Raw genomic sequence first — 55,070 nt, 5'->3', positions numbered from 1 at the left:
GCACCCCGCGATTCCAAAAAAAACATCGCAGCCCAAATGGATAGAGCGGCCGACCCGATGCTATCGGATCGGCCGCTCTAATCTTGCGAAGCGCGGGAAGGTGGGGCTTCCCGGCCCCGGTCAGGCGGCGGCCGGCACCCGGCTGAGCGCGCAGCGCGACCAGCATTCGCTCAGTGCCTCGACCAGCCGGTCGATGTCGCCGTCGCTATGGACCGGCGACGGCGTGATGCGCAGCCGCTCTGTGCCGCGCGGCACGGTCGGGTAGTTGATCGGCTGGACATAGATGGCGTGGTGTTCGAGCAGCCAGTCGCTGATCTGTTTGCAGTGGCGCGGATCGCCGACCATCACCGGGATGATATGGCTCGGATTGTCGAGCATCGGGATGCCCGCCGCCTTCAGCCGCGCGCGGACGGTTGCCACCCGGTCGCGGTGCGCCTCGCGCTCGGCATTGCTGTCCTTCAGATGGCGGATGCTGGCGGTCGCGCCCGCCGCCAGCGCGGGAGGCAGGGCGGTGGTGAAGATGAAGCCCGAGGCAAAGCTGCGGACGAAATCGCACACCGCGTTCGACCCGGCGATATAACCGCCCATGACGCCATAGGCCTTGCCCAGCGTCCCTTCGATCACCGTGATCCGGTCCATCAGCCCTTCGCGCTCGGCAACGCCGCCGCCGCGCGGGCCATAGAGCCCGACCGCATGGACTTCGTCGATATACGACATCGCGCCATGCGCCTCGCACACGTCGAGGATCTCGGCGATGGGCGCGATGTCGCCGTCCATCGAATAGACGCTTTCGAACGCGACCAGCTTGGCCCGGTCCGGGCCGATCGCCGTCAGTCGCCGGTCGAGATCGCGCCAGTCATTGTGCGCGAACACCTGGCATTCGGCGCGGCTGTGGCGGATCCCTTCGATCATCGAGGCGTGATTGCCGGCATCCGACAGCACGACACAGTCGGGCAGCCGCGCCGCCAGCGTGCTGAGCGCCGCCCAGTTGGACACATAGCCGGAGGTGAACAGCAGTGCCGCTTCCTTGCCGTGCAGATCGGCGAGTTCGGCTTCCAGCTGCGCATGCTGGTGGGTGGTGCCGGAGATGTTGCGCGTGCCGCCCGCGCCCGCGCCGCAGCGGTCGAGCGTTTCATGCATCGCCCCCAGCACCTTGGGATGCTGGCCCATGCCCAGATAGTCATTGGAGCACCAGACGGTCACATCGCGCAGGTCGCCTTCGATATGGTGCGTCGCGCGCGGAAAGGCCCCGCGCCGCCGCTCCAGCTCGGCGAAGATGCGGTAGCGCCCTTCCTGCCGAAGCGAGTCGAGTTCGCCAGTGAAGAACGCTTCATAATCCATAACCGCCTCCCCTTATCCGATCAGGCGACTGGGCAGGTATCGCCCAGCGCCACAGGGCGCCGTCGCGAAGCGGCAGGCCCAGAAACATGTGTTCAAGCGCACCCAGCGCCGCCAGCGCGAACACCAGGCTTGCGCCCGTCGCCGCGCCGCTGCCGGGTTCAAGCCCGGCCGCGCGCCAACCCAGCCATCCGGCCAGTGCCACCGTGCCCAGGATCGAGACGGCCAGCACCGCGCCAAAGGGGCGACGGCGGAAATAGGTCTTCAGATACGCCATTTGCGGCGGCAGCAGATCGTCGGAGAAGTTCGGTACCCCGACATGCAGATTGATCTTGGTGCTCAGCCGCAGAAGAAACAGCAGCGCAAAGGCTTCGGCCCCGGTGCGGTTGGGCTGCTGCCAGCAGATGCCGACCAGCAGCAGCGCCGTCAGCGCCAGCGCGATTTCATGGTGCAGGATCGCCGCCGATCCCTCGGCAAAGCGTGCCCAGCGCCCGTCCGCTCCCGATGCCGGCCCTCGGCGCGGGCCGGCACAGGCACCCGTCAGGAAGGCAAGTTCGTGCCAGCCCCATATGGCGAGGGCCCCCGCAAAGGACAGATAGGCGGCCGCCGGGCTGCTGCCCGCGCCCGCATAGATGACTGCGCCAAGGCCGATCAGCCCGGCCAGTCCGCCGACAATCAGGCTGGTCCCGAAGGTGCGCGGCGCCCGGTTCGCGGCCCAGGCGATCAGCCCGGTGCTCAGGAACCAGGCGACGATCATGCCCAGGGCCGGCCCGATATGGTCGGCGAAGGTTACCATGCCGGGGCCATGCGGACGGTGGCCGGCAGTTCGTTCTTTTCCGGCCGCATCAGATACATGCCGATCAGGGCCCGCGCCGCCCGCGCCATGCCCGCCACGCGCCCGATGGCACCGGAGACCCCGCCGCGCGCCCGGGCCGCCTCGATCGCATTGGCGGCACGGCGCAGATCCTCCATCCGCGCCCGGAACCGCGGATCGTCGACCGGCAGCGTGACCGGAAACACCTGGCGGCTGATCGCCGTGGTGATGCCGAACACCTCGAAATCATAATCGCTCGGATCGACGCCCAGCGCCTTGTGGAAGGCCGGCCTGTTATGGTCGCGCACATACATGGTCGCGAACACCGACAGGGTGAAGAAGCGGATCCACAGCCGGTTCAATCCGGTCAGCAGTTTCGGATCGGCGCGCATCAGCAGGGCAAAGGCCTCGCCATGGCGGAACTCGTCATTGCACCATTGCTCGAACCAGTTGAAAATCGGGTGGAACCGGTTTTCCGGCTTGCGCGCCAGCTGGCGAAAAATGGTGATGTAGCGCGCATATCCGATCTTTTCCGAAAGATAGACGGCGTAGAAAATGAACTTCGGCCGGAAATAGGTGTATTTCTTGGTCTTGGTCAGAAAGCTCAGATCCACGCCCAGCCCGGCATCCTTCAGCGTATCGTTGATGAAACCGGCATGGCGGCTTTCGTCGCGCGACAGCATTTTGAACAGCTTCTTCACATCAGGGTTCTGCACCCTTTTGGCGATTTCCGCGTAAAGGATGCATCCGGAAAACTCCGAGGTCAGCGAGCTGACCAGGAAGTCGATGAACTCCTTGCGCAGCTCTGGTTCGAGCGTGTCGAGAATGCCGTCAAACTCCTCGGCACGGCGGAAATGATAGCGGTTGGGATCCGACTCCATCTCCGCCATCAGCGCGTCCCACTCGCCGCGCACCCGCGACACGTCGATGCGGTCGAGTGCGGCATAATCGGTGGTGTAGAAGCGCGGCGACAGCATCGTGTCGGTGCGGGCGAGCTCGAGGCTTTCCTGGCTGGTGCCGAGACGGGCAGGCGCGTTCATCGCATTCTCCCTGGAGTGAAGCTGACCTCGTAAAGCTCGGTCAGCTCGAAATTGGCCCTGATCTTGGTCCAGGCCCGGCGCAGCGGGCCGGCGATTTCAACGGTCGCCATCCGGCGGATCTCGATCCGCGCGCCGAACGGCACCCGGATCGGTGCGCCATGCACCCGAACCCTGTCCCCCGGGCCGATCGGCACATCGCCGTCCAGCTCGACATGGGCGTGGAAATGCTCCTCGCTCTGCTCGATCGCGATCGTGCAGGGTGTATCGAACCGGTTGCGCCGCCACAGCATCAGCGGGGCCCTCCGGGGACGGCCTGGGTCTCCGGCACGATCAGCCGCAGAAAGGCCGCACGGTTGGTGTGGCCAAAGCCGTTGAGTTCGATCGTCCGGCCGGTCGCCAGATCGACCAAAGTCAGCTGGGTGTCGTCCCACAGCGACAGGCGGAACGGGCGGCTGGCATCCAGGCCGTGCATGCGCCGCTCGCGCGCCAGACCGCGCATCACGCCGCGGATGAAGCCGCTGCCTTCCTGGCCGATGCGCGCGACCTCGCGACCATTGCCGGCATCGGTGACCAGCACCTCGCCGGCGGCGGTATCCGAAAAGCGCAGCAGCCGTTCGCGCACCAGCCCGACATGCTTGGCGGCCCGCAGATCAGCCGCCGTCGGGGCGGCCGGCAGCAGGTTCGACCTGACCGACACGACGAGCGCGAAGGACGCGGCGATCAGCGCCCCGGCAAGCGCGATCGCCGCGGGCGGCACCATGTTTTCGTGATGGTGATGGTGGCCCCGGCCATTCCGGTCGTTCCCGCTCATGCGACCGCTCCCATTGCCGGGGTGCCGGGCCGGCGCTGATCCTGGCTGCCCTCGCCGATCGCTTCGCCGCGCGCGATCGGGCCGATCGCCGCCCGCGCCCTGACCAGCCGTTCGGCCACGGTCTTGCCATCGGCAATCGCGCGCAGCATCGGCTGGGGCTGGCGCAGCCGCCACGGCCTGGCATGGGGCCAGAGCAGCAGATAGCCGATCCGCCCATCCTCGATATTGAGCGCAAGGTCCCCATGATCGGGGCCGAGCGGACGATATTCGGCCCCGCTGATCAGCTTCAGCGGCAGGTTGAAACAGGCGTTGAGCGCCACGCCGATGCGCAGCACGATCCGCCGGTTGGTGAGCGTGTAGACGGTGGTCGCCGCAATCGCCCAGGCGAGCAGATAGAGCAGCCCGAGACAGCCGGCCCCCGCCGCCACGGTCAGCGCCGCGCCGATCAGGCTGCCGCTCGCCAGGCCATAGGCGGTGAGCGCCACGAAATAGGCGGCTATCCAGCGTGTGTGGAAGGCGTGGCGGGCAAAGACCCGCCAGTCCGGCCCGCCCTGCCACAGGATTTCCTCGCCGGCGGGCAGATGGCCGGGCAGCCCGCGGATCGGTTCGTCATCATACTCGGTCACAGGAACGGCTCCGTGCGTCCGGGCAGGCCATAGAGATAGCCGCCGCCGAAATAGCCCATGATCTTGTCTTCCTCGAGCCGGGTCACCTGACCCGGCGTCTCGACGACGGGCACCTGCTCGAACTGCGCGGCCGAGATCGATTCCACCTCGATCACCCGCTTGCTGCGATGGATGTTAGCAAAGCCGATCGGGGCCAGGATCTCGCGCCCGCCGGTGGTGCGGACCGCATAATAGCGCACGACATGTTCGGCGCGGTCGACCCACAGATCGGTGACCGTGCCCGCCGGCTTGCCATCCGCGCCGACCACGGTCCAGCCGCGCGGATCGGGATCACCGCTCGCGATGCTGACATGATCGTCGCTTGCCATCGGCACGATGCGCGGATTGCCATGGCGGTCCTGATCGGGCCATGCCGCGCGCTGCGCATAGGCGGCCGGGCCGATGCCGTCGACCAGCGGGTTGCCGGTCGGCTCATAGGGCGCGCCGGGGAAGCGGTCGATGCGCCGGGCGGCGATGTCGACCGGCTCGCGGCCCTTGGTCGGCATGGTCGCGACGCCGCGGCCGAAGGGGAGCTTGAACTCCTTGTACATGGAGGCGCTGAGCGGCCCCCATGAGCTGTCGACGCGGCCGGTGACCGTGTCTTCAAGCGGATAGCCTTCGCGCCGGTCTTCGCGGCGCAGGTAGAACACGAGGCCAATGAAAAACAGGACGAAAGCGTAGAAGCAAAGCTCCGCCACGTCCAACTGGCCGGCCAGGATCACGCGTGACATCCCATTCTCCTTTCAAGAAAACTCAGGTCGGGAATTGCTGCAGGCCGAAACTGCCCTTGGCCGGTTCGGCGCGACCATTCCGGCCCACAAGCGGGCCGAGAATGGCAAGGGTCAGCATCAGCAACAGGATTTCGATCAGATAGACGGCACCATAGCCGGTCGCCCGGTCGGCCAGTGCCGCCCCGAACCAGCCCTTGAGCGCGAGCGCCGACAGCCCGTCACGGGCCACGCCCGATGCTGCAATCGCAAGGCCTGCGGCACTGGCCTGCACCGCGCCCCAGGCACCCAGCGCGATGCCCGAGCGGCCGTTGCGCGACAGGGCCATCGCCGCCGTCAGCGTGCCGACAAGGAACAGCCCGGCCCCCAGGCCGATCGCACAGGCACCGATGAAAAGCAGACCGGGCGCATGGGCGGGGGCCGCAAACATCACCAGCGCAAAGGCGAACATGCCCGCCACGCCGCCAAGCCCCGCCACCCGGTGCGGATCGCCGCCATCGTCGAGCACGCGGGCGGCATAGGTGAAGCCGATCAGATTGCCGAGCGCCCACAGGCCGGTCAGCTCGGTCGTGCCGCCGACGGTCATGCCCAGGATCTCGCCGCCATAGGGCTCAAGCAGAATGTCCTGCATCGCAAAGCCCGCCGCACCCAGCCCGACCGCGACCAGCAGCCGCATCACGCCAGGCTCCTCGGCAAAGGCGCGCCAGACCTCGGCAAAGGGCGGGCGCGGGGCCTCCGCCTCGGACGGGGCCGGGCGGCGGCGCGGTTCCTGCTTCCACAGGGCGATGATGTTGAAGATCGCAGTCAGCAGGCCGACCCCCTGAATGACCTGGATCATCCGCGTCGGGGTGAAGCTGCGCAGCAGATCGCCGATCACGAATGCCGACACGACCATGCCCGCAAGCAGCATGACATAGAGCAGGGCGACCGCACGGGGCCGGTCCCGTTCGGGGGCAAGGTCGGTCGCGAGCGCTAGGCCCGCCGTCTGGGCGGTGTGCAGCCCGGCACCGGTCATCAGAAAGGCGACCATCGCTGCAACCGTGCCGATCCCCGCGACATCGGCGCGCGACATCAGCAGCAGGGCAAAGGGCATCAGCGCGAGCCCGCCAAACTGCATGAGCGTGCCGAACCAGATATAGGGCACGCGCCGCCAGCCGAGCACCGACCGGTGATGGTCCGACCGGTGGCCGATCAGCGCGCGAAGCGGCGCGAAAAGCAGCGGCAGGGCGATCATCAGCGAGATCAGCCAGGCCGGCACGCCCAGTTCGACGATGATGACACGGTTGAGCGTGCCGTTCAGCAGCACCGTCGTCATCCCCATGCTGACCTGGAACAGCGACAGGCGCAGCAGCCGCGACAGGGGCAGATCGTCGCTGGCGGCATCGGCAAAGGGCAGCCAGGCGGTCGCCACTTTCTGCCAGCGTGAGGCGAGGGGAGCGCGCGTTGCCATCAGATCCGCACCAGCTCCATGGCCTGCGACGTGTAGAAGCCGCTCGCGATCCGTGTCGTGCGGCCGACCCGCCAGCCGGGAATGTTGGCCAGCCGTGCGCGCAGCCGGCGCTCGGCTACCGGCTGGATGAACGGCGCCCGGTCGCCGCGCGGGAAGATGCGGCCGACGGCGTGCATCGTCGCGAGCAGCGGCGTGCGCGGCGCGAAGGTGAAGACGATCGACCCCGAGGTGCGCGCGGCCAGCGATTCAAGCACCGCCGCCATGTCCTCCATGTCGTAATGGATCAGCGAATCCATCGCGACGACATGGTCGAACCGGCCCAGATCCGGGCTGGTCATGTCGCCGACATGCCAGTCGACCGCGCCATGGCCGAGAAAGGCCGGTGCCCGGTCGCGCGCGACATCGACCAGACCGCCCGCGACATCGATCGCGCACACCTGCGCGCCGCGCCAGGCGGCGGCGACGGCCAGCGCGCCGGTGCCGCAGCCGGCATCGAGCAGCCGCAGCCGGCGCAGATCGGCCGGCAGCCAGTCGAGCAAGGTTTCGCGCATCCGGTCGCGCCCGGCGCGGACGGTGGCGCGGATGCCCGACACGCGCGCATCCGAGGTCAGCTGTTCCCAGGCCTGGCGCGCGGTGCGGTCGAAATAGGTCTCCAGCCGCCGGCGCTGCGCTTCATAGCGCGGATTGGCGGGCGGGGCGGGAAGCGTGGCCATCATTCAAACCCCAGAAAGTCGAAAATGTCGCGGTCTTTCATCGGCCGGGCAGCGAGTGGTTCGACCCCGCGCCACAGCATGTCGGCCAGGCGCAGATATTCCTCGCGCGCGGCGATCACGTCGGGCGCGTCGTTCATCTCGAACAGCGTGCATTTTTTCAGGCGCGACCGCCTGATCGCGTCGACGTCGCGGAAATGGGCGAGGCGCTTCATGCCCGTCGCGTCGCAGAACCGGTCGATCTCGTCGGTGCCGGCCGAGCGGTTGGCGACGACGCCGGCGACGCGGACGTCGTAGTTCTTGGCCTTGGCGTTGATGGCCGCGATGATGCGGTTCATCGCGAAGATCGAGTCAAAGTCGTTGGCGGTGACGACGAGCGCGCGTTCGGCATGCTGGAGCGGTGCGGCAAAACCGCCGCACACGACGTCGCCGAGCACGTCGAAAATCACGACGTCGGTCTCATCGAGCAGATGATGCTGCTTGAGGAGCTTGACCGTCTGCCCGACGACATAGCCGCCACAGCCGGTGCCGGCCGGCGGCCCGCCCGCCTCGACGCACATGACGCCGTTATACCCCTCGAACATATAGTCTTCGGGGCGAAGTTCCTCGGCGTGGAACTCGACGCTTTCGAGCACGTCGATCACCGTCGGCATCAGCTTTTTGGTCAGCGTGAAGGTGCTGTCGTGCTTGGGATCGCAGCCGATCTGGAGCACGCGGTGGCCGAGCTTTGAAAAGGCGGCCGACAGGTTGGACGAGGTCGTGGATTTGCCGATCCCGCCCTTGCCATAGACGGCGAACACCTTGGCCTTGCCGATCCGGTCCTGCGGATCAAGGTGAACCTGGACGCTGCCGTCCCCGTCGGGTGCGGATCCCGGATGCTGTCGGTCGAGAAGCATGTCCACTCTACTCCGCTGCGATCAGGCCTTCGAGCCTGTCTTCAATGTCGTCGCTTGCTGCCCGCAGGGCGGCGAGCGTTTCCGCGTCCGGCGTCCAATATTGGCGGTCGGATGCCTCGAGCAGCCGTTCGGCGACACGGGCCGAGGCTTTGGGGTTGAGCGCCACCAGCCGGGCGCGCATTTCGGGATCGAGCATGAAGGTCTCGCTGATCCGCTGGTAGATCCAGGGCGCGACCTTGCCGGTGGTCGCCGACCAGCCGAGCGTCGTCGTCACATGCGCCTCGATATTCTTCACGCCTTCAAAGCCGTGGCGCAGCTGGCCTTCGTACCAGCGCGGGTTGAGCGTGCGGGTGCGCGTCTCCAGCTCGACCTGCTCGTCGAGCGTGCGGACCTTGGCCGAGCCGGTGGTCGCATCGACGATATAGACCGGGGCCGCCTCGCCGCCGCGTGCGCGGCTGACCGAACGGGCCATGCCGCCCAGCATGTCGACATATTGGTCGAGATCGGTGACCCCCAGTTCGACCGAGTCGAGATTCTGGTAGGTCAGGTCGACCCGCGACAGCGCGGACTTGAACAGTGCCGCCTTGCGCACCGGCGCGCCGCTGCGGCCATAGGCAAAGCCCTTGCGCTTCTCGAACGTGTCGGCCAGCTCGTCCGGGTCGCTCCACACGCCGCCATCGATCAGCTGGTTGACGTTCGCGCCATAAGCCCCTTCCTGGTTGGAAAAGACGCGCAGCGCCGCTTCGTCGATGTCGATGCCGAGTTCGGCGGCCTGGGCCAGGCTGTGCTTGCGCACGAAGTTCAGATGGTCCGGCTCGTCCGCCGTTGCCGCCAGCCATGCCGCCTCGGCCAGCATCCGGGTCTGGAGCGGCAACAGGTCGCGGAAGATGCCCGACAGGGTAATGACGACATCGATCCGCGGCCGGCCAAGCTCGTCGAGCGGGATCAGCTCCGCGCCCACCAGCCGGCCATAGCCGTCGAAGCGCGGGCGGGCACCGTAGAGCGCGAGCGCCTGGGCGATCTGCGCGCCCTCGCTCTTCATATTGTCGCTGCCCCACAGCACCATCGCGATGCTTTCGGGATAGGCACCGCCCCGATCGACATGGCCCTCGATCAGCCGGTCGACGGCCTTGCGCCCCTGTTCGACGGCAAAGCCATTGGGGATACGGAACGGATCAAAGCCGTGCAGGTTGCGCCCGGTCGGCAGCACGTCGGGATTGCGGATCAGGTCGCCGCCCGGTGCCGGCGGCATGAACCGCGCATCGAGCGCGCGGATCAGGCCGCCCATCTCGTCATTGCCGGCCAGCAGCTGGTCGACCCGGTCGCGGTCCTCGGCCGGGAAGGCGTCGAGGAATCGCGCCCGCGCCTCGCCCGCAGCCGTGGTGCCGAGCACGTGCAGCCCCTCGGGGATCAGCGACTCCTCGATTTCGTAGAGCTTGGCCGACAGCCGGTCGATATCGGTCGCGTCCAGGTCCATGGTTTCGGCCTGATCGCGGATCATCTGCGCCAGATCGGCCTGTTCCTCGGCTCCCAGCTCGCCTGCGCGCCAGCGATCGACCAGCGACCGCAGCTCGCTCAGCCCCTTGTACAGCCCGGCCTGGCTGAGCGGCGGCGTCAGATAGGAAATCAGCGTCGCGCCCGAGCGGCGCTTGGCGATCAGCCCTTCCGACGGGTTGTTCGCCGCATAGAGGTAGAAGTTGGGCAGGCTGCCGATCAGCCGTTCCGGCCAGCATTCCGGGCCCATGCCGCTTTGCTTGCCGGGCATGAACTCAAGCGCGCCATGCGTGCCGAAATGCAGCACCGCATGCGCGCCAAAGCCGGTGCGCAGCCAGCGGTAAAAGGCCGAAAATGCGTGGGTCGGGGCAAGGCCGCCCTCGAACATCAGGCGCATCGGATCGCCTTCCCAGCCCATCGCCGGCTGCAGCCCGACAAACACCTTGCCGAAGCGTTCGCCCATGATGTGGATGCCGCCGGGATCGGCCTGGATGCGGCCGGGGGCCGGGCCCCATTGCGCCTCGATCTGCGCCAGATGCGGTTCGGCGCGCACATGATCGTCCGGGGTGATGCGGGCATGGATGTTCGCATCCGCGCCGAACATCGCGGCATTGCCTTCCATGACCGCCGCGCGCAGCGCCGCGACATTTTCGGGCGGGGTGACGTCATACCCCTCGTCGCGCAGCCGCTCGAGCGTGCGCTGCACCGATTCCCAGACCGCCAGATAGGCGGCGGTGCCGGCCGCGCCGGCATTGGGCGGGAAGTTGAACAGCACGATCGCGATCCGCCGCTCGGCACGTGCCGCACGGCGCAGCGCGACCAGCCGCGCGACCTTGTCGGCAAGCGCTGCGGCGCGTTCGGGATCGCTGTGCATCGTGCGCCCGCCGCCTTCGCCACCGCTTGCGCGGCCGCCAAAGGTCGAGGGCAGGATGCCGCCATCAAGCTCGGGGATCGCGACCATCAGCGTCGCTTCGAGCGGCAGCAGACCCATGGGGTTCGCCTTCCACTGCTCGAGCGTCTGGAACTCGGCCGGATGGGCGCTGACATAGGGCACGTCGAGCCGGGCAAGGGCCGCCGCCGCCGCCCCGGCATCGTTATAGGCCGGCCCGCCGACGAGCGAAAAACCGGTCAGGTTGATCACCGCATCGACCCGCGCCGCATCGCCGTCCATGAAGAAACGGTCCATGGCCGGCCGGCCGTCGAGCCCGCTTGCAAAGGCGGGGATCACCGCCAGCCCGCGCGCCTCGAGCGCGGAGATGACCCCGTCATAATGCCGCGAATCGCGGGCCAGGATGTAGCTGCGCAGCATCAGCAGCCCGACCGTGCCGGTGGGGGCCGCGACCCGTGCGGGCAGATCCTCAAGCCGTTCGGCGATCCGGCCGGGCAGGGCGGGGTGATATAGGCCGACTTCGGGATATTCGACCGGGGCGGCGGCGGGCGTGCGCCCGCGCAGCGCCCGGCGCGGGCCGTCGGCATAGCGGTCGACCAGCGCGCGGATCATCGCCACGACATTGTCGTCCGATCCGGCCAGCCAATATTGCAGCGTCAGGAAATAGGCGCGCACATCCTGCGCGGCGCCGGGGATGAACTTCAGGATCTGGGGCAGGCGGCGCAGCGTCTTCATCTGCTTGTCGCCGCTGTCGCTGCCGGGCTTGCCGGCGGGCTTCAGCTTCTTGAGCAGCGCCATGATGCCCGATGCGGGCTTGCGCATCTCATAGCTGCCCATCCGGGTCAGCTTCACGATTTCGCTGCCCGACATCAGGCCGATGATCGCGTCGCAGCTGTCGCGCCGCGCCTCGAGCGCGGGCAGCACTGCCTGGATATGGTCTTCCAGGAACAGCATCGTCGCCAGGATGATGTCGCCCTGCGCGATGTCCGCACGGCAGCGGTCGAGCGCGCCGGGATCGCGGTCCCATTCCGAGGCGGCGTGGAAGGCGACGCGGATGCCGGCTTCGCTCAGCGCCGGGGTGGCCCGCTCGACAGCGCCCGCCAGATGCGTGTCGAGCGTCACGATCACCATGTTGACCGCCGGCAGGGCGGACCGGGTGGCAGCGTCACCGTCCATAATGCGCCTTTGCGTCGTAAAGGGTCGACAGGCCGATCTCCGCCAGCCCGGAAGCGGCGGCATAGGCCTCGGTGTTGCGCCGCGCCTTGCCGCGGACGAAGAACGGGATCTTGCGCAGCTCGGCCTCGGCCTCGGCGGTCCAGCCAGGGGCGGCGGCGGGCGTTGCCGTCATGAGCGCCGGGGCGGCGATCATCACATCGGCATGAGCGTCCGGCGCGGTTTCCGCTATCTGGCCCGGGCTGCCCGGCACGGCGGCGGGCGCGCCATGGGCGAGGTGGCTTGCCCCCGCGCCGTCATGAAACTCGGGATCGTCGCGGAACATCGCCAGCAGATGCTCCTCCAGCCCCATGACCAGCGGATGCACCCAGGTGTCGAAGATCACATTGGCGCCCTCAAAGCCCATTTGCGGGCTGTGCCGGGCCGGAAAGTCCTGGACATGGACGGGGGCGGAGATGACCGCGCAGGGGATGCGCAGCCTTTTGGCGATATGCCGCTCCATCTGCGTGCCGAGCACCAGCTCGGGCTGCAGGCTGACGATCGCGTCCTCGACCGCCAGATGATCGTCGGTGATCAGCGGTTCGATGCCGAGCTTTGCCGCCGCTTCGCGCACGTCGCGGGCGAACTCGCGATTGTAGCAGCCAAGGCCGACCACTTCGAAGCCCAGCTCCTCGGTCGCGATCCGCGCGGCGGCGACAGCATGGGTGGCGTCGCCGAAGATGAACACGCGCTTGGCGGTCAGATAGGTCGAATCGACCGAGCGGCTCCACCACGCCATCCGCCCGCCCTCGGCCAGCGCGGGGGCCGGATCGACACCGGCGAGCAGCGCCACCTCCTCGATAAAGGCGCGGGTTGCCTGCACGCCGATCGGCACGGTGCGGACGACCGGCATCCGGTAGGCGCGTTCGAGCCAGCGTGCCGCCTCGTCGCCGATTTCGGGATAGAGCAGGATGTTGAAATCCGCCTCGCCCAGCCGCGCGATATCGGCTGCCGATGCGCCGAGCGGTGCCGTGACATGAACATCAATGCCCATCAGCGTGAGCAGCCGGCCGATTTCGGCGACATCGTCGCGGTGGCGAAAGCCGAGCGCGCAGGGGCCGAGCAGGTTGACGCGCGGCCCGCCTTCGGGGCGGAGCGGCCTCTGCGCCGGGCTGAGCGCGCGGACCAGGCGGTAGAAGGTTTCGGCCGCCCCCCAATGTTCCTTGCGCTGATAGCTTGGCAGTTCGAGCGGCACGACCGGCACCGGCAGGGCCAGCGCCTCGGCCAGACCGCCGGGATCGTCCTGGATCAGTTCCGCCGTGCAGCTGGAGCCGACCAGCATCGCGCCGGGGCGGAACCGGTCATGCGCGTCGCGCGCCGCGTTCTTGAACAGCTCGGCCGTGTCCTTGCCGAGATCGCGGGCCTGAAAGGTCGTGTAGGTGACCGGCGGGCGCTGGCCGCGCCGCTCGATCATCGTGAACAGCAGATCGGCATAGGTGTCGCCCTGCGGCGCGTGCAGCACATAATGCACGTCGGTCATCGCGGTCGCGACGCGCATCGCCCCGACATGGGGCGGGCCTTCATATGTCCAGACCGCCAGCTGCATCAGACCCTCAGCACGTCGCGGCGCCGGAGCGGCCGGGTGAACAGCTCGGCCAGGTCACCTGCCTGGTCAAAGCCATGGACGGGCGTGAACACCAGTTCGATCGCCCATTTGGTGGTCAGCCCTTCCGCCTCGAGCGGGTTGGCAAGGCCGAGACCGCACACGGTGATGTCGGGGCGCAGCGCGCGCACCCGGTCGAGCTGCGCCTCGACATCCTGCCCTTCGGTCAGCGGCGTGCCCGGGGGCAGCAGCGCCAGTTCCTCGGCCAGATGCCGGGCATGGAGATAGGGGGTGCAGACCTCGACCGGCCGCATCCCGCATTCGGCGGCAAGAAAGCGCGCCAGCGGCACTTCCAGCTGCGAATCGGGCATGAAGAAGATCGTCTGGCCGGCCAGCCGCTCGGCATGGCGGGCAATCGCGCGCTTGGCGCGTTCACGGCCCGGCGCAACCGCCTGGCGGAAGCGCATCGGATCGACCCCAAAGGCATTGGCCGCAGCCTCGGCCCAGGCGGTCGTTCCTTCCGCCCCGAACGGGAAGGGCGCGGCCAGCCGCTCGGCCCCGCGCGTGGCCAGCGCCCGGGCGGTATCGCCAAGGAAGGGCTGGGCAAGCAGGAAGCGGGTCGCCGGGCCGACCGCCGGCAGATCATGCGCGACGCGGCCGGGGAAGAAGCGGACCCGGTCAATGCCCATATCGGCGAACAGCCGGGCAAACTGGTCCTCGACGATGTCGGGCAGGGCGCCCACGATCAGCAGCTCGGGCGCTGCACCTGCTGCACCCTGCGGCGCTTCTGGCACCAGCGCGGCCAGGCACGCATCCTCGCCCTCGGTAAAGGTCGTTTCGATCCCGCTGCCCGAATAGCTGAGGATGTTGACCCCGGGCCGGTCCGCGCCCAGCCGGCGCGCGGCGCGCGGCAGATCGAGCTTGATGACTTCAGACGGGCAGGAGCCGACAAGGAACAGCACCCGCACATCGGGCCGCCGGTCGAGCAGCCGGGTGACCACGCGGTCCAGCTCGGCATCGAGATCAGCCATGCCGGCCAGGTCGCGTTCCTCGATGATCGCGGTCGCAAAGCGCGGCTCGGCGAAGATCATCACGCCCGCCGCCGATTGCAGCAGATGCGCGCAGGTGCGCGAGCCGACGACGAGGAAGAACGCATCCGGCATCTTGCGGTGCAGCCACACGATCCCGGTCAGCCCGCAAAACACCTCGCGCTGTCCGCGTTCGCGCCGGATGTCCGGCTGCGGCTGCGCCAGGGGCGACGCCGGCGTCATCAGGGCGGCGGGGCCGGTCATGCCGCAGCCAGCCCGGCGGGCCGCGCGCCGTCGCCCTGAAGCCGCGCCATGCGCAGCTTCCAGACGAACTGGCCAGCATTGACGACATAGGTCGCATAGGCGGCAAGCGCCACGGCCATGCGTTCGCCGACCGTGCCCAGATCGCCCAGCAGCATCACCATATAGGCGGTGTGCAGCGCGATCACGATCATGCTGACCGCGTCTTCCCAGAAGAACGCGTCGGCAAACAGATATTTGCCGAACACGACCTTTTCCCAGACCGCGCCGGTGACCATGATCGTATAGAGGGTGAGCGTCTTGGCGACGACCGAGGTGTCGGCCGCGAACTGGCCTTCGCCGGTCAGCAGGAAACGCGCGACGAGCGCCAGGCTGACCAGAAAGACGAGAAACTGCACGGGGGCGAGGATGCCCTGGACAAGCGTCCAGACCGTCGCATCGCGGCGGGCGCGCTGTTCCGGCGTGTAGAGCGGGCGGGCTGTGCGGCGCACGCCGGTTCCGTTCCTGTCCGGCGCTCTGTTCGGCCCCGGCCCGTCATGCAGAACTGGCCCATGATATGGTGCCGGTTCAGCCTCTGGAATGCGACGATCGTTGAGCACGCTGCGCATCTCCCCTCCGCCAAGGAAGCTACGCCGGGCGTCACACATATGTCAATCGATGTTGACGTCCAAAAAGATGGACAGTTGCCGAGAATGGCCATTGTCATTGCAATGGAAACGTCATAGCCTCCGTCCAAACAATCATAACCGCGGACGGCCCGTGTCGCAGGGTCGTTCACCAGGGGCCGACGCCATAATGCGCCGACCGCTCGTCGAAGGAGTGGGGGGAATGGCTACCGTGATCGGGTTTGGCGGCAATCAATCAGGCACCAGCCGGGCCATTCCGTCATCGCAGATCGAAAAAGGTATTGAACAGAAACTGAAAGCCGGTGGCGTCGAAGCCATCGATAACCTTGGCGCGGACCGCGCGGCTCACGCTGCCGCATCGCTGGCCGGGCCGCCCGCCATCGGCCAGTGGCGCATCGACCGTCTTGCCCGGATCGCCATTGACGGTCAGGCGCATGACGTGCTGCGCGAGATCGACGATCTGGCCCGCGCCGGCATGTCTGCCCCGACATTGTTCGTCGATCTGCTCGCCCCCGTCGCACGGCGGCTGGGCGATCTGTGGGAGGACGACCGGCTCGACTTCATCGAAGTGACGATGGGCCTGTGGCGGCTGCAGGAGGTGCTGCGCGAGATTGCCGGCCATGCGCCGCGGGCACCTGCGCCGCACATGCCGCGCACCGGCCTGTTCACGCTGCTGCCCGAGGATGTGCACAGTTTCGGCGTGGCGATGGTGCATGAATGTTTCGTGCTGGCCGGGTGGCAGGCCGAGCTGCTTGTCGCTGCCACCCGCGGGGAGATCCTGTCGGCGGTTGCTGCATCGCATCTTGATCTGTTTGGATTGACGGTTGCGAATGATAGCCATATCGGGCCTGCCCAGTCTCTGATCCGTGCAGTGCGCAGTGTCTCGATGAACCCGAATGTCCGCATCATGGTCGGTGGGCCTGTGCTCACCCGCAATCCCGGTCTGCTCGCGCAGATCGGTGCCGATGCCATGGCGGACGATGCGATCGCGGCCGTAAAGGTCGGCGAGCGTCTGGTAGATGCGGTGCGGCTGGCGGCTCCGGCGTGAGCCGCGACCGCCATGAATGACAAACCCGATCTGACTGAGCCGCGGCTGCCCTTTGCCGCCACCCAGAACTGGCCGTCCGGCGCGTGGGCCGACCAGATCGCCACCCTGCTCGCCTCGGTCGGCGATATCGCGCTGATGATCGACGCGGGCGGACATATCGTTGACATTGCCGGTGCGCCCAGCAGCCTGCGTGGTCTGCAGGCGCAGGTCGGCCGGCGCTGGATCGACACCGTCACCCCCGACAGCCGCCTGAAGATCGAGGACATGCTGGACGGCCAGTCGGCCGGGCGCTGGCGGCAGGTGACGCAGCTGGGCGATGGCGGCGATTTTCCCGTGCGCTATCTTGTCCTGCCGCTGGGTGCCGATGGGCAGCGCATCGCCATTGGCCGTGACGAGCGGGCCGGCGCGGTCCTGCAGCAGCGGCTGCTGCAGGTGCAGCAGTCGCTGGAGCGCGATTATCTGGCGATGCGCCAGGCCGAGGCGCGTTACCGGCTGCTGTTCGACATGACGGCCGAGCCGATGCTGATCCTCGAGGCCGACAGCCGCCGGATCCGCGAGGCCAATGCCGCCGCCGCCGCGCTGCTCGGCGACAGCCAGCTGGCGGGCCAGGCACTGGTCGACCAGCTTGAGCCCGGGGACCGCGAACCCGCCATCGCCTTTTTGGGCGCGGTCGCCGCCGGGGTCGATATGGCCCCGATCCGGGTCAGGCTGGCGGACGGCGCGGCGGTCTGGCTGGCCGGCCGCGTCTATCGCCAGGCCGGGACCGGTTATCTGCTTGTCCGGCTGGGTGTGGCGGAAGCCGCCGCGTCGTCCGCCGCTGACGGCTTTGCCCATGCCGTGGCGGCCATGCCCGATGCCTTTGTGATCGCCGACCGGTCGCTGGCGATCGTCGCCGCCAATCCGGCGATGGTCGAAATCGTCCAGGCGGCGAGCGAGGAACAGCTGCGCAGCCGCCCGCTTGGCGACGTGCTCGGCCGGCCCGGCATCGACCTGGATCTGATCATGGCGCAGCTGGGCGAACATGGCGTGGCGCGCAATGTCGCGACCATCGTGCGCGGGCTGCTCGGCGGGCGCGACGAGGTCGAGGTGTCCGCCGCGCGCATCGGTCCCGACCGGTACGGGTTCACGCTGCGTGTGGTCGCGCGGCGGCTGCGCGACCTGCCGCCCGCCGAACGCGGCATGCCGCGTTCGGTCGAGCAGCTGACCGAACTGATCGGCCGCATGCCGCTCAAGGACATTGTCCGCGAATCGACCGACCTGATCGAGCGTCAGTGCATCGAGGCGGCGCTTGCCTATACGTCGAACAACCGGGCATCGGCGGCCGAAATCCTCGGGCTGAGCCGGCAGAGCCTCTATTCGAAGCTCCATCGCCACGGACTGGTCGGGTCGGAGCAGCTCGACGACTAAAGCGCTGTCCGTCAGCACCTGAAGCGTCAAGTCAGGTTGACGCTTGCCCGTGTCAATCATAGCATACACGGCATGACTCGCTCCGTGACTGCTCCGCGCGCCACCGGGCTCCCGGCACCCGCCGATGTCCTTCGGCTGCTGAAGCCGATTACCTGGTTTCCGCCGATGTGGGCGTTCATGTGCGGGGTCGTCTCGTCCGGCGTGCCGCTTGGCGAGCGCTGGTTTGTGCTCGTCCTTGGCGTGATCCTGACCGGGCCGATGGTGTGCGGCACGTCCCAGGCGGTGAATGACTGGTTCGACCGCCATGTCGACGCGATCAACGAGCCCGACCGGCCGATTCCGTCGGGGCGCATCCCCGGCCGCTGGGGGCTTTATATCGCGATCATCGGCACGCTGCTGTCGATGCTGCTGGCCGCCGGCATGGGGCGGTGGGTGTTTGCCGCGACCATTGTCGGGCTGATCTGCGCGTGGATCTACAGCGCGCCGCCGCTGCGGCTGAAGATGAGCGGCTGGTGGGGGCCGGGGATCGTCGCGCTCACTTACGAAGGGCTGAGCTGGTTCACCGGGGCCGCGATCATGGCCGCCGCGCTGCCGCCGGTGCCGGTGCTCACCATCATCCTGCTCTACAGCGCCGGCGCGCACGGCATCATGACGCTCAATGATTTCAAGGCCGAGAAGGGCGATGTGCTGATGGGCGTGCGCTCGCTGCCCGTCATTCTCGGCACCGCGCGGGCGGCGCGCCTTGCCTGTGTGGTGATGGCGGTGCCGCAGTTCATCGTGGCGGGCCTGCTTTATCGCTGGGGGCTGGAGCTTTCGGCGCTCGCGGTTGCGGTGTCGCTCGCCGTGCAGATCGCGCTGATGGCGCGGCTGCTGCGCGACCCGGCGCGGCTGGCGCCCTGGTACAATGCGACCGGCACGACGCTTTACGTGCTCGGCATGCTGGCAGCCGCGATCGGTCTTGGATCCGCGGCCGGAGGGGAGGGATATGACGGCGACGATCGGCTGGGGTGTGATCGCGCGGCTGGGCCTTGTGCAGGCCGCAATCGGCGCGATGGTGATGCTGTGCACGTCGCTGCTCAACCGGGTGATGGTGGTCGAGATCGGGCTGGTGGCTGCGGTGCCCGCCGGGCTGGTCGCCATGCATTATGCGGTGCAGCTGTCGCGTCCACTGTGGGGTCACGGGTCGGACAAGGGCGGTCGCCGCTCGACCTGGATCGTCGCCGGCATGGCGGTGCTGGCCTTTGGTGTGCTGTCGGCAGTGGATGCCGTCTATCTTCTGGCAGCGGGTGCGCGGGGCAGGGGTTTGCGCTGGCGATCTTTGCCTATCTGATGATCGGCGCGGGCGTCGGCGCCGCCGGCACCTCGCTGCTGGCGATGCTCGCCAATCTCGTGCCGGCCGAGCGCCGGGCGGGGGCGGCCGCGCTCACCTGGATCATGATGGTCGCGGGCATCGCCCTGTCGGCGGGGATTGCCGGCACGCTGCTCAAGCCGTTTTCGATGCCGCGCCTCGCGCTCGTCGCCTCGGGCGTGGTGCTGATCGCGTTCCTGCTGACATTGGTCGCGCTGGCGGGGCTGGAGGCGCGCCATGCGAACCCTGCCGCGCGGCTGCAGCGGCGCGACGGGCCGCTGCCCGGCTTTGGCGCGGCGATCGGCATGATCCTGGGCGACCGGGAGGCGCGGCGCTTCACCCTGTTCGTGTTCCTGTCGATGCTCGCCTACAATATGCAGGATCTGATCCTCGAACCCTATGCCGGGCTGGTGTTCGGCATGGCCCCCGGCGACACGACGCGCCTGTCGGGCGCGCAGCATGGCGGGGTGCTGGCGGGGATGATCCTGGCCGGGCTGATGGGCAGCGCCTTTGGCGGGCGGCGTCCGGCTGAGCTTGAACGCTGGATCGTCGGCGGCTGTGCGGGCTCGGCGCTGGCACTGGCCGGGCTGGCGGTCGCGCCGCTCGACGCAGCGGGCTGGCCGGTGGTCGCCAATGTCGTCGCGCTTGGTTTCTGCAATGGCGTGTTCGCGGTCGCCGCGATCGGCGCGATGATGGGGCTGGCCGGGGCCGATGGCGGCCGCCAGTCGGGGCTGAAAATGGGCGTGTGGGGCGCGGCGCAGGCGATTGCGTTCGGGCTGGGCGGGCTGATCGGCGCGGTCGGTGTCGATCTGCTGCGGATGCGCCCCGGCGGCGCGGCACCGGCATTCCAGATGGTGTTTGCGGTGGAGGCATTGCTGTTCGTCGCGGCGGCGGTGCTGGCCATGCGGGTCGCACGCGCGCGGCCCGCCGGGCGGATGGCGACAGCCTGAAAAATGGGCCTGAAAACGAGGGCCTGAAAACGGGGCCTGACGGGGAGGAACCGGCGATGACGACGACCTATGACGTGGTGGTGGTGGGCGGCGGGCCGGCAGGCGCGACCGCCGCGACCGATCTGGCGGCATCGGGGCGGCGTGTCGCGCTGCTCGACCGGGCCGGGCGGATCAAACCGTGCGGCGGCGCGATCCCGCCGCGGCTGATCGCCGATTTCGACATTCCCGACGCACTGATCGTCGCGCGCGTGAAGGCGGCGCGGATGATCTCGCCGACCCACAAGGCGGTCGACATGCCGGTCGGCGACGGCTTTGTCGGCATGGTCGACCGCGAGCATTTCGACGAATGGCTGCGCGAGCGTGCCGCGGCGGCGGGCGCCGAGCGCATCACCGGGCAATATGTTGCGGTCGAGCGCGACGCCGACGGCACGGCCCTGGTGTGCTGGCGCGCCGGGCGCGACGGCCCGGTCGAGCGGCTGCGCGCCCGGCTGGTGATCGGGGCCGATGGCGCACGCTCCGCCGTCGCGCGCAGCTGCATCCCGGGCGGCGACAAGGTGAAATGCGTCTTTGCCTATCATGAGATCATTGAAGCGCCCGCCGAGGACAGCGAGGATTATGCCGCCCGCCGGGCCGATGTGATCTATGAAGGGTCGCTGTCGCCCGATTTCTATTCCTGGGTGTTCCCGCACGGCACGCAGGCGAGCATCGGCGTCGGCAGTGCCGACAAGGGGTTTGGCCTGCGCGAATCCGTCGCCCGGCTGCGCGCGCGCACCGGGCTCGACCGGTGCCGCACCATCCGCCACGAAGGCGCGCCGATCCCGCTCAAGCCGCTCAAGCGTTGGGACAATGGCCGCGACGTGCTGGTGGTCGGGGATGCGGCGGGTGTCGTCGCCCCGGCATCGGGCGAGGGGATTTATTATGCCATGGCCTGCGGGCGGATGGGTGCCGAGGCGGCGGAACGCTTCCTCGCCACCGGCCGCGCCGCCGCGCTTGCTGGTGCGCGCCGCCAGTTCATGCGCGAACATGGCCGGGTGTTCTGGATCCTCGGGATCATGCAGTATTTCTGGTATTCGAGCGACAAAAGGCGCGAACGCTTCGTCAAGATCTGCGCCGATCCGGATGTGCAGCACCTGACCTGGCAGGCCTATATGCACAAGAAGCTCGTCCGCGCGAAGCCGCTTGCGCATGTGCGCATCTTCCTCAAGGATATGGCTCACCTGCTGGGACTGCGACCCGTGCCGCGATGAACCGACCCTGGATCATGCCTTTCATGCTCGCCGGCCTTGCCGCGCTGGCGGTGGCGGTGATGGGCATGACGATCACCGATCTGGGGCCATGGTATCGCAGCCTCGCCCAGCCCGGCTGGGCCCCGCCCGATCCGGTCTATGGCATCGTTTGGACGACGATCTATGCGCTTGCGGCCATTGCCTCGGTGCTGGCGTGGAATGTCGTCCACACGCGCCGCGATGCAGAGACGCTGATCGGCCTGTTCGCGTTCAACGGGTTTCTGAACATCCTGTGGAGCCTGATCTTTTTCCGCATGCAGCGGCCGGACTGGGCGCTGGCCGAACTGATCGTCTTCTGGGGGTCGATTGCCGCGCTGATCCTGTTCTGCGTCCGCCGCTCGCGCGTCGCCGGGCTGCTGCTTGTTCCCTATCTGGTCTGGGTGACCATCGCCGGGCTGCTCAACTGGGAGATTGTCCGGCTGAACGGGCCGTTCGGGTGACGGGGTGGCGGTGTTGAACGGGATGATCCCGGCGCTCGACGGGCTGGCCGCCGCCTATTTCGCCAGCGGGCGGGCGGCCGATGCGATTCTGGTCGTGCTCGCGCTCGAGTTTGGCTGGCTGTGGCGGCGGCGACGCTGGTCGGCTGCCGGGGCGCTGGCGGCGGTGCTGCCGGGGGCGATGTTCGTCCTCGGGCTGCGCGCCGCGCTGGTCGGTGCGCCCTGGCCGCTGATCGCCCTGCCGCTGGCCGGGGCGCTGCCCGCGCATCTCTGGGATCTGGCGCGGCGTGAACAAGGGCGCGGCAGGGTGGCGTCCGGCGTGCGCTCCGGTTGACTTTGCGCGCCGCAGGGCGGACGTTCGGGCTGAGGGGGCGGGTGCCGTGGCACCCCTGTTCCGCCGTTCTGTTTGTTGTTCCGGTGATGGAGGCAAGGCGGTGGATTTTCATAAGGATCGCGACCGCCTGCTGGCCGAGGCGCATGCCCGGCCCTCCACACCCGTCGCGCTGCCTGCGCTGGTGACGCGCATCGCCGCCCTGTCCGGTCAGGACGGCGGCGAGGCGGACTGGCGGCACATGGCGGCATTGTGCCGCCAGCTGAAGCGCGAGGCCCCGCATCCGGGGATGCGCTGGTGGTCGCTCGATGCGGGCGGCTGGCAGCTGCGCTGGGAACGCCATTCGGAGTTTTCGAGCTGGACGTTCGTCGCCCCGCCGGCCGAGGGCATGGACAGCGCGCTGGACGGCGTGCCGGAGGACTGGATCGCCGCCATTCCGGGGCCGGTGCTGGTGTTCACGACCCTGAGGCTCAGGCGCGGCCACCACGCGCATGGCGAGCCGCTCGACCGGCATGAATCAATCGGTGCCCGGCTGCTCGACGGCGCAGCGACCCTGCTGACCGATCTGCGCCCCGATCAGCGCGGGATGACGCGGTTCGACGTGATCATGCACGATGACGATCCGGTGCTGGTCGGGCGGCTGGCGCTGATCCTGCTGGAGATCGAGACCTACCGGCTGATGGCGCTGCTCGCCTTTCCGCTCGCCGGCCATGCGGCGGCGCAGGTCAAGCAGATCGAGGTCGAGGCCGGCGAACTGGCGGCGCGGATTGCCGACAATCTGGGGGTGGAGGACGACCGCGCGCTGCTCACCCGGCTCGTCACTTTGTCGGGGCGGATGGAGGCGCTCAGCGCCTCGACCAATTTCCGCTTCGCCGCGGGCGATGCCTATTACGAGATCGTGCTCGGCCGCATCGCCTCGCTGCGCGAAAGCCCGATCCCCGGCATGCAGACCATCGGCCAGTTCATGGACCGGCGGCTGGGGCCGGCGATGCGCACCTGTGCAAGCGTGGCGCAGCGCGAACGCGCGGTCATCGCCCGCATCGCCCGCGCCGGGCAGATGCTCAACACCCGCATCGAGCTGGTGACGCAGGCGATTAACGCCGATCTGCTGCAATCGATGAACCGGCGCACGCTCGCGCAGCTGCGCCTGCAGCAGACGGTCGAGGGGCTGTCGGTCGCCGCGATCTCCTATTACGCCTTTTCGCTGCTCGTCTATCCGCTCAAAGGCCTGTCGCACCTCTGGCCGGGCTTTGACGTGGCGCTGGCCTCAGCCGTGCTCGCGCCGGTCGTGGTGGCGCTGGTCTGGCTCGCGCTCGCCCGCATCCGCCGGCGGCTGCACGACGAACCTGGTGAGCGGGCGTGACGGCCTGTCCGGACATGCGCTGAACCGCGCATGCCCTGACAGGCCCGGCCCGCGCTCAGCCGCGCAGCGCGCTGATCGTCGTGGCCGCGCTGATCACCTCGATATCGGTGACGAGGTGGAGCAGGCGGACGCCGCGTTCGGCGGTCGCGCGGGCAAGGGCAGGGGCGAAATCGGCGGTGCGTTCCACCCGCTCGGCCCAGCCGCCGAATGCCCGGGCAAAGGCGGCGAAATCCGGATTGGCGAGTTCGGTTCCCGACACGCGGCGCGGATATTCGCGCTCCTGATGCATGCGGATCGTGCCATAGCCGCCATTGTCGACGACGATCACGATCAGGTCGAGCCGGTGGCGCAGCGCGGTTGCCAGTTCCTGCCCGTTCATCAGGAAATCGCCGTCGCCCGCCAGCGCCACGACCTGCCGGCCGGGGCAGCGCAGCGCCGCCGCCACCGCCGCGGGCACGCCATAGCCCATGGCGCCTGCGGTCGGCGCCAGCTGGGTGCCATGACCCTGATAGGGCCAGTAACGGTGCCACCATCCGGAAAAATTGCCCGCGCCGTTGCAGATGATGGTGTCCGCCGGCAGCTGCGCGCGCATCGCCGCCACGCACTGGCCGAGGTCGAGCGTCACGCCGTCACGCGGGGCCGGGGTCGACCATGACTGCCACTGGCGATGCGCCTCCGCTCCGTCGGGCCGATGGCGCGCGGCGGGCGCGGCACGGGCAAAGCCCGCCATGTCGGCGCAGATCGCCAGATCGGTCCGGTAGACGCTGTGCAGTTCCTCCGGATCAGGATGGATATGGACGAGGGTCTGGCCCGGATGATCCGGGGTGACGAGCGTATAGCCATCGGTCGTCGCCTCCCCCAGCCGCGCGCCGACGACGATCAGCAGATCGGCGGCGCGGATCCGCGCGACCAGCGCCGGATTGGGGCCATAGCCAAGATTGCCCGCCCAGACCGGGCAGTCATTGGGCACCGCATCCTGGCGGCGGAACGCCGCTGCCACGGGCAGACCGATCCGCGTCGCCCAATCGGCAAAGGCGGTGCCGGCCTCGGCGCTCCAGTCCGCGCCGCCGATGATCGCGACCGGACGCTCAGCGGCGTCGATCAGCCCGGCCAGCCGCGCCAGCGCCTGTGGGTCGGGGGCCTGGCCCGGGCGTTCCACGCGCGGCCGGTCCACGGCTTCGGCGGTGTCGCACAGCATGTCTTCGGGCAGGACGATGACGACCGGGCCGGGCCGCCCGGCCATTGCGGTCGCATAGGCGCGGGCGACATATTCGGGGATGCGGCGCACATCCTCGATCCGCAGCACCTTTTTGGCGAGCGGGCCGAACATCTGGCCGAAATCGACCTCCTGAAACGCCTCGCGGTCGCGGTCCCCGCGCGCGACATCGCCGATGAACAGGATCATCGGCAGCGAATCCTGCATCGCCACATGCACGCCGATGGTGGCGTTGGTCGCCCCCGGCCCGCGCGTGACAAAGGCGATGCCCGGCCGCCCGGTCAGCTTGCCGTCGGCCGCCGCCATGAAGGCGACGCCGCCTTCCTGCCGCGCGACGACCAGATCGATCGCCGGCGTGTCGTGCAGCGCGTCGAGCACGGCAAGGAAGCTTTCGCCCGGCACGGTGAAGATCCGGTCACAGCCCTGGGCGCTGAGATTGTCGACGAGAATGCGGCCGCCGGTGCGCGGTCCGGTCATGATATCCTCCCGGTCTGGTCTTGTCGGCCGATCCGGCCCTCGGGTTCCGGGTGAGGCAGGCGCGCCGGTCCGGTCAAGCCCCCTTTGCGCCAGCGGCATCGCGGCCTAGCCTCTGTCCCGCCAAAAAAACCGGAACGGGAGGAGAGACGATGGACGAGTTGCGCGAAGTGGCGGCGGGGCTGCGCTTTCCCGAAGGACCGGTTGCGATGGCCGATGGCAGCATCATCCTGGCCGAAATCGCCGCCGGCCGCATCACGCGCATCCGCCCGGACGGCGTGATCGAGCCGGTTGCGGAGACGGGCGGCGGCCCCAACGGCCTCGCGCTCGGCCCCGACGGGATGCTTTACTGCTGCAACAATGGCGGCTTTGCCTGGGCCGAGCAGTCGGGCCTGCTGATCCCGCACGGTGCGGCTCCTGACTGGGCGGGGGGATCGATCCAGCGGATCGACCCGGCGACCGGTCGGGTTGAGACGCTCTACACCCATGCCGGCGACGTGCAGCTGCGCGGGCCGAACGATCTGGTGTTCGACGCGCATGGCGGCTTCTGGTTCACCGACCATGGCAAGACCTTTGCCCGGTCGCGCGACGTGGTCGGCGTGTTCTACGCCCGCGCCGATGGCAGCCATATAGAGGAGGTGATCTTCCCGATGGAAAATCCCAACGGCATCGGCCTGTCGCCCGACGGGCGGCGGCTCTATGTCGCGGAGACCTATACGGCCAAGCTGTGGGCGTTCGACATCGAGGCACCGGGGCGGATCGCGCGCGGCGGCGGGCTGGCGGGCCATGGCGGCCAGCTGCTTTATGGTGCGGGCGGGTATCGCTGGTTCGACAGCCTTGGCGTCGATGCCGAGGGCAATATCTGCGTGGCGACGATCGGCGAGGCGGGGATTTCGGTGGTCGCGCCCGAAGGCGGGCTGGCACGGTTCGTCGCCATGCCCGATCCGTTCACGACCAATATCTGCTGGGGCGGCAGCGATGGCCGCACCGCCTATGTCACCCTGTCGGGCACCGGGCGGCTGGTTGCGCTGCCATGGCCCTTTGCCGGGCTGACGCTGAACGGGCGGGGGTGAGGGGGCGTGCATGGCGCGCCCGCTGCAACCGGACTTGCGTTTCGTGCAATTGACCGCCGTTCCGGGCCAGCCCTAAGCGGCGCCATCACTGGGGAGGATCTGCGAGGATGAACAAGCTTTATCCCGATGCGGCGGCGGCGCTTGAGGGCCTGCTGTCCGATGGCATGACCATCTGTTCCGGCGGCTTTGGCCTGTGCGGCATCCCGGAACGGCTGATCGACGCCATCCAGGCGTCGGGCGTCAGGAACCTGACGCTCGTTTCGAACAATGCCGGGATCGACAATGAGGGGCTGGGCAAGCTGCTGCGCAGCCGTCAGGTCGCCAAGATGATCAGCTCCTATGTCGGCGAGAACAAGGAGTTCGAGCGCCAATATCTGTCGGGCGAGCTGGAGGTCGAGTTCTGTCCGCAGGGCACGCTTGCCGAACGCTGCCGCGCGGGCGGGGCGGGGATCCCCGGCTTCTACACCAAGACCGGGGTCGGCACGCTGGTTGCCGAGGGCAAGGAGCATAAGGAGTTCGACGGCGAAACCTATATCCTTGAACGCGGCATCCGCGCTGATCTGTCGATCATCAAGGGCTGGCGCGCCGACGAGGCGGGCAATCTCCAGTTCCGCAAGACGGCGCGCAACTTCAACGCGCCGATGGCGACCGCCGGGCGCATCTGCGTGGCCGAGGTCGAGGAAGTGGTGCCGGTCGGCACCATCGATCCCGACCATGTCCATCTGCCGGGCATCTATGTGAAGCGGATGATCGTCGGCAGCCCGTATGACAAGAAGATCGAGTTCCGCACGGTGCGCACCAGGGAGGCGGCATAATGGCGTGGGATCGCAACCAGATGGCCGCACGTGCGGCGCGCGAGCTGAAGGACGGCTATTACGTCAATCTCGGCATCGGCATCCCGACGCTCGTTGCCAACAACATCCCCGAAGGCATGACCGTCACGCTCCAGTCGGAAAACGGCATGCTGGGCATCGGCCCTTTCCCGTTTGACGACGAGGTCGATGCCGATCTGATCAATGCCGGCAAGCAGACGATCTCGCAGCTGCCCTCGTCGAGCTATTTCGGATCGGACCAGAGCTTTGCGATGATCCGCGGCGGCCATATCGACCTGACCGTGCTGGGCGCGATGGAAGTGTCCGAGGGCGGCGACATCGCCAACTGGATGATCCCGGGCAAGATGGTGAAGGGCATGGGCGGGGCCATGGATCTGGTCGCCGGGGTGAAGAAGATCATCGTGGTGATGGAGCATAATGCCAAGGACGGTAGCCCGAAGTTCATCCCCGCCTGCACGCTGCCGCTCACCGGCCGCAACGTCGTCGACATGATCATCACCGATCTGGCGGTGTTCGAGCGCGCCGATCATGCCAGCCCGTTCCGGCTGATCGAAACCGCCCCCGGCGTCACCGCCGACGAGGTGCGCGCGCGGACCACGGCCAACTATCTGTAACCCGGTCGAACATGGTGTCCGGGCGGCGTGGTTCCCGCCGCCCGGGCGCTTTTGTCGCCTGAGAGCAACAACTGGTCGCGCCACGGTGCATTACCGGGTTGTGCCAAAGGCAAATGCTTGATTCACTGCTCTATAAGTTAAAAGGGCAGAGGGTCGCGCATTGGGCAACGGCACGGCGAAGCTTGGCAGGCAGCAGAATGCCGCACCGGCGGGTGCGCGGAGCGTGCGCGCGGCTGTCGGCAACGCGGCGCTGAAGCGGGCGCGGTCCCGCCCGGCGGCGATGATCGGCGGTGCTGTCGGGCTGGCCAGCCTGGTTGCGGTCATCGCCCCCGGCCTGATCGCCGCCAGCGCCCCGGCGGAGGTGGCCGCGGTTCCGAAATATCTGGACGCCCGCGCCGGGGTGACGATGGCCGCCGCAAACGGGCGGACGCGCATCGATTATCGCCGGCTGGACGAGCGGCTGACCATCGCGGCATCGAAGCCCGATATTGTCGGCATGGCGGTTGCCGTCATCGAAAATGGCGAGATCACCTTCCTCAAGGGCTATGGCGTCACCCAGGCGGCGGGCGGCGAGCCGGTCGGCCCGCAGACGGTGTTCCGCTGGGCCTCGCTGTCCAAGGGGGTGGCCTCCACGCTGGTCGGGCTGCTCGCGGCGGAGGGGCGGCTGTCGCTCGACGAGCCGGTGGCACGGTTTTCGACCAGCCTCAAACTGCCCAATAATGGCGAGCAGACGGCAACGATCGCCGACATTCTGTCGCACCGGGTCGGCATTCCGCACAATGCCAGCGACAACCGGCTGGAGGCCGGGGCGGATCCGCGTTCGCTGCGCCAGTCGCTGGCGGCGATCGCTGCATCCTGCACGCCGGGCACCTGCCACAGCTATCAGAACATCGCCTTCGACACGACGACCGAGGTGGTCGAGCGGGTGACCGGGCAGAGCTATGCCGAACAGGTCAGGCGGCGGCTGTTCGCGCCGCTCGGCATGCGCACCGCCAGCCTGACCCGCGCCGGGCTGATGGCGGCGCAGAGCTGGGCGCGCCCGCATGTCGGCCGCCGCACGGTCGAGGTGAACGACAATTATTACCGCGTGCCGGCGGCGGGCGGGGTCAACTCCTCAATCATGGATCTGGCGCTGTGGATGCGCGCGCAGATGGGCCTTGCGCCGCAGGTCGTGCCGCCGGCGGTGCTTGCCAACATCCATCAGGCGCGCGTCGATACCGGGCGGCGCGGCACGCTGTTCTCCCAGGTCATGGGGCGGTCGCAATATGCGCTGGGCTGGCGCGATTATGATTATTCCGGGCGGGCGCTGGTCGGCCATCAGGGTGCGGTGATGGGGTATCGCTCGACCATCCTGTTCGATCCGGCGGCGCGCTCGGGCGTGGCGGTGCTGTGGAACTCGCAGAGCGGCCGTCCGGTCGGTGTGCAGCTTGAAGTGCTGGAGATGCTCTACGGCCAGCCGCCGCGCGACTGGCTGAAGATCGATGGGCCAGCCGGGGCGATGGCGGCGCAATAATATTTCATCATCGCCGCTTTTTCGGCACTTTTCAGCAGCCTTCGCGCACGATAGGGGCGGAGCATGTCCAGCCAGCCGCGCACACTTTACCAGAAGATCTGGGATGCCCATGTCGTCAACCGCCGCGATGACGGCACCTGCCTGATCTATATCGACCGCCATCTCGTGCATGAGGTGACCAGCCCGCAGGCGTTCGAGGCGCTGGCGCTGGCCGGGCGGCCGGTGCGGCGGCCCGACCTGACGCTTGCGGTGCCCGACCATAATCTGCCGACGACGCCGCGCCGCGATGCCGCCGGCCGCCCGGTGCCGATCGCCGATCCCGAAAGCGCCGCCCAGCTGGAGGCGCTGGCCCGGAACGCGCCAGCAAACGGCATCCGTTATATCGAGGCGACCGATCCCGAACAGGGGATCGTCCATGTCGTCGGCCCCGAACAGGGCTTCACCCTGCCGGGCTGCACCCTGGTGTGCGGCGACAGCCATACTGCCGCGCACGGCGCGCTCGGCGCGCTCGCCTTCGGGATCGGGACGAGCGAGGTCGAGCATGTGCTCGCCACCCAGACCTTGATGCTCAAACAGTCGCGGGCGATGAACATCCGCATCGAAGGGCGGCTGGGCTTCGGCGTCGCGCCCAAGGATCTGATCCTTGCGATCATCGGCCGGATCGGCGCGGCTGGCGGCACCGGCCATGTCATCGAATATTCCGGCTCCACCATCCGCGACATGTCGGTCGAAGGGCGGCTGACCATCGCCAACATGTCGATCGAGGCGGGCGCGCGCGCCGGGCTGATCGCGCCCGATGACACGACCTTTGCCTATCTGAAGGGGCGTCCGATGGCGCCAGCGGGCGAGATGTGGGACCGGGCGGTCGCCCATTGGCGGACGCTTGCGACCGATCCCGGCGCGGTGTTCGACCGGGTGGTCGATATCGATGCCGGCGATGTCGCGCCCAGCGTCACCTGGGGCACCAGCCCCGAGGATGTCGTGCCGGTGACCGGCGCGGTGCCCGATCCGGACAGCTTTGCCGAACCCGCGCGGCGGGCGGCGGCGCTCAAGTCGCTCGACTATATGGGGCTGAAGCCGGGTCAGCTGATGGCCGATGTGGCGGTTGAGAACATCTTCATCGGCAGCTGCACGAACAGCCGGATCGAGGATCTGCGGGCGGCGGCGGCGGTGGTCGCCGGCCGCAGGCTTGCCCCCGGCATCCGCCAGGCGCTGGTCGTGCCCGGCTCCGGCCTTGTCAAGCGCGCCGCCGAGGCGGAGGGGCTGGACCGCATTTTCATCGAGGCCGGCTTTGAATGGCGCGAGCCGGGCTGTTCGGCCTGTCTGGGCATGAACCCGGACAAGGTGCCGGCGGGCGAGCGCTGTGCATCGACGTCCAACCGCAACTTTGTCGGCCGGCAGGGGCCGGGCGCGCGCACGCATCTGGTGTCGCCGGCGATGGCGGCGGCGGCGGCGGTGACCGGCCGGCTGGCCGATGTCAGGGATCTGATGGGGGGGAAAACACAATGAAGCGCGCGATCGTCCTGCTGATTGCCGGCACTCTGGTCAGCGGCGTCGCCGCCTTTGCGATGAGCGGCCCGGCCGCGCCGGTCGCGGCATCTGCACCGGCGGGGGGTGGGGCGCGATGACGCCGTTCCGCGACGTCACCGGGCGGGCGATCCCGTTCGGCCGCGCCAATGTCGATACCGACATCATCATTCCCGCCCCCTGGCTGAAGACGATCAGCCGGCAGGGGCTGGGGCGCGGCGCGTTCGAAAGCGTCCGCGCGGAGCCCGGCAATGTGTTCGACGATCCGGCCTATGCCGGTGCGCCGATCCTGATCGCGGGCGAGAATTTCGGCTGCGGATCGAGCCGCGAACATGCCGCCTGGGCGCTTGCCGATCTCGGCATCCGGGCGGTCATCGCGCCCAGTTTTTCCGACATTTTCTCGGGCAACGCGTTCAAGAACGGCATCCTGACCGTCGAGCTGCCGCGTGCGGCGATCGACCGGCTGATGGAGGTGGCGCGCGAACATCCGCTGACCGTCGATCTTGAGAGCCAGAGCGTGACATCCCCGCTGCAGGACCGGTTCGTCTTCACCCTCGACGCCTTCCGGCGCGACTGTCTGCTGAACGGGCTGGACGAGGTCGGGCTGACGCTCGGCAATGCCGACCGGATCGCCGCGTTCGAGGCGCGCCGCAGCATCGAGGCGCCCTGGCTGTGACCGCCGGTCGCCACCCGATGCCACAACACTGAGAAAAAAAGCAGAAACGGGAATAAAGGAGAGGAAGATGAAAGCCCTGTTGTCGCGCGCGCCCGGCGGGCCGGACACGCTTGAACTGGCCGAGATCGCCGACCCGGTCGCGGGGCCGGGCGAGCTGCTGGTGCGGGTGCATTATTGCGCGATCAATTATCCCGACGTGCTGGTGATAGAGGACAAATATCAGTTCAAGCCGCCGCGGCCGTTCGCCCCCGGCAGCGAGGTGTCGGGCATTGTCGAGGCGGTGGGCGAGGGCGTGACCGGCTGGGCGGTCGGCGACCGGATGCTGGCGCTGACCGCATCCTCGGGCGGGCTTGCCGAAAAGGTCGCGGTGCCGGCGGCGCGCGCCTTCAAGGTGCCGGACGGGCTGCCGCTGCGCGAAGCCTCTGCGCTGCTCATGACCTATGCGACCACGATCCACGGCCTGGTCGATCGCGGCCATCTGGCCGAGGGGCAGACGCTGCTGGTGCTGGGTGCGGCGGGCGGTGTCGGCCTGTCGGCGGTCGAGCTGGGCAAGGCGTTCGGCGCGCGGGTGATCGCCGCGGTGTCGAGCGCGGAAAAGGCCGAGGTCGCGCGCGCCGCCGGGGCCGACGACGTGCTCGTCTATGATCGTGCCCCGTTCGACAAGGACCAGTCGCGCGCGCTGGCCGAGGCGATCAAGGCCAAGGTCGGGCCGGAAGGCGCGCATGTGATCTACGACCCCGTGGGCGGCGACTATGCCGAACCCGCACTGCGCGCGATCGCCTGGGAAGGGCGCTATCTGGTCGTCGGCTTCCCTGCCGGCATCCCGAAGCTGCCGCTCAACCTGACGCTGCTCAAAAGCTGCGATGTGTGCGGGGTGTTCTGGGGCGCGTTCACGATGCGCGATCCCGCGCGGCACCAGGAACATGTCGCCACGCTGTTCCGGCTGTGGGCCGAAGGGCGGATCAGCCCGCGCGTCACCGAAGTCTATCCGCTGGAGCGCGGCGGCGAGGCGATCGCCAAGCTTGCCGGGCGCGGCGCCATCGGCAAGCTGGTGGTCGAGATCGCGGCGGCAGGCTGACGGCTGGGCCGTCCCTCTCGCGGGGAACCGCGCGGTCGTGCATTGCGCCGCGCGGTCCCACCCCCTATTTCGGCGGGGCAAGCAAGAGGGGTCTCCATGACGACGTTTGACGATCGCGAGCGCGCGTTCGAAGCCAAATTCGCCCGCGACGAGGAACTTCAGTTCCGCATCACCGCCCGCCGCAACAAGCTGCTCGCGCACTGGGCAGCCGAGAAGATGGGCCTGACGCCCGAGGAAACCGACGCCTATGCCAAGGCAGTGGTGCAGGCGGATTTCGAAGAGGCTGGCGACGAGGATGTGGTGCGCAAGCTGCTCGGCGATCTGACCGCCGCCGGGGTGGAGATTGACGAACCGGCCGTGCGCGAGGCGCTGGCCGACCGCATGGCCGAGGCGCGCCGCCAGTTCATCGAGGCGCAGTAAAAGATGCCGATGGCCGCAGCCGAGATCGAGCGGATGATCCGGGACGCGATCCCCGATGCCACCGTGACGATCACCGACCTGGCCGGGGACGGCGACCATTATGCCGCGCATGTGGTTGCCGCCAGTTTCCGCGGCGTGTCGCGCGTCGAGCGCACGCGCCGCGTCTATCAGGCCCTTGGCGGCCGCATGGGCGGGGAGCTGCACGCTCTCCAGCTCACCACCGATATTCCTGCGGGAGAATGACGATGACGGATCAGGTGCAAGACCGGATCGGCGAACTGGTCGCCGGCAATGACGTGCTGCTGTTCATGAAGGGAACCCCGCTGTTCCCGCAGTGCGGCTTTTCCAGCCGCGCGATTGCGATCCTCGACCGGCTGGGCGTTGCCTATGAAAGCGTCGATGTGCTGCAGGACATGGACATCCGCCAGGGCATCAAGGCGTTTTCGGACTGGCCGACCATCCCCCAGCTCTATGTGAAGGGCGAGTTTGTCGGCGGCTCCGACATCATGATGGAAATGTATGAAACCGGCGAGCTGGCCGCGCTGATGGCCGACAAGGGCGTCGCCCGGGCCGAATGAGGCCGGCGACGTCAGGCTCCGGGTGAGGGCGGGTCCTGTGTGGGGACCGGGAGTGGACCCGCCCTCGGGGAGTGACGTCGGAATGTTGTTAGAGTCGCATGTGGCGTGCCAGCGCCGGCAAAGCGCGCAAATCCGCGGCTGGCGCTGGTTAACACGGTTGCCGGTCTCGTCGCGCTTGTAAGAAATGCCGACATTTGTGCCCGGTTCCGGCGGGCCGGGCCGGCAGCGGGGTCTGGCCGCATTGCCCGCCCGGCTCGGCCGGTTCACCGACCGTTCAGTTTTCCGATGACATTTGTAATCGTAACCGGTCGCGGACCGGCTGCGATTGCGGAGTGTCGGGGATGGTCGAGCGCATCAGCGAGGCGGAGCATCAGGTGATGGAGGTCCTGTGGGATCATCCTGGCCCGATGACCGCGCAGGACGTGACCGAGGTTGCCGGCCCCGCCCATGGCTGGAGCGCGCCGACCGTCAAGACGCTGCTGTCCCGCCTGGTGGGCAAGGGTGCCGTGACCCACGAGGCGCAGGGCCGGCGCTTCCTCTATCGCCCGGCAATCGCGCGCGCCGATTACCTCGCCGGTGAATCGCAGCGGCTGGTCGACCGGCTGTTCGGCGGGCGGATCACGCCGCTGGTCGCGCATCTGGCCGAACGGCAGGCGCTCAGCCCCGACGATCTGGCCGAGATCGAGGCGCTGATCCGGGAGTTGAAGGCATGACCGGCTGGCTGGTCGAGGCGCTCGCTGCAAGCGCGCTGCTGATGATCGCCGTGCTTGTTGTGCGCCGCCCGGTCGCCGCGCGCTTCGGCCCGCACGCCGCCTATGCGCTGTGGCTGCTGCCCGCGCTCAGGCTGGTGCTGCCGCCGCTGCCGGCGGAACTGACGCTTTGGCCGGCGCTCGCCCCCGCGCCGCTTGCGACCGCGCTGCCGGGCGCGTTGCCGGTGGAGCTGGTGTTCGTCGCCGTGCCGGAGGCCGCTCAGCCGCTCGACAACGGCCCCGGGACAGCCGGGACCCTGCTTGCCGTCTGGGCGCTGGGGGCGCTCATCTTCCTCGCGGTGCATCTGTGGCGTTACCGGTCGTTCCTGGCCGCGATGCGCCGAATGGGGGTCGAACTGCCGCGCCTTGACCATGGCGGGATTGAAGTCTGGGCGAGCGCGGCTGCGCCCGGCCCGTTCGCCGCCGGCATCTTCGCCAAATCCATCGTGCTGCCGATCGACTGGCGGCAACGCTTCACCCCCGCCGAGCTGCATCTGGCGCTGGCGCATGAGGCGGCCCATCACCGCCGCCACGACATGTCGGCCAATCTGGCCGCGCTCGCCGTGCTGGCGCTGCACTGGTGGAATCCGATTGCCCATTATGCCTATCGGGCCTTCCGGCTCGATCAGGAACTGGCCTGCGACGCCGCCGTGCTGGCGGGCGCGGGGCCTGACATGCGCGTCGCTTATGGCCGCGCGATGCTGAAATCCGCGCGTGGCCGGTTGCCGGCCGCGGCCTGCGGTCTTGGGGCCGGGGATGACCTCAAGAGGAGACTGAAGATGATGGCGACCTATCGCCCCGATGCGCGCCGGGCGCGGATCGGCACACTCGTCGTGGCGCTGGCCGTGGGCGGCGGGCTGGCGCTCACCGCCTCGGGCGGGCTGGCGGCAGAAACCGGCAGCACTGTCGAACGCCGGGTGCAGACCGCGCTGCTGGCCCCGCCCGCACCCCCAGCACCGCCTGCAGCGGAGGGGACGACCCCGGTGCCGCGCGCGCCGGCCCCGCGCTGGACGGCCGACACGGGCGTTGCGGTTGCAGCGGCCCCGCCGGCGCCCCAGCCCCCGGCCGTGCCGGAAGCCCCGGCCGCCGGGGCAGCGCCGCCTGCGCCCCCCGCGCCGCCGGTGCCGCCGCGCGAGGTGCTGAGCTTTCTGCGCCAAAACGGGCAGACGACCGTCGCGATCATCGGCGATCCTGCGTTCATGTCCGGCGCGGCCATGCCGCGCATCCAGATCCGCATGGCAGGGCTTGGCGACTGCGCCCGCCCGGCAACCGAGGCGCGCGATGCACAGTCCGGTGACGCCAAGGCCGGTGACGCCAAGGCCAATAGCGGGGAAGTGCGTAAGCGCTGTTTCGTCCTGCGTTCCGATCTGGGTGACCGCGTCCGCGCCGCCGAGACGCGGGTGGCGGTGCTGGCCGCGCTCGAACAGGCGCGGACCGCGCTGGCGGCTCGCGATGACGAGGATTGGGGCCGGCGCGCGCGCGCAGAGGCGCTCCAGTCGATCGACCAGCAGATCGCGCGGCTGAAGGCCGGCAAGTAACCCACCGTCGAAACGGGCCGGCAAATCGGCGCTTGCCAAGCCGTGGGCGGGGCTTCAACGCTCCGCCCATGGACCATGAACACACCGGTCAGGCGATCACGCTCGAACCGCTGGTGCGCCGGGTGCTGGCGCCCAATCCCGGGCCGTTCACCTATCACGGCACCCAGACCTATATTGTCGGCACCGGCACGGTCGCGGTGATCGATCCCGGCCCGGATGATCCGGCGCATGTCGCCGCCCTGATGGCGGCGGTCGCGGGCGAGCGGGTGACCCATATCCTGTGCACCCATACCCACCGCGATCATTCGCCGGCTGCCGCGCCGCTCAGGGCCGCAACCGGGGCGGAGCTGGTCGGCTGCGCGCCGCTGGTGCTCGACGATCTCGGCCCCCGCGCCGATGCCGCGTTCGACGCCAGCTATGCGCCCGACCGGGTGCTGGCCGATGGCGAGGCGGTGTCCGGCCCCGGCTGGACCCTGTCGGCGGTCGCAACGCCCGGCCATACCTCCAATCATCTCTGCTTCGCGCTTGCCGAAAGCGGCGCGCTGTTCACCGGCGATCATGTCATGGGCTGGTCGACCACCGTGGTCGCGCCGCCCGATGGCGATATGGCCGCTTATATGGCGAGCCTTGATCGGCTGATGGCGCGCGACGACCGCGTCTATTACCCCGCGCATGGCGACCCGATCGAGACGCCGCAGCGGCTGGTGCGCGGCCTGGCCGGTCACCGCAAGCAGCGCGAGGGGCAGATCCTCAGGCTGCTGGGCGAGGGGCTGGAGCATATCCCCGACATGGTGCAGCGCATGTATGTCGGCCTTGATCCCCGGCTGCACGGCGCTGCCGGGCGGTCGGTGCTTGCCCATCTGCTCGATCTGCTGGCGCGCGGGCGCGTTGCCGGCGGGCCGGGCGGCGAGGATCGCTGGCGGCTCGCCTGACCGGCGCGGCGCAGGACTGGGCGCAAGGCTGGCGTTTCATGGCCTGCGATCCTATGTCAGCGCCGACAACCGGCTGCTTTGGCGCAGCCGCTCACGGAGAGAGACAGGAACGATGGACGCACGCGACGGGATTGGCGGCTCGCTGGCCGGGCTCGACCTCAGGGCCGAGATCGAGCGGCTGCGCAAATCGCGCAACGCGGTCATCCTTGCCCATTATTATCAGCGGCCGGAGCTGCAGGACCTTGCCGATTTCGTCGGCGACAGCCTGGAGCTGTCGCGCAAGGCGCAGGAAACCGATGCCGAGGTGATCGCCTTTTGCGGCGTGCGCTTCATGGCCGAGACCGCGAAGATCCTGAGCCCGGAAAAGATCGTCGTCCTGCCCGACATGGACGCCGGGTGCAGCCTGGAGGACAGCTGCCAGCCGGAACAGTTCGCCGCCTTCCGCGCCGCCCATCCGGACCATATCGCGCTCACCTACATCAACTGCTCGGCGGCGGTGAAGGCGCTGTCGGACGTGATCGTCACCTCGTCTTCGGCCGAAAAGATCCTGATGCAGATCCCCAAGGACCAGAAGATCATCTTCGGTCCCGACCGCAATCTGGGCGGCTATCTGGCGCGCAAGACCGGGCGTGAGCTGCTGCTGTGGCCGGGCGTGTGCATCGTGCACGAGGCGTTTTCGGAAACCGAGCTGCTGAAGCTCAAGGCGCGGCACCCCGATGCGCCCATCGCGGCCCATCCCGAATGTCCGCCGCATCTGCTCGACCATGCCGATTTCGTCGGCTCGACCAGCGCGATCCTCGACTATGCGAAGACCGTGCCGGCGCAGACGGTGATCGTGGCGACCGAGCCGCACATCATCCACCAGATGCAAAAGGCGATGCCCGACAAGCAGTTTATCGGCGCGCCGGGGGCGGACGGCAATTGCAACTGCAACATCTGCCCGTACATGGCGCTCAACACGATGGAAAAGCTCTACATCGCGCTGCGCGACCTGGAGCCGCGCATCGAGCTGGACGAGGACCTGCGCCTCAAGGCCAAGCGCAGCCTTGACCGCATGCTGGCGATGGCCAGCGGAACCGTCGGGCTGGGCGATCTGGGGCCGCTGCGCCCCGAGCTTGGCTGAGGCTGTCGCCATGGGATTGCCGGGTGGTTTTGATCTGTCCGCATTCGTTGCGGCAACCCTCGCCGAGGATCTCGGCGCTGGCGGGGACATCACGTCGGCGGCGGTGATTCCGGCGGATGCGCGGTTCGTCGGCACGATGGCGAGCCGCGATGCGATCACCGTTGCCGGGCTGGAGGTGGCGGCGGCGTTCTTCCGCGCGCTCGACGCCGATGTCGGCATCGAGATGCTCGCGCAGGACGGCGAATGCGTGGCGGCCGGTGCGCCGCTGATGCGGCTGACGGGTGCTGCGCGGGCGATGCTGACCGCCGAGCGGTCGGCGCTCAACACCGTTCAGCATCTGTCCGGCATCGCGACGCTGACCGCCGCCTATGTGGGGGCCATTGCCGGCACGGGCGCGACCTTGCTCGACACGCGCAAGACCATCCCCGGCCTGAGGCTGCTTGAGAAATATGCGACCCGCATGGGCGGGGCGACCAATCACCGCATGGGCCTGTGGGATGCCGCGATGATCAAGGACAATCATGTCGCGGTCGCCGGCGATGTCGGCGAGGCGGTGCGCCGCGCGGCAGCCGCCGGCATTGCCGAGATCATCGTCGAGGTCGACCATATCGACCAGATCGAACCGGCGCTGGCAGCCGGCGCGACCCGGCTGCTGCTCGACAACATGGCCCCGCCTGTGCTGCGGCAGGCGGTGGCGCTGGTCGCCGGGCGGGTGCCGACCGAGGCGTCGGGCGGCGTGCGGCTGGACACCATCCGCGCCATTGCCGAAACCGGGGTCGATTATATCTCGGTCGGCCGCATCACCCAGTCGGCCCCGGCCGCCGATATCGGGCTGGATTTCAGCCCCGCCTGACCGTGCGTTCCTGCCCGGGCGGCGCAGCGTCGATGGTGGCGCCGGCGGGATGATGGCGGTCGAGATGGCGCTTGATGATCCTGAGGTTGCGGCTGTTCGACCGGAAGAAGAAATCGGGAATGGCACCGACGAACGGGATCGCGCCGAGCAGCAGGTCGATGCCGACATTGCCCCCCATGCGCGTCAGCTGCCAGCGCGACAGGCCCAGATTGCGCGCCTCCCACACCATCCATGCGCCCAGCGCCGACGCCGCAAGCGGCCCGATGCCGGGCACGAAATCGAGGATCACGTCCAGCCCGAACTGACGCCCGGTGCCCGGAATGGTGACGAGCCTTTCCATCACCGCCTCGACCGCCTCGACCCGCTGGCGCACCGCCTGCGCGTCGCGGCTGAGGTTCAGCCGGTCGGCCAGTTCGTCGATCCTGTTGACTGACACCATGCTGTTTCATCCTCCGTTCCGCCGATATGGGAGGCCCGGCGCCGCTTGACGAGAGGGGGTCAGCGCCGCGGCTGGATCAGCCGGTCGAGCGGGTGGACCGCGCGCGGATTGTCGCGGAACAGATTGAACCGCTGCGCGACCACTGACCAGCGCAGCGGCCGGGCGATGGGGATATAGAGCGCCGCTGCCCCGATTCCCCGGTCCGCCACGGTCAGCAGGCGGCCGCGCTCGGCAGGGTCGGTCGCGGCCCGCGCGGCGGCCAGCGCCTCGCCGGCCTCGGCCGGGCAGATGGCGGGCGCGGGGCAGGCGAGCCGCGCCAGATACCAGATCGCGCTGGGTGCGGGCGCGACCTCGTCGATCAGCAGCAGATCGGCCTCGGCGCGGCTGGCGGGCAGGGCGGTGACGCCGATCCGCCGCCAATCGGCGGCAAGCGCTGCGAACATCAGCCGGCTGCCGGGGCCGGGCGGCAGAAACAGCCGCACCTCCGCCGTGCGCCCGCGTCCGCGCGCCAGCCACATGGCGATCCGCCCGGCAGCGGTCGCGCGCCGATCCGCAAGACCCAGAGTCGCCCATTCGGGGACGTGAGGGGCCGCCGCCGTGCCATAGGGCTGGGGCAGGACCGCCAGATCGGGCCGCCAGCGCGGCGCATCGAGCAGGCGGCCAAGCGCATCGCGGTCGATCGCCATGGCCAGCGCCGCCCGGTTGCCGGGGTCGCCCGCCAGCCCGCCGCCGCGTGCGGGCACGAGGCCGAGCAGCCCTTCGGCAGGATCGGTCCGCACCAGCCGCGCCGGAATGGCGGCGGCGCGGACCAGCGGCCAGTCGACCACGCTGCCGCCCAGCACCAGATCGGCATGGCCGAGCGAGAATCGCGCCAGCGCCCGCGCCGCAGGTTCGCCGCGCAGCCATAAAGCAGGCGGCGGCGGGGTGTCGGCTGCGGCAAGCGGGGTCAGCGTCAGCCAGCCGCCGCGCCGCGCCCCGCCACGAAAACCGCCGCCGCTGTCCGGTCCCGGCACCGCCCCGGCAACCGCCAGTTCGGGCCGGGCGAGCAGATCGAGCAAAGGTGGCCGGGGCAGTTTGAGGCGCATTTCGATCACATCGGGCGTCATCACCGCCACTTCGTCGATGGCGGCGAGCGCCGCGCCCAGCGCCGTTGTCCGTTGCCGCGCCAGCGCCGCGCGCAGCCGCCGGGCAACCGCGTCCGCGCTCACCGGCCGCCCGGCCAGCCGCGCGTCGCGGTCGAGCCGGAAAATCGCGCTCAGCCCGTCATCGGTCACGATCCAGCGCTGGGCGAGCGCCGGGCGGATCTGGCCATTTTCATCGAACGTCACCAGCCCCGCGCCGGTCATCGTCGCCAGCATCCGGTCGGCCTGACCGGTGGCGGGGCCGACCCGGTCGGGCCGCGTGACCGGATCGCCGACGATGCTGGCCCGGATCGGCCCGTCGCCCGCGCGGCTGCCGCAGCCGCCCAGCAGCGCCAGAGCGCCCAGCAGCGCCGCAAAGCGGCGGCCGGTCAGGCCATGGCCGATGCCGCGCCCGGGGGATGATCGATGCACCATCGCGATCTGCTCTATGCCCGCCGGTGCCGCCCGCCAAGCGCCAAGCGTGACGCTTAACGCGGTCTTCATCCTCGCCGGGCTAAGCCGCTGCCATGGCCCTGACTGCGCGCGAAGACGAAGGCGGTCCGCTGGCGGGTGCGCCCCGCCTGCTCGCCGCGGCGGCATATGCCGCGCGCGAGGCCGATGCGCGCGTGTCCGCCGCGCTCAACGATCTGTTCGTCCCCGAACGCCACCGGCCCAATGATCGCCAGCGCTCGGCGATTTCGGCGATGATCGATGCGCTGGTCGAGGATCTGGAAAGTGACTTGCGGCTGGGGCTGATCGAGCGGCTGGGCGAGACTGCGCCGCCCGCCATCGGCGTCGCGCGTATCGCCATTGCGCGGCCGATCTTCGACCGGGCAGGCGTGCTGCGCGAACGCGATCTGGTCGCGCTGCTGCTCGCGCGTGCCGAGGAGCACCGGATATCCGAGGGCATTCGCCGCATCGCCGCCGCCGATCCCGAACCGGCCGGCGCGACGCCGCTCGCCATCGCGCCCGAACTGGAAATGCCCTATCTGATCGCGGAGAGCCGGCGCAGCGACGGCGCGGGCGAACCCACGCTGTCGGCGCGCGACCTGCCGGCCGATCTGCTCGTCCGGCTGGCCTGGTGGACGGCGGCGGCGCTGCGCGACTATCTCGACCGCGCGTCGCCGCTCGATCCGGCTGCGCGCGACGAATCCCTCCAGGGCGCGGTGTTTGAACGGCTGGCCGCACATGATGAAAGCCAGACGCTTGAAGGGGCGGCGATGCGCGTCGCACTGGCCGGCCCCGCCGATGACGAGGCGATGTTCGAGGCGTTCCGGCGCGGCTATTTCAGCCTGTTCGTCGCCAATCTCGCGGTCAGGGCGCGGGTCGATTACATGTCGGCATTCGTGATCGCGACCGATCCGGGCATCGGCGCGCTGGCGGTCGCGCTGCGGGCGATCGAGGCGCGCACCGAGGTGGCGGCATCGATCCTGCTGCAGATGGCGGCGATCAACGGGCTGAGCGAGGCCAAGCTCGAGGAACGGATCAACGACTATCTCGATCTCGATCTGGCCGAGGCGCGCGAAGCGATCCGGCCCTGGCGGCTGGACCGCGCGTTCCGCGCCGCCATCGCCGATATCGGCCGCGAAAGGCGGGCGCGATGACCCGCGTTGCCGAGGGGTTCATCGACGGTGAGGGGCGGCTGGTGCGCGCCGATCCCGCGCTTGCCCGGTTGCAGGAGGCGGCGGGCGGCGCGATCGGCCAGGTCATCGCCGTGCCACAGATCGCCACCCTGGTCCGGCTGGCCCAGCGGCTGGGCGTGCTGGTGTCGCGCTGCGTGATTGCGGCTGACGGGGCTGATGATCTTGATCTGTGGGTGCAGGCCAAGCCTGAGGGCGGCGGGGTGGCGCTCTCGGTCGGCGGCTGGGCGCGGCGTCCGGGCCGGTCGGGCGATGACGGTTTTGGCCGCCGCGTCTATGATTTCGTGCGGTCGCGCGGCGACTGGCTGTGGGAAACCGATCCGGCGCTGAAGCTCACTTCGGTCACCGATCCGGCGGGCGAGGCGATGATCGGCGCGCCGCTGACGCGGCTGTTCCATTTCATTCCCGGTGCCGATGGCGACCTGCCGATCCTGGAGGCGATTGCCGCGCGGGCCCGGTTCGAGGGGCAGGAGGCGGAGGTGCGCGGCTCCGGCCAGCGGGTGCGGCTGACCGGCCTGCCGTTGATTGACGGCGGCGGCCGCTTTGCCGGCTATCGCGGCAGCGCGTTTCTGGTCGATGCGCCCGCCGCCGCCGAACCCGCTCGGCCTGCCCCGGTGGCCGATGAGGTGCCGGAGCCCGAGACCCGCGATCCTGGCGAGCCGGTGACGGCCGATGGCAATCCGTTCGGGACGCGGCTCGACACCGCGCTGCGCCAGCCGCTCGCCCGGATTGTCGAGCGGGCCGAGAGCATCGGCGCGCAATCCGGCGGGCCGATCCGGCGCGATTATGCCGATTATGCGACCGACATTGCCGGGGCCGGGCGGCATCTGCTCGCGCTTGTCGACGATCTGGTCGATCTGCAGGCGGTCGAGCGGCATGATTTCCAGCCACTGGCCGATCTGATCGATCTGGCCGATCTGTCCCGGCGCGCGGCGAGCCTGCTCGGCATCCAGGCGGGTGACCGCGGCGTCCGCATCGATCCGCCGGCGATGGACGAAAGCCTGCCCGCGCGCGGCGATTACCGCCGCACCTTGCAGATCCTCGTCAATCTGATCGGCAATGCCGTGCGCCATTCGCCCGAAGGCGGCATGGTGTGGGTGCGCGCCGAACGCGAGGGCGCGCGCGCGATCATCGTCGTCGCCGATCAGGGGCATGGCATTGACCCTGCCGAGCATGAGCGGATTTTCGAGAAATTCACCCGTATCGCACCCAGCGATCCGGGGGGCAGCGGGCTTGGCCTCTATATCGCCCGCCGGCTCGCCCGCGCGATGGGCGGAGACCTGACCGTGGACAGCGCGCTGGGGCAGGGCGCGCGGTTCGTGCTCGCCCTGCCGTCCGGCGGCTGAACGGCCCGGCTGGTCCCGGCGCGCCGGGCTCAGCGCGTCGGGCCGACCCGCCGGATCACCTCGTCGAGCGTTGCGACCCTCAGCCCGCGCAGCGTCACGGTCATGCGGTTGACCGCGCTCTGCCCGTCGGCAGCGAGGTCGATCTGCTGCACGGCGGTAAAGCCGCCGCGCATCGGATAAGCGATGGTCAGCCGGTTGCCGGTCACCCGCGCGGTCACCAGATCGGTCGCATCCGACATATGGCCGCGATATTCGCCCGGCACGCCGGTCGGCCGCAGCCGCCACAGCCGCCGCCGGTCCGGATGGCCGGTGCGGCTGACCCGCTGACGCAGCACCAAAGTGCCGTCGACGAGCAGTTCGCCGGTGCCCGACACGCTGACCGCTTCCGGATCATGCCAGCGCCGCGCAAGGGTGCCGCTGCCTTCGGTCCGGCCGACGAAGAACGTCGCCGGATCGAACACCGGGCCGGGCGACGGCAACGCCGCCGTCGCGCCGGGCCGGGCACAGGCTGCGAGCGGGGCGATGCCGACCAGCGCGAGCAGGATCGGCACCGCCCGGCGGCGCATCGTGTCAGCGCTGGTCGAGCGGGACATAATCGCGCTGCGACGGCCCGGTGTAGAGCTGGCGCGGGCGGCCGATCTTCTGTTCGGGGTCCGAGATCATCTCGTTCCACTGCGCCACCCAGCCGACGGTGCGGGCAAGGGCGAACAGCGCGGTGAACATCGAGGTCGGGAAACCGATCGCCGACAGGATGACACCCGAATAGAAATCGACGTTCGGATAGAGCTTCTTCTCGACGAAATAATCGTCCTTGAGCGCGATCTGTTCGAGTTCGCGCGCAACGTCGAAGATCGGATCGGTGACGCCCAGCTTTTCCAGAACCTCGTTCGCGGTCTTCTGCATCACCTTGGCGCGCGGGTCATAGTTCTTGTAGACCCGGTGGCCAAAGCCCATCAGGCGGAACGGATCATTCTTGTCCTTGGCGCGGGCGATATATTCCGGAATCTTTTCCGGACGGCCGATTTCGCGCAGCATGTTGAGCGCCGCTTCGTTTGCGCCGCCATGCGCCGGGCCCCACAGGCAGGCGATGCCCGCCGCGATGCAGGCGAAGGGATTGGCGCCCGACGAACCGGCCAGCCGCACGGTCGAGGTCGACGCATTCTGTTCGTGATCGGCGTGCAGGATGAAGATCTTGTCCATCGCCGCTTCGACCACCGGATCGACCTGATAGGGCTCAGCCGGCACGCCGAAGGTCATGCGCAGGAAATTGCCCGAATAGGACAGCGAGTTGTCCGGGTAGAGGAAGGGCTGGCCGACCGAATATTTATACGCCATCGCCGCGATGGTCGGCATCTTGGCGATCAGCCGGTGGCTGGCGACCATCCGCTGGTGCGGATCGGTGATGTCGGTCGAATCATGGTAGAAGGCCGACAGCGCGCCGACGACGCCGCACATGACCGCCATCGGATGCGCGTCGCGGCGGAACCCGCGATAGAAGGTCGCCAGCTGCTCGTGCAGCATCGTGTGGCGGGTGATGGTGTAGGTGAACTTGTCCAGCTCGTCCTTCTTCGGCAGCTCGCCGTTCAGGAGCAGGTAGCACACCTCCATGAAGCTCGACTTTTCGGCGAGCTGGTCGATCGGATAGCCGCGATGGAGCAGGATGCCCTGATCGCCGTCGATATAGGTCAGGCCCGATTCGCAGCTGGCGGTGGAGGTGAAGCCCGGATCATAGGTGAAGGCGCCGGTCTGGCCGTAGAGCTTGCGGATGTCGATCACATCCGGGCCGACACTGCCCTTGCGGACCGGCAGGTCGATTTCGGCTCCGCCCAGCGTCAGTTTCGCCATGTCAGTCATTCATTCTGCTCCTCAACCAATCGTCACGCGGGCGCGGCGGGTCATGCCGCCAGCCGGTCGGCCAGCCGTGCCAGCGATTCGTCGCGTCCCAATAGAACAAGCACGTCAAAAATTCCTGGCGAAGTCGTGCGCCCGGTCAAGGCCGCACGCAGCGGCTGCGCCACCTTGCCAAGGCCGATGCCCTCGGCTTCCGCGACCGCGCGGACGCCGGCATCGAGCGCCTCGGCCGACCAGTCGGTCACCGCTGTCAGGCGTTCATGCACAAGACCCAGCAGGCGCGTGCCGTCGCCTTCCAGCAGGGCGGCGGCCTTTTCTTCCATCACGAGCGGCCGGCTGGCGAACAGGAACATCGCCCCGTCAGCGATTTCGTGGAGATTCTTCGCACGCGGTTTGAGCTCGGGCATCGCCCGCCCGACCAGCGCCAGATCGGCGTCGGTGAGCGCACGCCCCAGCACGGCTGCAATGCGCGGCGCGGCCAGCGCGGCGAGCCGGGCGTCATCCGCCTCGCGCAGATAATGGCCGTTCAGATTTTCGAGCTTTTTCAGGTCGAAGCGTGACGGCGAACGGCCGACCCCGCCGATATCGAACCATTCGGTCGCCTGCGCCCGCGAAATGATTTCCGCATCGCCATGCCCCCAGCCGAGGCGCAGCAGATAGTTTGACAGCGCCTCGGGCAGGATGCCCAGTTCGTCGCGATAGGCATCGACGCCCAGCGCCCCGTGCCGCTTGGACAGCTTGGCCCCGTCCGATCCGTGGATCAGCGGGATGTGCGCATAAGCCGGCTCCGGCCAGCCCATCGCGCGGATGATGCCCAGCTGGCGGAAGGCGTTGTTCAGATGATCGTCGCCGCGGATGACATGGGTGACGCCCATGTCGTGATCGTCGACGACGACGGCGAGCATATAGGTCGGCGTTCCGTCCGACCGCAGCAGGATCATGTCGTCCAGCTCGCTGTTCTGGACGACCACGCGGCCCTGCACCAGATCGTCGATCACCGTTTCGCCGTCGCGCGGGGCCTTCAGCCGCACGGCAAAGGGCTTGCCGTCCTGCTCCGGCCCCGGCGCGCGGTCGCGCCAGCGGCCGTCATAGCGCATCGGCTGTTTCGCCGCGCGCTGCGCCTCGCGCAGTTCGGCCAGTTCCTCGGGCGTCGCATAGCAGCGATAGGCATGGCCGCTCGCCAGCAGCGCCTCGGCCACCTCGGCATGGCGGGCGGCGCGCTGCGACTGATAGACCACGTCGCCGTCCCAGTTCAGGTCCAGCCAGGTCATCCCGTCGAGGATCGCGTCGATCGCCGCCTGGGTCGAGCGCGCCTTGTCGGTATCCTCGATGCGCAGCAGGAACTTGCCGCCATGATGGCGGGCGAACAGCAGGTTGAACAATGCGGTGCGCGCACCGCCGATGTGCAGGAACCCCGTCGGCGACGGGGCGAAACGGGTGACGACGCTGCTTGCGCTCACGCGCGGTTGCTCCCAGGCTGTGAAGAACGTGATGGTGACCGGCGACGCCCCTAGCATGGCCGTCTGGCCGCGACAAACCACGGGGTTGCCCGGGGCGGGCCGGGGCGTCGCTGCCCCCCTGCAACGGGCCTTGAGCCGGATCGAGAGCTGGCTCGATGGTGAGCGTGATCAGCTGCCGCTGTGGCTGCCGGTCGCGTTGGCGGCCGGTATCGGCGGCTGGTTCGCCTTGCCCGGGCCGGTTGAATGGTGCGTGCTGATCCTGTCGGGCGCGGCGGTGGCGGCGCTCGGGCTCGCTCTCGGCGCGCATCGGCGGCTGGGGCACGGCCTGATCTGGGCCGGGATGGTGCTGGCGCTGGGCTGTGCGCTCGTCTGGGGGCGGGCGCTGATCGTGGCGGCACCGGTGCTCGACCGGCCGGTCGTCACCGGCTTTGCCGCCGAGATCGACTCGGTCGGGCAGCTGACGTCGAGGCGCTCGCTCCGCCTTGTCCTGCGCCCGCTCGACCGGCCGGACCTGCCGCCGCGCGTCAGGCTGACCGCGAAGCAGGAGATGGCCCCCGCCGACCTGATGCCCGGCGACCGCATCCGCCTGACCGCCCGGCTGGCCCCGCCGCTGCCGCCGGCCATGCCCGGCGCGCATGATCCGGCGCGCGCGGCCTGGTTTGCCGCGATCGGCGCGAGCGGCCGTGCGCTCGGCCCCGTGGCCCGGCTGGCGCGCGCGCCGCCGGACCGCGCATCCGGGCTGCGCGTCCGCCTGTCCGCGCATATCGCGGGTGCCCTGGCGGCGCGCCCCGCCGGCATTGCGGTGGCGCTGGCGACCGGCGATCAGGGACGGGTCAGCGCCGGGGATCAGGACGCGCTGCGTCGCGCGGGACTGGCCCATTTGCTGTCCGTCAGCGGCCTGCATGTGACCGCGCTGGTGGGGCGGTGATGTTTGTCGTGCTGCGGCTGCTGGCGCTCAGCCCCGGGCTGGCGCTGCGCTGGTCGCTGCCGCTGGTCGCGGCGGCGGCCGGCGCGATGGCCGGCGCGGGCTATGCCTGGCTGACCGGGGCCGAGGTGCCGACGGTGCGCGCGCTGGTGGCCGCCCTGCTGGTGCTGGCCGGGCTTGCGCTGGGGCGCGAGGCGATCACGCTCAGGCTGGTCGCGGCCGGGGCGCTGGTCGTGCTGGCGCTCTGGCCCGAAGCGCTGATTGGCGCGAGCTTCCAGTTCAGCTTTGCCGCGGTGACGGCGATTGTCGCGCTGCACGATCATCCCGCGTCCCGTCGCCTGTTCGCGCGGCGGGAGGAGGCGGCGCTGGCAGCCGCGCTGCGCGCACTGGCGGCGATCCTTGCCAGCGGGCTGGCGGTCGAGATCGCGCTTGCGCCGATCGCGCTGTATCATTTTCACCAGCAGGGCGTGTATGGCGCGCTCGCCAATCTGGCCGCCATCCCGCTGACGACCTTCGTCATCATGCCGGCAGAAGCGCTGGCGCTGGCGCTCGACGCCGCCGGGCTGGGCGCGCCGCTCTGGTGGATCACGGGCCGGGCCATCGACCTGCTGCTGGCGCTGGCGCAGCTGACGGCGGCGGCCCCCGGGGCGGTCCTCCGTCTGCCGCTGATGCCGGGCGGGGCGGCGCTGGCGATGCTGGCCGGCGGACTGTGGATGCTGCTCTGGACAAGGACGCACCGCTGGCTGGGGCTGGCCCCGGCGCTGGGCGGCGCGGTCTGGGCGGTGGCGCCGCCGCCGCCGGACCTGATCGTCACCGGCGATGGCCGGCATGTCGCCGTGCGCGGCCCGGCGGGCGACTATGCGGGCATCCGCGCGGGCAATGGCGGCTTCGTCGACATGATGCTGGCCGATGCGGTGGCAAGCGACAGCCCGCTGGCCAGCCTTGCGCTGTCACCTGATGCGCGGTGCAGCCCCGATGCCTGTGTGGTGACGATCATCCGTCAGGGCCGGACATGGCGGATGATGGTGACCCGCACCGATCTGATGATGCCTTTCCAGCCATTGGTTGCCGCATGCGCCGCCGCCGACATCGTCGTCAGCGATCGCCGCCTGCCGGCCGGCTGCCGCCCGCGCTGGTTGAAGCTTGACCGGCCGGCGCTGGCGCGCAGCGGCGGCGTTGCCATCCGCTTCGGCCGCCAGCCATCGCTGGCCCATGCCATTCGCCCGGATGACCGGCACCCGTGGCGCATCTCCCGCCCGCAGCCGCGTGGGTGGAGCATCGCCGCTCAGTAGCGGCGCAGCAGCCCCGCCAGACAGCCCTGCACGCGGACGCGGTTGGGCGTGTAGCGCTGCGGATCATAAGCGCGGTTGGCCGGATCGAGCCGCACCATCGCGCCCTCGCGGCGGAAAAATTTGAGGGTTGCTTCCTCATCGTCGATCAGCGCGACCACGATCTGCCCGTCGCGCGCCGTCTCGGCGCGGCGGATCAGCGCATAATCGCCGTCGAGGATCCCGGCTTCGACCATCGAATCGCCAGCCACTTCAAGCGCATAATGTTCGCCCGGCCCCAGCAGAGCGGCGGGAACCGACAGGCTCGACTGCCCCTCCAGCGCCTCGATCGGGCTGCCCGCGGCGATCCGGCCATGAAGCGGGATGTCGAGCACATTTTCGTTGGCGGCCACCGGCGGGGCGGCGGGGCTGGGCGCGCGCGTCTTTTCCGCCGGGGCACCGCCGCCATCGGGCAGGCGCAGCACCTCAAGCGCGCGGGCGCGGTTGGGCAGGCGGCGGATGAACTGCCGCTCCTCCAGCGCGCCGATCAGGCGGTGGACACCCGATTTGGACTTGAGGTCGAGCGCCTCCTTCATCTCCTCGAACGAGGGCGACACGCCACTTTTGGCGAGGCGGTCTTGGATGAAAAGGAGCAGTTCATGTTGCTTGCGCGTCAGCATCGCCTCGCCCTTGGCTGGGAACGAACAAGGAACGTGTAGGAAACATGCGCAGACGCGTCAAGCAATGATGTGAACATCGGCGAACGCGCCGGCAGGCAATGCCGGGGCATGAGCGGGGCGGATGATCAGCGCATCGGCGCGGGCAAGCCCGGTCAGCACCCCGCTGTCCTGAACCCCCACCGGAAAAACACGCCCATCGGCCACGCGACCGCGCAGATAATCGGCGCGTGGCCCGACTGCGGGCAGCGCCTCGCCAAGCGGCAGCGACAGGGTGGGCGGCAGCGGCGCAGTCGCCCCGCCCATCGCCGCGATCAGCGGCATCAGGAACAGCGCCGAGGTGACAAAGGCCGAGACCGGGTTGCCCGGCAGGCCGAGCACCATCGTCGCGCTCAGCTGCCCGGCCATCAGCGGCTTGCCCGGCCGCATCGCGATCCGCCAGAAATCGAGCGTCGCCCCGCAATCGGCAAGCGCCGGCTGCACCAGATCATGGTCGCCCACCGATGCGCCGCCGATCGTCACCAGAATGTCCGCCTGCGCCGCCGCATCGGCGATCGCGCGGGCGAGCGCGGCGCGGTCGTCAGCGATGATCCCGCAGTCGCTGACCATGACCGGCAGGGCGGCGAGCTGCGCCGCGATCATCGCGGCATTGGCGGCGTGGATCTGGCCGGGGCGAAGCGGCGCGCCCGGTGCCGCCAGCTCGTCCCCGGTCGACAACAGCGCGATGCGTGCCCGGCCGCGCACCGGCAGCACGGCATGGCCGCCAAGCGCCGCCAGCCCGATCCGGGCCGGGGCGATCCGTGCCCCGGCAGGGATCAGCGTATCGCCGGCGGCAAAGTTCATCGCCCGGCGGCGGACATGCGCGCCCCGCCGGTCGGGCCCGTCCCCGGCCAGGGTCAGCCGGTCGCCGTCGCGCCGGGCGTCTTCCTGGACAAGGATGGTGTCTGCCCCGGCTGGCAGCGGGGCGCCGGTAAAGATGCGCGCCGCCATGCCCGGGCCGATCGGTGCGGCGGGCATCCGGCCGGCGGCGATGGTGGCGGTCACCTGCCATGGTCCGGGCAGATCGGCATGGCGGATCGCATAACCATCCATCGCCGACAGGTCGGCAAAGGGGTGATCGACCCGCGCGACAACATCCTCCGCCGCCCAGCGGCCGGCGGCCTCGGCCAGCGGCAGCAGCGCGGGGGGAAGCAGCGGCGCTACGGCAATCAGCCGCGCCTGGGCTTCGGATACGGGAAGGAGGGACGGGGCGGGCGTCATCGCCGGTTCCTGCCACAGCAGGGCGCGCGCGTCATCGTGCGCCCTGTGGTGCCGGAGGCTTTCGTCGCCTCAGGCCTGCCAGTCGCCCGACCGGCCGCCGCTTTTGGCAACCAGCCCGATGCCGTCGATCCGCATTCCCCGGTCGAGCGCTTTCGCCATGTCATAGACCGTCAGCAGCGCGACCGACACGGCGGTCAGCGCCTCCATCTCCACGCCCGTCGGCCCGGTGGTGCGCGCGGTGGCGGTGGCGGTCACCCCGTCGGGTGCGGCATCGAGATCGATCGTGACGCCCGACAGGGCGACCGGATGACAGAGCGGGATCAGATCGGCGGTGCGCTTGGCGGCCATGATGCCGGCGATGCGCGCGGCGGCCAGCACGTCGCCCTTCACCACCGTGCCCGCCGCGATCGCCGCCGCCGCCTCTGCCGACATCAGGATGCGTCCCGCGGCAATGGCGGTGCGCAGGGTGGCGGGCTTGGCCGACACATCGACCATCCGGGCATGGCCGGCGGCGTCGAGATGGGTCAGGCCTTCCCTGTCGCCGCCACCCTCTGCGTCCCGCTCCCCGGCCATGGTCAGCCGACCAGTGCCCGGGTCGCGGCCTCGACATCGTCGGCGCGCATCAGCGTTTCGCCGATCAGGAAGCAGCGCACGCCGCGTTCGGCCATCGCGTTCAGATCGGCGCGGTGCGTCAGCCCGCTTTCGGCGACAAAGGTGCACCCGGCGGGGGCGCGGCCGACAAGTTCATATGTCCGCTCAAAACTGACCGAAAAGTCCCTGAGATCGCGGTTATTGACCCCGATCAGCCGCGACTTGAGCGCAAGCGCCCGGTCCAGCTCGGCGGCGCTGTGCACCTCGACCAGCGCGTCCATGCCCAGTTCGATCGCCGCCGCTTCGATTTCGGCCATCTGGCCATCGTCGAGCGCGGCGACGATGATCAGGATCGCGTCCGCGCCCAGCGCGCGCGCCTCGCGCACCTGCCACGGATCGACGATGAAATCCTTGCGCAGCACCGGCAGCGCACAGGCCGCGCGCGCGGCGACCAGATCGGCATCGCGGCCCTGGAAATAAGGCTCGTCGGTCAGCACCGACAGGCAGGATGCGCCGCCCGCCTGATAGGCGCGGGCATGGGCGGGCGGGTCGAAATCGGCGCGGATCAGCCCTTTGGACGGGCTGGCCTTCTTGATTTCGGCGATCAGGCCATAGCCGGGCGCGGAATCGAGCGCGCGGCGAAACCCGCGCGGCGGCGACTGGGCGGCGATCAGCGCATCGAGATCGGGGTTGAGCGCGCGGCGACGGGCGGTGTCCGTCACCTTGAAGGCGCAGATTTCCTGAAGCTTGTTCATCGATAGGCGATCCAGCGTTCGAGCAGGTGCAGCGCGCTCTGGTCGTCGATCGCATGGGCGGCGCGACGGGCGCCGTCCTTCAGATCGGCGGCCTCGCCCGCCACCATCAGCGCGGCGGCGGCATTGAGCAGCACCGCGTCGCGATAGGCGCCGGGGCTGCCCATCAGCAGGCGGCGCAGCGCAGCCGCGTTATAGGCGGCATCATCCCCTTTCAGCGCATCAAGGGCGTGCGGCTGAAGGCCCGCATCGCGCGGCATGACGCGGTGGACGCTGTCGCCCAGCATGCCGACCGACACCATCGTGCTCGGTCCCGCGATCGACAGTTCATCGAGCGGCTCGTCGCCCGCGACCAGCAGCGCCGCTTGCAGCCCGACACGCCGCGCGGCATCGGCATAGACGGGCATGAAATCGGGCCGCGCAATGCCGATCAGCTGCCGCGACACCCGCGCCGGGTTGCACAGCGGGCCGACCAGGTTGAACACCGTCCGCCGCCCGAGCGCGCGGCGGATCGGGGCCAGCGGGGCCAGCGCCGGATGGTGGATCTGCGCAAACAGGAACGCGATGCCCAGGTCATTCAGGCTGCGCTCGGCGGTTGCCGAGGCGACATCGAGGTTCAGCCCGAGCGCCTCGAGCGTGTCCGCCGCCCCGGCCTTGGACGAGGCCGCGCGGTTGCCGTGCTTGGCGACGGGCACGCCGCAGGCCGCGACGACGATCGCGACGGCGGTCGAGATGTTGAGGCTGTGCTGTGCATCCGCCCCGGTGCCACAGACGTCGATGGCGTTTGGCGGCGCATCGACCGGCAGCATCCGGGCGCGCATCGCCTGCGCGCAGGCGGCGATTTCCGCCGCCGTCTCGTCGCGCAGCGACATGTCGGCAAGGAAACGGGCGATATCGTCATGGGCGGGCTTGCCGTCCAGAATGTCGCCAAAGGCGCGCGCCGCGGTGTCGGCGTCGAGCGGGACGCTGGCATCGGGCAGGATGGTGATCGTCGTCATGCCGGCTCCCTGACCGGCAGGCCGGCCGCGCGCATGAAATTGGCCAGCATCCGGTGGCCATGCTCGGTCGCGATGCTCTCGGGATGGAACTGGACGCCGTGGATCGGCAGGCTCTGATGGCGAAAGCCCATCACATGGCCGTCATCGCTGCGCGCATTGACGACCAGTTCGGGCGGCAGCGTGTCTTCGGGCACGACCAGCGAATGATAGCGGGTGGCGGTGAAGGGCGAGGGCAGGCCTGCGAACAGCCCGGTGCCGTCATGGGTGACCGGCGACGTCTTGCCGTGCATCAGCCCGCCGCGCACCACCTTGCCGCCGAAATGCTGGCCGATCGCCTGATGGCCAAGGCACACGCCGAGCAGCGGCCGCCCGGCAGCAGCACAGGCGGCGACCAGATCGAGCGAGATGCCCGCTTCGTTGGGCGTGCAGGGGCCGGGCGAAATCAGAAAGGCCTGCGCGCCCGATGACAGCGCCTGACCGGCCGACAGCGCGTCGTTGCGCACCACATCGACCTCGGCCCCCAGCTCCATCAGATAATGGACGAGGTTCCAGGTGAAGCTGTCATAGTTATCGATGACAAGGATCATGGCCGGGGGCTTTAGCCGCCATGCCCCCGGTTCGTCACGCACGGAATCCGGGCGCTGCGCCTGCCTGTCGGGGCCATGTTCAGCGCCCTTCGCTGCGCGCGAGCAGCGCCACCAGCTCATGCTGCCAGAACCGCGCCCATGTATGGGTGCCGTGGCCGCGCGTCTCGGCGCTTTGCGGGATCAGGATGAACTTGCCCTGCGGCAGGCGGCGGGCCGCCGCCTCGGCAATGCCCAGGCCCGGCGGATTGATGAAATCATCGGCCGAGTTCACCCAGGTGACGGGCATCGTCATCCGCTCGAGCCCTGCCGCCGGATTGTAGGTCCTGGAACTGTCGAGCTGCCAGATCAGGTCATTGGCATCGCGCCCGGCGATGGTGCGCGCAAATGCGGTGTCGAGCGCGGCTTCGGCGGCAATGCGCGTCGGGGCCTGCGCCTGGGCCTGAACCGGGTTCAGCCCGGCGACGAGCAGCAGGCTGGCGGCGGTGCGCAGCCCAGCGAGCGGCTGGGCCGTGTAATCGCCGCCGCGATAGGCGGGATCGGCGCGCACGGCATCGATCGCCAGCTTGCGCCACATGCGGTTCTGGCCGGCGATCTCGACCGGCAGGCACGCCATCGGCATCATCGCCTGTACGCGTTCGGGCCGGGTGGTGCCCCAGACAAAGCCGTGCATGCAGCCCATCGATGTGCCCATCAGCAGCCGGAGCCGCCTGACGCCCAGATGGTCGAGCAGCCGGGCCTGCGCATCGACCATGTCGGCATAGTCATAGGCGGGAAAGCGCGCCTTCAGCCCGTCGCTGGGCTTGGACGACGCGCCATGGCCGATATTGTCGGGCAGGATGATGAAATAGCGCGCTGTGTCGAGCGGCTGGCCCGGCCCGAACAGCGCATCGGCGAACTGGGGCTGGAAGAACTGATGCCCCGATCCGCCGGTGCCGTGGAGGATCATCACCGCATTCGTGACCGCGCCCGATGCGTCGCGCTGCGGCGTGCCGAGCGTCGTGTAATGCAGCTTCAGCTCCGGCAGCACTTCCCCGGTGTGGAAGCGGAAGTTCCTGAGCGTCAGATCCTGCTCGCGCGCGCCCGCCGGGGCGGCGGATGCCGGCTGGCTGAGCGCGAGTGCCGCGAGCATCGCCGCGCCGGGCCATAAGCTGAGCAGGCGGCGGAGCCGGGAAGCAGTCGGGCGGCGGGGCGGGCGGGCTGTGCTCATTCTTCCATGTTAGGGGCGACCACGGCGCGAATCCACACCCCTCAGGCTATTGCCCGAAACCGGGATCGAGCGCGCG

General features: G+C 69.3%; 54 protein-coding genes and 2 pseudogenes (1 of these 56 cut by a window edge). 28 read left to right on the top strand and 28 right to left on the bottom strand.

Annotated features, from left to right (window positions below; all coding sequences use genetic code 11):
- Positions 1–120 precede the first annotated feature (120 nt).
- The 14 genes from hemA to bchF are packed head-to-tail and all read right to left on the bottom strand — an operon-like array spanning position 121 to position 15,370.
- The gene (hemA, locus tag GVO57_RS11585) at positions 121–1,341 is read right to left on the bottom strand and encodes a 5-aminolevulinate synthase (protein WP_160593267.1); all 1,221 of its coding nucleotides are present in this window, start codon (positions 1,339–1,341) and stop codon (positions 121–123) included.
- Positions 1,331–2,134, bottom strand: a complete 804-nt coding sequence (gene puhE / locus GVO57_RS11580; RefSeq protein ID WP_160593266.1) for a putative photosynthetic complex assembly protein PuhE — start codon at positions 2,132–2,134, stop codon at positions 1,331–1,333. Before puhE ends, hemA begins: the two co-directional genes overlap by 11 nt.
- Complete coding sequence (acsF, locus tag GVO57_RS11575) at positions 2,128–3,192, bottom strand: magnesium-protoporphyrin IX monomethyl ester (oxidative) cyclase (RefSeq protein ID WP_160593265.1); 1,065 nt, start codon at positions 3,190–3,192, stop codon at positions 2,128–2,130. Before acsF ends, puhE begins: the two co-directional genes overlap by 7 nt.
- Entirely contained in the window at positions 3,189–3,482 is a 294-nt protein-coding gene (locus GVO57_RS11570; RefSeq protein WP_160593264.1) for a hypothetical protein, read from the bottom strand. The genes acsF and GVO57_RS11570 overlap by 4 nt, the downstream gene beginning before the upstream one ends.
- Entirely contained in the window at positions 3,482–4,003 is a 522-nt protein-coding gene (puhC, locus tag GVO57_RS11565; RefSeq protein WP_233281357.1) for a photosynthetic complex assembly protein PuhC, read from the bottom strand. The genes GVO57_RS11570 and puhC overlap by 1 nt, the downstream gene beginning before the upstream one ends.
- Positions 4,000–4,629, bottom strand: a complete 630-nt coding sequence (puhB, locus tag GVO57_RS11560) for a photosynthetic complex putative assembly protein PuhB (protein WP_160593263.1) — start codon at positions 4,627–4,629, stop codon at positions 4,000–4,002. The genes puhC and puhB overlap by 4 nt, the downstream gene beginning before the upstream one ends.
- On the bottom strand, positions 4,626–5,399 hold the full coding sequence (gene puhA, locus GVO57_RS11555; RefSeq protein ID WP_160593262.1) for a photosynthetic reaction center subunit H: 774 nt from the start codon (positions 5,397–5,399) through the stop codon (positions 4,626–4,628). Before puhA ends, puhB begins: the two co-directional genes overlap by 4 nt.
- Positions 5,400–5,421: 22 nt before the next feature.
- The gene (locus GVO57_RS11550; RefSeq protein ID WP_160593261.1) at positions 5,422–6,846 is read right to left on the bottom strand and encodes a BCD family MFS transporter; all 1,425 of its coding nucleotides are present in this window, start codon (positions 6,844–6,846) and stop codon (positions 5,422–5,424) included.
- Positions 6,846–7,562 carry a magnesium protoporphyrin IX methyltransferase gene (gene bchM, locus GVO57_RS11545; protein ID WP_407695689.1) on the bottom strand — a complete coding sequence of 239 codons (717 nt, stop codon included), beginning with the start codon at positions 7,560–7,562 and terminating at the stop codon, positions 6,846–6,848. The genes GVO57_RS11550 and bchM overlap by 1 nt, the downstream gene beginning before the upstream one ends.
- Positions 7,559–8,452, bottom strand: a complete 894-nt coding sequence (bchL, locus tag GVO57_RS11540; RefSeq protein ID WP_160593981.1) for a ferredoxin:protochlorophyllide reductase (ATP-dependent) iron-sulfur ATP-binding protein — start codon at positions 8,450–8,452, stop codon at positions 7,559–7,561. The genes bchM and bchL overlap by 4 nt, the downstream gene beginning before the upstream one ends.
- Before the next feature lie 7 nt (positions 8,453–8,459).
- Positions 8,460–12,011 carry a cobaltochelatase subunit CobN gene (locus tag GVO57_RS11535; RefSeq protein WP_160593260.1) on the bottom strand — a complete coding sequence of 1,184 codons (3,552 nt, stop codon included), beginning with the start codon at positions 12,009–12,011 and terminating at the stop codon, positions 8,460–8,462.
- Positions 12,001–13,593, bottom strand: a complete 1,593-nt coding sequence (gene bchB, locus GVO57_RS11530) for a ferredoxin:protochlorophyllide reductase (ATP-dependent) subunit B (protein WP_160593259.1) — start codon at positions 13,591–13,593, stop codon at positions 12,001–12,003. The genes GVO57_RS11535 and bchB overlap by 11 nt, the downstream gene beginning before the upstream one ends.
- On the bottom strand, positions 13,593–14,861 hold the full coding sequence (locus GVO57_RS11525) for a ferredoxin:protochlorophyllide reductase (ATP-dependent) subunit N (RefSeq protein ID WP_160593258.1): 1,269 nt from the start codon (positions 14,859–14,861) through the stop codon (positions 13,593–13,595). Before GVO57_RS11525 ends, bchB begins: the two co-directional genes overlap by 1 nt.
- Positions 14,862–14,878: 17 nt before the next feature.
- Positions 14,879–15,370, bottom strand: a complete 492-nt coding sequence (gene bchF, locus GVO57_RS11520) for a 2-vinyl bacteriochlorophyllide hydratase (RefSeq protein WP_233281356.1) — start codon at positions 15,368–15,370, stop codon at positions 14,879–14,881.
- Positions 15,371–15,707: 337 nt separating this feature from the next.
- Here bchF and GVO57_RS11515 point away from each other — a divergent pair, with 337 nt between their 5' ends.
- The 8 genes and pseudogenes from GVO57_RS11515 (at position 15,708) to GVO57_RS11480 (ending at position 23,675) form a co-directional block, all read left to right on the top strand.
- Positions 15,708–16,553 (top strand): cobalamin B12-binding domain-containing protein, encoded by an 846-nt coding sequence (locus GVO57_RS11515; RefSeq protein WP_160593256.1) that lies wholly within the window; start codon positions 15,708–15,710, stop codon positions 16,551–16,553.
- 12 nt (positions 16,554–16,565) lie between these two features.
- Positions 16,566–17,960, top strand: coding sequence for a transcriptional regulator PpsR (ppsR, locus tag GVO57_RS11510; RefSeq protein WP_160593255.1), 1,395 nt, complete (start codon positions 16,566–16,568; stop codon positions 17,958–17,960).
- 72 nt (positions 17,961–18,032) lie between these two features.
- Positions 18,033–18,866: pseudogene (gene chlG / locus GVO57_RS11505) on the top strand (chlorophyll synthase ChlG); the annotation flags it as partial.
- A pseudogene (locus GVO57_RS11500) lies at positions 18,865–20,258 on the top strand (BCD family MFS transporter). The pseudogenes chlG and GVO57_RS11500, both read left to right, overlap by 2 nt.
- A 56-nt stretch (positions 20,259–20,314) precedes the next feature.
- Entirely contained in the window at positions 20,315–21,505 is a 1,191-nt protein-coding gene (locus GVO57_RS11495; RefSeq protein ID WP_160593254.1) for a geranylgeranyl diphosphate reductase, read from the top strand.
- Positions 21,506–21,519: 14 nt separating this feature from the next.
- Positions 21,520–21,984, top strand: coding sequence for a TspO/MBR family protein (locus GVO57_RS11490; RefSeq protein ID WP_233281355.1), 465 nt, complete (start codon positions 21,520–21,522; stop codon positions 21,982–21,984).
- Positions 21,985–21,988: 4 nt separating this feature from the next.
- Positions 21,989–22,315, top strand: coding sequence for a hypothetical protein (locus GVO57_RS11485; protein ID WP_233281354.1), 327 nt, complete (start codon positions 21,989–21,991; stop codon positions 22,313–22,315).
- 100 nt (positions 22,316–22,415) lie between these two features.
- Positions 22,416–23,675, top strand: a complete 1,260-nt coding sequence (locus GVO57_RS11480; protein ID WP_160593252.1) for a DUF3422 family protein — start codon at positions 22,416–22,418, stop codon at positions 23,673–23,675.
- A gap of 55 nt (positions 23,676–23,730) precedes the next feature.
- On the opposite strand, the gene GVO57_RS11475 is transcribed toward GVO57_RS11480, so the two are convergent.
- Positions 23,731–25,368 (bottom strand): thiamine pyrophosphate-binding protein, encoded by a 1,638-nt coding sequence (locus tag GVO57_RS11475; protein WP_160593251.1) that lies wholly within the window; start codon positions 25,366–25,368, stop codon positions 23,731–23,733.
- Between the two features lie 149 nt (positions 25,369–25,517).
- Here GVO57_RS11475 and GVO57_RS11470 point away from each other — a divergent pair, with 149 nt between their 5' ends.
- The 16 genes from GVO57_RS11470 to nadC all read left to right on the top strand — a co-directional run bounded on the left by GVO57_RS11470 (position 25,518) and on the right by nadC (position 38,872).
- Positions 25,518–26,438, top strand: coding sequence for an SMP-30/gluconolactonase/LRE family protein (locus GVO57_RS11470; RefSeq protein ID WP_201752640.1), 921 nt, complete (start codon positions 25,518–25,520; stop codon positions 26,436–26,438).
- Between the two features lie 107 nt (positions 26,439–26,545).
- The gene (locus GVO57_RS11465) at positions 26,546–27,253 is read left to right on the top strand and encodes a CoA transferase subunit A (protein ID WP_160593250.1); all 708 of its coding nucleotides are present in this window, start codon (positions 26,546–26,548) and stop codon (positions 27,251–27,253) included.
- Positions 27,253–27,885: a CoA transferase subunit B gene (locus GVO57_RS11460; RefSeq protein WP_160593249.1), complete on the top strand. Its 633-nt coding sequence runs from the start codon at positions 27,253–27,255 to the stop codon at positions 27,883–27,885. Before GVO57_RS11465 ends, GVO57_RS11460 begins: the two co-directional genes overlap by 1 nt.
- 160 nt (positions 27,886–28,045) lie before the next feature.
- Positions 28,046–29,398: a serine hydrolase domain-containing protein gene (locus tag GVO57_RS11455; RefSeq protein WP_160593248.1), complete on the top strand. Its 1,353-nt coding sequence runs from the start codon at positions 28,046–28,048 to the stop codon at positions 29,396–29,398.
- A 63-nt stretch (positions 29,399–29,461) separates the two neighbouring features.
- A complete protein-coding gene (gene leuC / locus GVO57_RS11450; RefSeq protein WP_160593247.1) occupies positions 29,462–30,907 on the top strand; it encodes a 3-isopropylmalate dehydratase large subunit in 1,446 nt (481 codons plus the stop codon).
- Positions 30,904–31,026: a hypothetical protein gene (locus GVO57_RS15305; protein ID WP_268830434.1), complete on the top strand. Its 123-nt coding sequence runs from the start codon at positions 30,904–30,906 to the stop codon at positions 31,024–31,026. Before leuC ends, GVO57_RS15305 begins: the two co-directional genes overlap by 4 nt.
- A complete protein-coding gene (leuD, locus tag GVO57_RS11445) occupies positions 31,023–31,601 on the top strand; it encodes a 3-isopropylmalate dehydratase small subunit (RefSeq protein ID WP_160593246.1) in 579 nt (192 codons plus the stop codon). The genes GVO57_RS15305 and leuD overlap by 4 nt, the downstream gene beginning before the upstream one ends.
- A gap of 67 nt (positions 31,602–31,668) precedes the next feature.
- Positions 31,669–32,679, top strand: coding sequence for an NADPH:quinone oxidoreductase family protein (locus GVO57_RS11440; protein WP_201752639.1), 1,011 nt, complete (start codon positions 31,669–31,671; stop codon positions 32,677–32,679).
- 96 nt (positions 32,680–32,775) lie between these two features.
- Positions 32,776–33,099, top strand: coding sequence for a DUF1476 domain-containing protein (locus GVO57_RS11435; RefSeq protein WP_160593245.1), 324 nt, complete (start codon positions 32,776–32,778; stop codon positions 33,097–33,099).
- A gap of 3 nt (positions 33,100–33,102) precedes the next feature.
- Positions 33,103–33,342 carry a BolA/IbaG family iron-sulfur metabolism protein gene (locus GVO57_RS11430; RefSeq protein ID WP_160593244.1) on the top strand — a complete coding sequence of 80 codons (240 nt, stop codon included), beginning with the start codon at positions 33,103–33,105 and terminating at the stop codon, positions 33,340–33,342.
- Between the two features lie 2 nt (positions 33,343–33,344).
- Complete coding sequence (gene grxD, locus GVO57_RS11425) at positions 33,345–33,677, top strand: Grx4 family monothiol glutaredoxin (protein WP_160593977.1); 333 nt, start codon at positions 33,345–33,347, stop codon at positions 33,675–33,677.
- A 341-nt stretch (positions 33,678–34,018) separates the two neighbouring features.
- A complete protein-coding gene (locus tag GVO57_RS11420; protein ID WP_160593243.1) occupies positions 34,019–34,390 on the top strand; it encodes a BlaI/MecI/CopY family transcriptional regulator in 372 nt (123 codons plus the stop codon).
- Positions 34,387–35,964: a M56 family metallopeptidase gene (locus GVO57_RS11415; RefSeq protein ID WP_160593242.1), complete on the top strand. Its 1,578-nt coding sequence runs from the start codon at positions 34,387–34,389 to the stop codon at positions 35,962–35,964. Before GVO57_RS11420 ends, GVO57_RS11415 begins: the two co-directional genes overlap by 4 nt.
- Positions 35,965–36,032: 68 nt before the next feature.
- Positions 36,033–36,896, top strand: a complete 864-nt coding sequence (locus GVO57_RS11410; protein ID WP_160593241.1) for an MBL fold metallo-hydrolase — start codon at positions 36,033–36,035, stop codon at positions 36,894–36,896.
- Positions 36,897–37,008: 112 nt separating this feature from the next.
- A complete protein-coding gene (nadA, locus tag GVO57_RS11405) occupies positions 37,009–38,019 on the top strand; it encodes a quinolinate synthase NadA (RefSeq protein WP_160593240.1) in 1,011 nt (336 codons plus the stop codon).
- A 10-nt stretch (positions 38,020–38,029) separates the two neighbouring features.
- Positions 38,030–38,872, top strand: coding sequence for a carboxylating nicotinate-nucleotide diphosphorylase (nadC, locus tag GVO57_RS11400; protein WP_160593239.1), 843 nt, complete (start codon positions 38,030–38,032; stop codon positions 38,870–38,872).
- Here the strand turns inward: nadC and GVO57_RS11395 are convergent.
- Together GVO57_RS11395 and GVO57_RS11390 are read right to left on the bottom strand one after the other, a co-directional pair.
- A complete protein-coding gene (locus GVO57_RS11395) occupies positions 38,859–39,311 on the bottom strand; it encodes a DUF4112 domain-containing protein (protein WP_160593238.1) in 453 nt (150 codons plus the stop codon). The two genes, nadC and GVO57_RS11395, sit on opposite strands and share 14 nt — an antisense overlap.
- 59 nt (positions 39,312–39,370) lie before the next feature.
- Entirely contained in the window at positions 39,371–40,936 is a 1,566-nt protein-coding gene (locus GVO57_RS11390; RefSeq protein ID WP_160593237.1) for a periplasmic substrate-binding domain-containing protein, read from the bottom strand.
- A gap of 23 nt (positions 40,937–40,959) precedes the next feature.
- Here GVO57_RS11390 and GVO57_RS11385 point away from each other — a divergent pair, with 23 nt between their 5' ends.
- Positions 40,960–42,036 carry a DUF2336 domain-containing protein gene (locus GVO57_RS11385; RefSeq protein ID WP_160593236.1) on the top strand — a complete coding sequence of 359 codons (1,077 nt, stop codon included), beginning with the start codon at positions 40,960–40,962 and terminating at the stop codon, positions 42,034–42,036.
- Positions 42,033–43,418 carry a sensor histidine kinase gene (locus GVO57_RS11380; RefSeq protein ID WP_160593235.1) on the top strand — a complete coding sequence of 462 codons (1,386 nt, stop codon included), beginning with the start codon at positions 42,033–42,035 and terminating at the stop codon, positions 43,416–43,418. The genes GVO57_RS11385 and GVO57_RS11380 overlap by 4 nt, the downstream gene beginning before the upstream one ends.
- Before the next feature lie 29 nt (positions 43,419–43,447).
- Here GVO57_RS11380 and GVO57_RS11375 read toward each other — a convergent pair whose 3' ends face one another.
- From GVO57_RS11375 to gltX, 3 genes are read right to left on the bottom strand one after another with little or no spacing between them, the layout of a single operon-like run.
- Positions 43,448–43,984 carry a DUF3833 family protein gene (locus GVO57_RS11375; RefSeq protein WP_160593234.1) on the bottom strand — a complete coding sequence of 179 codons (537 nt, stop codon included), beginning with the start codon at positions 43,982–43,984 and terminating at the stop codon, positions 43,448–43,450.
- Positions 43,985–43,988: 4 nt separating this feature from the next.
- Positions 43,989–45,272 carry a citrate synthase gene (locus tag GVO57_RS11370; protein ID WP_160593233.1) on the bottom strand — a complete coding sequence of 428 codons (1,284 nt, stop codon included), beginning with the start codon at positions 45,270–45,272 and terminating at the stop codon, positions 43,989–43,991.
- A gap of 41 nt (positions 45,273–45,313) precedes the next feature.
- Positions 45,314–46,786, bottom strand: a complete 1,473-nt coding sequence (gene gltX / locus GVO57_RS11365) for a glutamate--tRNA ligase (RefSeq protein WP_160593232.1) — start codon at positions 46,784–46,786, stop codon at positions 45,314–45,316.
- A 73-nt stretch (positions 46,787–46,859) separates the two neighbouring features.
- Between gltX and GVO57_RS15650 the strand changes: the two genes are divergently transcribed.
- Both GVO57_RS15650 and GVO57_RS15645 read left to right on the top strand, forming a co-directional pair.
- Positions 46,860–47,657 (top strand): ComEC/Rec2 family competence protein, encoded by a 798-nt coding sequence (locus GVO57_RS15650; RefSeq protein WP_268830433.1) that lies wholly within the window; start codon positions 46,860–46,862, stop codon positions 47,655–47,657.
- Complete coding sequence (locus tag GVO57_RS15645) at positions 47,657–48,946, top strand: ComEC/Rec2 family competence protein (protein ID WP_268830449.1); 1,290 nt, start codon at positions 47,657–47,659, stop codon at positions 48,944–48,946. The genes GVO57_RS15650 and GVO57_RS15645 overlap by 1 nt, the downstream gene beginning before the upstream one ends.
- Here GVO57_RS15645 and lexA read toward each other — a convergent pair.
- From lexA to GVO57_RS11320, 8 genes are all read right to left on the bottom strand, one after another.
- Positions 48,940–49,602 carry a transcriptional repressor LexA gene (gene lexA, locus GVO57_RS11355; protein WP_160593231.1) on the bottom strand — a complete coding sequence of 221 codons (663 nt, stop codon included), beginning with the start codon at positions 49,600–49,602 and terminating at the stop codon, positions 48,940–48,942. The genes GVO57_RS15645 and lexA overlap by 7 nt on opposite strands.
- A gap of 57 nt (positions 49,603–49,659) precedes the next feature.
- Positions 49,660–50,859, bottom strand: coding sequence for a molybdopterin molybdotransferase MoeA (locus GVO57_RS11350; protein ID WP_160593230.1), 1,200 nt, complete (start codon positions 50,857–50,859; stop codon positions 49,660–49,662).
- Positions 50,860–50,928: 69 nt separating this feature from the next.
- A complete protein-coding gene (moaC, locus tag GVO57_RS11345; protein WP_160593229.1) occupies positions 50,929–51,432 on the bottom strand; it encodes a cyclic pyranopterin monophosphate synthase MoaC in 504 nt (167 codons plus the stop codon).
- A 2-nt stretch (positions 51,433–51,434) separates the two neighbouring features.
- Positions 51,435–52,205 carry an indole-3-glycerol phosphate synthase TrpC gene (gene trpC / locus GVO57_RS11340; protein ID WP_160593228.1) on the bottom strand — a complete coding sequence of 257 codons (771 nt, stop codon included), beginning with the start codon at positions 52,203–52,205 and terminating at the stop codon, positions 51,435–51,437.
- Positions 52,202–53,200 carry an anthranilate phosphoribosyltransferase gene (trpD, locus tag GVO57_RS11335; protein ID WP_160593227.1) on the bottom strand — a complete coding sequence of 333 codons (999 nt, stop codon included), beginning with the start codon at positions 53,198–53,200 and terminating at the stop codon, positions 52,202–52,204. Before trpD ends, trpC begins: the two co-directional genes overlap by 4 nt.
- Complete coding sequence (locus GVO57_RS11330) at positions 53,197–53,787, bottom strand: anthranilate synthase component II (protein ID WP_160593226.1); 591 nt, start codon at positions 53,785–53,787, stop codon at positions 53,197–53,199. The genes trpD and GVO57_RS11330 overlap by 4 nt, the downstream gene beginning before the upstream one ends.
- Before the next feature lie 79 nt (positions 53,788–53,866).
- Complete coding sequence (locus GVO57_RS11325) at positions 53,867–54,916, bottom strand: alpha/beta fold hydrolase (protein ID WP_160593225.1); 1,050 nt, start codon at positions 54,914–54,916, stop codon at positions 53,867–53,869.
- A 124-nt stretch (positions 54,917–55,040) separates the two neighbouring features.
- Positions 55,041–55,070, bottom strand: partial view of an anthranilate synthase component I family protein gene (locus GVO57_RS11320; protein WP_160593976.1) — the 3' end only. Its footprint extends 1,482 nt past the window's final position; only the last 30 of its 1,512 coding nucleotides appear in the window; the start codon falls outside the window, past its right edge; it ends in the stop codon at positions 55,041–55,043.

This window comes from Sphingomonas changnyeongensis (assembly GCF_009913435.1).
Classification (GTDB): Bacteria; Pseudomonadota; Alphaproteobacteria; order Sphingomonadales; family Sphingomonadaceae; genus Sphingomonas_B; species Sphingomonas_B changnyeongensis.
The sequence above is the reverse complement of the archived record's forward strand: the minus strand, read 5'-3'. Positions and strand labels throughout refer to the sequence as shown.

Excerpts from the sequence above, each read along its gene's own strand:
- GVO57_RS11470 (WP_201752640.1), top strand. The coding sequence starts at position 25,518 with ATGGACGAGTTGCGCGAAGTGGCGGCGGGGCTGCGCTTTCCCGAAGGA.
- GVO57_RS11395 (WP_160593238.1), bottom strand. The coding sequence starts at position 39,311 with ATGGTGTCAGTCAACAGGATCGACGAACTGGCCGACCGGCTGAACCTC.
- GVO57_RS11435 (WP_160593245.1), top strand. The coding sequence starts at position 32,776 with ATGACGACGTTTGACGATCGCGAGCGCGCGTTCGAAGCCAAATTCGCC.
- bchB (WP_160593259.1), bottom strand. The coding sequence starts at position 13,593 with ATGCAGCTGGCGGTCTGGACATATGAAGGCCCGCCCCATGTCGGGGCG.
- gltX (WP_160593232.1), bottom strand. The coding sequence starts at position 46,786 with ATGCTAGGGGCGTCGCCGGTCACCATCACGTTCTTCACAGCCTGGGAG.
- GVO57_RS11325 (WP_160593225.1), bottom strand. The coding sequence starts at position 54,916 with ATGCTCGCGGCACTCGCGCTCAGCCAGCCGGCATCCGCCGCCCCGGCG.
- GVO57_RS11385 (WP_160593236.1), top strand. The coding sequence starts at position 40,960 with ATGGCCCTGACTGCGCGCGAAGACGAAGGCGGTCCGCTGGCGGGTGCG.
- GVO57_RS11515 (WP_160593256.1), top strand. The coding sequence starts at position 15,708 with ATGGCTACCGTGATCGGGTTTGGCGGCAATCAATCAGGCACCAGCCGG.
- GVO57_RS15645 (WP_268830449.1), top strand. The coding sequence starts at position 47,657 with ATGTTTGTCGTGCTGCGGCTGCTGGCGCTCAGCCCCGGGCTGGCGCTG.
- trpC (WP_160593228.1), bottom strand. The coding sequence starts at position 52,205 with ATGAACAAGCTTCAGGAAATCTGCGCCTTCAAGGTGACGGACACCGCC.
- bchL (WP_160593981.1), bottom strand. The coding sequence starts at position 8,452 with ATGCTTCTCGACCGACAGCATCCGGGATCCGCACCCGACGGGGACGGC.
- leuD (WP_160593246.1), top strand. The coding sequence starts at position 31,023 with ATGACGCCGTTCCGCGACGTCACCGGGCGGGCGATCCCGTTCGGCCGC.
- puhA (WP_160593262.1), bottom strand. The coding sequence starts at position 5,399 with ATGTCACGCGTGATCCTGGCCGGCCAGTTGGACGTGGCGGAGCTTTGC.
- GVO57_RS11375 (WP_160593234.1), bottom strand. The coding sequence starts at position 43,984 with ATGCGCCGCCGGGCGGTGCCGATCCTGCTCGCGCTGGTCGGCATCGCC.
- GVO57_RS11380 (WP_160593235.1), top strand. The coding sequence starts at position 42,033 with ATGACCCGCGTTGCCGAGGGGTTCATCGACGGTGAGGGGCGGCTGGTG.
- trpD (WP_160593227.1), bottom strand. The coding sequence starts at position 53,200 with ATGACGACGATCACCATCCTGCCCGATGCCAGCGTCCCGCTCGACGCC.
- GVO57_RS11430 (WP_160593244.1), top strand. The coding sequence starts at position 33,103 with ATGCCGATGGCCGCAGCCGAGATCGAGCGGATGATCCGGGACGCGATC.
- GVO57_RS11410 (WP_160593241.1), top strand. The coding sequence starts at position 36,033 with ATGGACCATGAACACACCGGTCAGGCGATCACGCTCGAACCGCTGGTG.
- GVO57_RS11370 (WP_160593233.1), bottom strand. The coding sequence starts at position 45,272 with ATGACTGACATGGCGAAACTGACGCTGGGCGGAGCCGAAATCGACCTG.
- GVO57_RS11475 (WP_160593251.1), bottom strand. The coding sequence starts at position 25,368 with ATGACCGGACCGCGCACCGGCGGCCGCATTCTCGTCGACAATCTCAGC.
- GVO57_RS11330 (WP_160593226.1), bottom strand. The coding sequence starts at position 53,787 with ATGATCCTTGTCATCGATAACTATGACAGCTTCACCTGGAACCTCGTC.
- GVO57_RS11495 (WP_160593254.1), top strand. The coding sequence starts at position 20,315 with ATGACGACGACCTATGACGTGGTGGTGGTGGGCGGCGGGCCGGCAGGC.
- moaC (WP_160593229.1), bottom strand. The coding sequence starts at position 51,432 with ATGGCCGGGGAGCGGGACGCAGAGGGTGGCGGCGACAGGGAAGGCCTG.
- GVO57_RS11420 (WP_160593243.1), top strand. The coding sequence starts at position 34,019 with ATGGTCGAGCGCATCAGCGAGGCGGAGCATCAGGTGATGGAGGTCCTG.
- puhC (WP_233281357.1), bottom strand. The coding sequence starts at position 4,003 with ATGAGCGGGAACGACCGGAATGGCCGGGGCCACCATCACCATCACGAA.
- GVO57_RS11390 (WP_160593237.1), bottom strand. The coding sequence starts at position 40,936 with ATGAAGACCGCGTTAAGCGTCACGCTTGGCGCTTGGCGGGCGGCACCG.
- hemA (WP_160593267.1), bottom strand. The coding sequence starts at position 1,341 with ATGGATTATGAAGCGTTCTTCACTGGCGAACTCGACTCGCTTCGGCAG.
- GVO57_RS15305 (WP_268830434.1), top strand. The coding sequence starts at position 30,904 with ATGAAGCGCGCGATCGTCCTGCTGATTGCCGGCACTCTGGTCAGCGGC.
- lexA (WP_160593231.1), bottom strand. The coding sequence starts at position 49,602 with ATGCTGACGCGCAAGCAACATGAACTGCTCCTTTTCATCCAAGACCGC.
- puhE (WP_160593266.1), bottom strand. The coding sequence starts at position 2,134 with ATGGTAACCTTCGCCGACCATATCGGGCCGGCCCTGGGCATGATCGTC.
- nadC (WP_160593239.1), top strand. The coding sequence starts at position 38,030 with ATGGGATTGCCGGGTGGTTTTGATCTGTCCGCATTCGTTGCGGCAACC.
- GVO57_RS11550 (WP_160593261.1), bottom strand. The coding sequence starts at position 6,846 with ATGGCAACGCGCGCTCCCCTCGCCTCACGCTGGCAGAAAGTGGCGACC.
- GVO57_RS11440 (WP_201752639.1), top strand. The coding sequence starts at position 31,669 with ATGAAAGCCCTGTTGTCGCGCGCGCCCGGCGGGCCGGACACGCTTGAA.
- GVO57_RS11415 (WP_160593242.1), top strand. The coding sequence starts at position 34,387 with ATGACCGGCTGGCTGGTCGAGGCGCTCGCTGCAAGCGCGCTGCTGATG.
- GVO57_RS11490 (WP_233281355.1), top strand. The coding sequence starts at position 21,520 with ATGCCTTTCATGCTCGCCGGCCTTGCCGCGCTGGCGGTGGCGGTGATG.
- GVO57_RS11535 (WP_160593260.1), bottom strand. The coding sequence starts at position 12,011 with ATGGACGGTGACGCTGCCACCCGGTCCGCCCTGCCGGCGGTCAACATG.
- leuC (WP_160593247.1), top strand. The coding sequence starts at position 29,462 with ATGTCCAGCCAGCCGCGCACACTTTACCAGAAGATCTGGGATGCCCAT.
- GVO57_RS11465 (WP_160593250.1), top strand. The coding sequence starts at position 26,546 with ATGAACAAGCTTTATCCCGATGCGGCGGCGGCGCTTGAGGGCCTGCTG.
- nadA (WP_160593240.1), top strand. The coding sequence starts at position 37,009 with ATGGACGCACGCGACGGGATTGGCGGCTCGCTGGCCGGGCTCGACCTC.
- GVO57_RS11570 (WP_160593264.1), bottom strand. The coding sequence starts at position 3,482 with ATGCTGTGGCGGCGCAACCGGTTCGATACACCCTGCACGATCGCGATC.
- GVO57_RS11525 (WP_160593258.1), bottom strand. The coding sequence starts at position 14,861 with ATGACGCCGGCGTCGCCCCTGGCGCAGCCGCAGCCGGACATCCGGCGC.
- bchM (WP_407695689.1), bottom strand. The coding sequence starts at position 7,562 with ATGATGGCCACGCTTCCCGCCCCGCCCGCCAATCCGCGCTATGAAGCG.
- ppsR (WP_160593255.1), top strand. The coding sequence starts at position 16,566 with ATGAATGACAAACCCGATCTGACTGAGCCGCGGCTGCCCTTTGCCGCC.
- GVO57_RS11460 (WP_160593249.1), top strand. The coding sequence starts at position 27,253 with ATGGCGTGGGATCGCAACCAGATGGCCGCACGTGCGGCGCGCGAGCTG.
- acsF (WP_160593265.1), bottom strand. The coding sequence starts at position 3,192 with ATGAACGCGCCTGCCCGTCTCGGCACCAGCCAGGAAAGCCTCGAGCTC.
- GVO57_RS11350 (WP_160593230.1), bottom strand. The coding sequence starts at position 50,859 with ATGACGCCCGCCCCGTCCCTCCTTCCCGTATCCGAAGCCCAGGCGCGG.
- grxD (WP_160593977.1), top strand. The coding sequence starts at position 33,345 with ATGACGGATCAGGTGCAAGACCGGATCGGCGAACTGGTCGCCGGCAAT.